Source organism: Gilliamella sp. B2828, from assembly GCF_026537125.1.
Lineage (GTDB): Bacteria > Pseudomonadota > Gammaproteobacteria > Enterobacterales > Orbaceae > Gilliamella.
In genome coordinates this window covers 115343-171657 of record NZ_JAFNMU010000003.1, presented here as the reverse complement: position 1 = coordinate 171657, position 56315 = coordinate 115343, and the positions used below count along the sequence as shown (strand labels likewise).

Sequence of the window (56315 nt, the reverse complement as noted above, 5' to 3'; positions counted from 1 at the left end):
TCGGAAAAAGAAAATCAACATTTGCTACTATACCCAGTTCATCTGCTAAAGCAATTTGCAACCATTGTCCCATACCTTGACTTTGCACCATCACAACATCGGGTGTAAAGATATCTTCTAATGGCTGTCTGCGCATCAATTCACTTAACAGTGTCTTGAGTAAATCAACTTGATTGGAATGGTAAATGGTAAACATGATCACATTAATGTTATATAAATTGACTCAAATTATCGCCGATAGCGACTAATAAATCTAGCACAGTAATTTTAAACAATTAGATTATAAATATCACATAGTATGATAGATTTTTGTCAAAACGTTTTAGCAAGAAAATAAAGAAAGATATTAATAATATATAATGAGTTATATTAATCAAACGTTTGTGTATAACATTTCATTTTATATTAAATTATATAAGGGCTTTAACAAAAATGGCAATATTCTCTTAAGCCTCTTAAGCAAATACACTATGGCTCATGCCAATTTATGCTTTTACTAAGTGTTTAAGCTGGTTATCATAGCTTAACATGATATTTTTGGGTGCCAAATCGCACTAAAAGCTTCAACTCTTCTATTAACATATAGACAAATCAAGACTATTGCCGATTCGTTTTGATTGTATTTAGCGAAATAACGATTATTCAAATAAATATAAATGTATCCTTGAAAAATATTTGCAGAATCTGGCATAGACATTTGCTGTAGTGTATTAGACAGGGGGGGATAAGCGAATAAAAGTTTTAATATAATGGGTCTCTTTTGGATCGTTTATCAATCGCATAATAGCGTAGAATCATCCTGAGGTTTGCGGTATATTTGATATTTAATCAATAAATTTATATGGTTATATATGGGTAGTCATGATTTGTTAAAGAGATAAAAATTGGTAATACAAGTAGCGAATGATAATAAACTGATTTTCAGTGATTGTTATTTTGACTGGGTTAATTTTATTGCTTTAAAAAGTGTAATAAAATAGAAGGTTACATCAATAAGATGTAACCTTCTATTTTATGCTAACACAGTAAAAAGCTAATTATTGCCCTATGCGGCGTGTTAATTCGATAACGCGAATTTTTGCCAAAGCTTTTGATAACTCTGCTGATGCTTGAGCAAATGACATATCATCACTTGGATGATTAATATGTTCTTGCGCTTGTCTTACTGCTTCTTGTGCTCTTGCTTCATCTAAGTCTTCACCGCGGATTGCGGTATCAGCTAAGATTGTCACAATATTCGGTTGAACTTCTAATACGCCACCAGAAAGGTAGATAAACTCTTCTTCACCATTTGCTTTGACAATGCCTACCATACCCGGTTTAATCATGGTAAGTAGGGGAGTGTGACCAGGGTAGATCCCAAGTTCACCTTCTTGACCTGTGACTCTGATTCGCTGAACATCACCTGAAAATAGGTGAGATTCAGCACTAACAACTTCTAATTGATAGGAAGTTAGTGCCATAATACTATCTCCGTTCAATGAATCTCTTATAGAGATTTCGCTTTCTCAATTACTTCGTCGATTGAACCAACCATATAGAATGCTTGTTCCGGAATGTGATCATAATCGCCATTCATAATTCCTTTAAAGGCACTGATGGTATCTTTCAATGGTACATATTTACCTGGTGAGCCTGTAAATACTTCCGCCACGAAAAATGGTTGAGATAAGAAGCGTTGAATTTTACGTGCACGAGCAACGGTTAATTTATCGTCTTCTGATAATTCGTCCATACCAAGAATTGCAATGATATCTTTTAATTCTTGGTAGCGTTGTAAAATTGACTGAACGCCACGAGCACAATCATAGTGTTCTTGACCAACAACTAATGGATCTAACTGACGACTGGTTGAATCTAATGGATCCACCGCAGGGTAGATACCTAATGAGGCAATTTGACGACTCAATACGATCGTTGCATCCAAGTGAGCAAAAGTTGTTGCTGGTGATGGGTCAGTCAGGTCATCGGCTGGCACGTATACCGCTTGAATTGAAGTGATTGAACCTGTTTTAGTTGAAGTAATGCGCTCTTGTAGCAAGCCCATCTCTTCTGCTAATGTTGGTTGGTAACCTACCGCTGAAGGCATACGACCTAATAGCGCAGATACTTCAGTACCAGCTAAGGTATAACGGTAAATATTATCGATGAATAGAAGAACATCTTTCCCTTCATCACGGAATTTCTCAGCCATGGTTAAGCCCGTTAACGCTACACGTAAACGGTTTCCAGGTGGCTCATTCATTTGACCATATACTAACGATACTTTATCAAGTACGTTTGATTCTTTCATTTCGTGATAGAAGTCATTACCTTCACGAGTACGTTCACCTACCCCGGTAAATACTGAGTAGCCTGAATGTTCGATAGCGATGTTACGGATTAATTCCATCATGTTAACAGTTTTACCAACACCTGCACCACCGAACAGACCAACTTTACCACCTTTAGCAAATGGACAAATTAAGTCGATAACTTTGATACCCGTTTCCAGTAATTCAGTCGAGTTAGCTAGTTCTTCATAAGTTGGTGCTGCTCGGTGAATTGCCCAACGCTCTTCTTCACCAATTGGACCTGCTTTATCAACAGGATCACCTAGTACGTTCATTATACGACCAAGTGTTTTAGTACCGACGGGTACTTCGATGCCGTGACCTGTATTTACTACTTTAAGTCCACGTCTTAAACCATCAGATGATCCCATTGCGATACAACAAACAACACCACCACCTAATTGTTGTTGAACTTCCAGAACTAATTTTTCAGCGCCGGTTTCTACTTCTAATGCATCATATACCTTTGGTACTGCATCTTCTGGGAATTCGACATCAACCACCGCACCGATGATCTGGACAATCTTTCCAGTAGCCATTTTTAATCCTCTACGTCTTTTTCTTAACTATAAGCCAATATTTAGCACTAACCTGAAACAGCGGCTGCACCGGATACAATATCAATCAATTCATTTGTGATCGCACCTTGACGTGCTTTATTGTACACAATTTGTAATTCATTAATTAAGTTTGCACCGTTATCTGTTGCTGCTTTCATGGCCACCATTCTTGCCGCTTGTTCACTCGCTAGATTGTCAACCACAGCTTGATAGACTTGTGATTCAATATAACGACGTAAAATCACATCTAATAGTGATTTAGCATCAGGCTCATAAATATAATCCCATGATGAAGCTTTGAGCGCTTTATCTTCTGATTGCGGTAATGGTAATAATTGCTGTATTGTTGGTTTTTGTGACATGGTATTAATAAATTTATTCGTAACAATATATAATTTATCAATTTTGCCATTGTCATATGCCTCAAGCATTGTTTTTACCGGTCCAATTAAATCGGATAAAGTTGGTTCGTCACCCAAATTCGTGACTTGCGTTAAGATGTTTGTTTTTACTGATGAAAAAAATGAAACACCTCGAGAACCAATCAAAGCAACATCAGCTTCAACATTTTTTTCCTGCCATGCTGACATATCAGCAATGACAGTTTTGAAAAGATTGATATTTAAACCACCGCATAAACCACGATCAGTTGAAATGATAAGATAGCCAACTCGCTTTACATCTCTTTCTTCTAAATAAGGATGTTTGGCGCCTATCTGAGCTAACGCTAAATGTCCAATTACTTCTCGAATCATCTCAGCATATGGACGACTTGCGGCCATTCTATCTTGTGTTTTACGCATTTTAGAATTGGCAACCATTTCCATTGCTTTAGTAATCTTTTGCGTACTTTGGATACTGGCAATTTTTGTTCTAATTTCTTTTGCATTAGCCATTTTTTACCTCACCCTTACCAAGTTTGAGTTGATTTAAAGCTTTCAAGTATTGCTTTTAATTTACTTTCAATCTCATCATTGTAATTACCCGTTTCGTCGATTTGTGTGACAAAATCCGCATATTGACTGTGGGCATAAGCAAGCAGTGCTGCTTCAAAAGGTAATACTTTAGCAAGTTCTACATCTTCAAGGTAACCACGCTCAGCAGCGTAAAGTACAATTGATTGCTCTGCAACAGTCATAGGCGAATATTGCTTTTGTTTCAATAGTTCAGTTACTTTTTCACCATGACTTAATTGGTTTCTTGTTGCTTCATCTAAGTCAGAAGCAAACTGTGAGAACGCAGCCAGTTCACGATATTGTGCAAGTGCTGTACGAATACCGCCTGATAATTTTTTCATTATCTTAGTTTGTGCAGCACCACCAACACGAGAAACCGAAATACCTGGGTTAACTGCAGGACGAATACCTGAGTTAAATAGGCTGGTTTCAAGGAATATCTGACCATCTGTAATCGAAATTACGTTAGTTGGTACGAATGCAGAAACGTCACCCGCTTGAGTTTCGATAATTGGTAACGCAGTTAATGAACCGGTTTTACCTTTTACTTCGCCTTTAGTGAACTCTTCAACATAAGCCTCGTTAACACGAGCTGCACGTTCAAGTAAACGTGAATGAAGATAGAACACATCACCAGGATACGCTTCACGTCCAGGTGGGCGACGAAGTAGTAATGAAATTTGACGATAAGCAACGGCTTGTTTAGATAAATCATCATAAACAATTAATGCGTCTTGTCCACGGTCACGGAAGTATTCTCCCATAGCACAACCAGCGTAAGGCGCTAAATATTGTAATGCGGCTGATTCAGACGCTGAAGCGACAACAACGATTGTATTTTTAAGTGCACCATGTTCTTCAAGTTTACGTACTACGTTTGCAATAGTTGACTGTTTTTGACCTATTGCGACATAGATACATTTTACACCTGAATCACGCTGGTTAATAATTGCATCGATTGCTAATGCTGTTTTACCTGTTTGACGGTCACCGATAATAAGTTCACGCTGACCACGACCAATTGGAATCATTGAGTCAACCGCTTTATAACCAGTTTGTAACGCTTGGTCAACAGATTGACGATCGATAACGCCTGGAGCAACAACTTCTACAGGTGAGAAACCGTCATGTTGAATAGAACCTTTTCCATCAATTGGTTCACCAAGTGTATTGATAACACGACCTAATAAGCCATCACCCACTGGTACCTGTAAAATGCGACCAGTACATTGCACTTTCATCCCTTCCGATAAGTCTTCGTATGGTCCCATAACCACCGCACCGACTGAATCTCGTTCTAGGTTTAATGCCATTGCATATCGATTACCAGGTAATGCAATCATTTCGCCTTGCATTACATCGGTTAATCCGTGAATTCGAAGAATACCATCACTAACTGAGATGATCGTTCCTTCATTGTGAGCATCACTCACAATATTGAACTGAGCTATCCGCTCTTTAATTAGTTCACTTATTTCAGTTGAATTTAGCTGCATTATCAGTCCCCTTAAGACTGTAGAGCGTCATTTAAACGATTTAAACGCCCTCTGATACTACTATCAATAACCATATCGCCCGTACGAATAATAAAACCAGAAATGAGCGATTTATCAATATGACATTTTAGTTTTACTTTTCGTGATAAACGTTTTTCGACAGCGATAGAAATTTTATTAAGTTGTTCACTAGTTAATTCACTAGCTGAAATGACATCCACATCTGCTTGAGCTTCTTTATCTAAACAATATTGTTCAAATAAAGTTAACACTTCAGGAAGAAGCGATAATCGTTTGTTTTCAGCCATCACTTTAATAAAATTAGTGCTAAACTCATCCAATACATCTTTACAGATGTTGATGAGTAAATTAGCCACCAAATCAGTTTTCATATCAGATGTTAGAATACTTCTTATTTGTGCATTTTTGCTTACTTGAGAAGTTAATACCAACATTTTATGCCATGATTCGATGCTGTTTTTTTCTACCGCAAAATCAAAAGCGGCTTTAGCATAAGGGCGAGCAATTGTAATTAAGTCAGTCATTGCTCTGTTCTCCTTACAGTTCAGCTACGAGTTTATCAATGATGTCGCTATTTGCGGCTTCATTAACAGAACGTTCAATAATTTTTTCTGCACCGGCAATAGCGAGTGTAGCGACTTGTTGTTTAAGCTCTTCTCTAGCGCGTTTGCGTTCAGCTTCTACTTCGGCAAGTCCTTGAGCAACAATACGTTCTTTCTCGCGAATCGCTTCTTGTTGAGCTTCTTCAAGAATGATAGCTTTACGTTTATTTGCTTGCTCAATAATTGCATTAGCCTCTACCTTAGCCTGTTGCATTATGTCAGATGTATTTGCTTTGGCTAATTCCAAATCTTTTTTTGCTGTTTCTGCTGAAGCAAGACCTTCTGCTATTTCTTTTTGGCGTTTTTCAATCGCATTAATAACAGGTGGCCAAATAAACTTCATGCAGAACCAAACAAACAATACAAATGTAATTGCTTGGCCGAGGAGAGTTGCGTTCATATTCATGAGACGATTCCTCTTAAAAATTTATTAACCGGCAACAGCAAAAATAACATAAAGTGCAATACCCACACAGATCATTGGGATCGCATCAACTAAGCCCATAACGATAAAGAATTGGGTACGTAACATAGGCATTAATTCAGGTTGACGAGCAGCACCTTCAAGGAATTTACCACCTAGTAATCCAATACCAACTGCACCACCAATTGCAGCTAATCCCATCATTATGCCTGCGGCTACAAATAACATACTATCCATTATATACTCCAGTTTATTATCAAAAAAATAGTGAAATTAGTGATCTTCCGTTGCCGATGCCATTGCTAAATAGACGATCGTCAACACCATAAAAATAAAAGCTTGTAACGTAATAATTAAAATATGGAATATGGCCCAAGGTAATGACAGTATCCATTGTGACCACCAAGGTAATAGTGCAGCAATTAAGATAAAAATAAGTTCACCTGCATACATATTACCGAAAAGTCGAAGTCCTAGAGAAACAGGTTTAGCTAATAAGCTAACAAGTTCAAGGATTAAATTGATTGGTGCAAATGCCCAATGATTAAAAGGATGAAGTGTATATTCTTTAATAAATCCAGAAATACCTTTGTATTTAATTGAATAGATTATAATAAGAATAAATACGCCTAATGACATTGACATTGTGATACTAACATCTGCAGAAGGAACGACTCTTAAATGAGAAATACCTAAATATTGCGCTGCGTAAGGTAAAAAATCTACTGGAATGAGATCCATTAAATTCATCAAGAACACCCAAGTAAACACTGTTAGGGCTAACGGTGCAATGAGTTTATTTTGACCAGTGAACATGTCTTTGACAGTGTTATTAACAAATTCGAAGAGTATTTCTACTGCACATTGCAATTTACTCGGTACACCACTGGTCGCTTTTTTAGCTACACAATGGAATATCCATAAAAAGATAATACCTAGTACAATTGAAAAGAACAACGAATCCAGATTAAAGGTCCAAAAACCAGAACCTACTTGCAAGTTCTCAAGATGATGCTTGATATAAGCTTGTGGTGAAGCTGGAGAGGAAACTGACATAAAACCCTCTTACCTTATTTCTAAAATTTAAAAATACTGCCTATATTCTTTTTTGATAAAGGTATAAGCAATCGCTTGTAATAATCCGAAGCTTCTATTTTAAACCTAATTGCCTATAATAAGTCAACCTTTGATTAACAAAATTAAGAATTTAGACACTTTTTACTAAATTTGTGTAAAGAATAGCAACTTCTCGTGTTACTTTATTAGAAATAATCCCCTATTAATTGTCACATTAATGGGGATTAATTAACCTAATTTGATGCTTTAACTGCTTCAGAAATTTGTTCTGCTAGTTTCTGTACTTCCGCAGAATTACTACCTTCTACCATGACGCGAATGAGTGGTTCTGTTCCTGATTTTCGAATCAAAACACGCCCATGAATACCAAGTTGTTTTTCGGCTTGTTTAATGGCTAATTTGACATTAGAATTTGTTAATGGATCGTGTTTGCCAGAAAATCGTACATTAATTAATATTTGTGGCAACATAGTCATACCACTACATAAATCCGCCAATGACATGTCATTACGCACCATAGCAGCTAAAACTTGTAGACCAGCAATGATACCATCACCAGTGGTGGTTTTATCTAACAATAAAACATGACCAGAATTTTCAGCACCTAAACGCCAATTTTTTTCAAGCATTTTTTCAAGTACATAACGGTCACCAACTTTAGCGCGAACAAATTGAATGCCCAAATTTTTAAGCGCGATTTCAAGTCCTATATTACTCATTAATGTGCCAACAACCCCCCCTTTTAGTTGACCTTGTCTTAAGGCTTCACGGGCAATAATGTAAATAATTAAATCACCATCAATTTTATTGCCTTTATGATCGACCATAATAATGCGATCACCATCTCCATCAAGAGCAAAGCCTAAGTCAGCTTTTTCTTCAAGAACACTTTTGGTTAATGCCTTTACATCAGTAGCACCACAGTTTTCATTAATATTGACACCATCGGGTTCACAGCCAATCTTTATCACATTTGCACCAAGTTCACGTAAAACTTTAGGGGCGATATGATAAGTGGCACCGTTAGCACAATCGACGACTATTTTTAATCCAGCTAAACTTAAATCATGATCAAAGGTGCTTTTACAAAATTCGATATAACGGCCTGCTGCATCGGTAATGCGGCTTGCACGTCCGAGTTGTTTGGATTCAACGCAGTCGATCTCTTTTTCAAGTTGAGCTTCAATTTCTGATTCGATTGCATCATCAAGTTTCTTCCCCTCGGTTGAAAAAAATTTAATACCATTATCATAAAAGGGGTTATGCGATGCCGAAATCACTACACCAGCATCAGCTCGAAATGTTCGTGTTAAATAGGCAATAGCTGGGGTTGGCATGGGACCAGTAAATGCAGTAGCAACACCAGCCGAAGCAAATCCTGCTTCAAGAGCTGATTCAAGCATGTAACCTGAAATACGCGTATCTTTACCAATTAATACTTTTTTAACCCCATCTTTGGCAAGTATACGACCTGCAGCCCACCCTAGCTTAAGCGCAAAATCCGGTGTGATGGGGTATTCTCCAACTTTTCCTCGAATCCCATCTGTTCCAAAATATTTTCGATTAGACATTTTATTCCCTCACACTAAATTTTATTTTGGTCTGCTTTTAACTATAAGATTATTATTTATAAATCATTTTAACTAGACGCAGTATGTATGAACTTTTTGTAAAAAAGTTTGAGGTTGACTATACGTTTTAGTATAAAATCATTCCCGATTATCATTAGCAAATTTAAGTAAAACCTGACTTTCTTTAATAAAGCGTTGGGCGTAATTACCAAACCACTCAGTGACGTTATTAAAATTCTCAATAAATTTTTCTTTGTTACGTTGCTCAATTAATTCAACCATTTCTCCGAAACATTGGTAATAATGTTTGATCAACTCAATATTTTCGTCAGATGCCATAATAATATCGGCATAAAGTACTGGATCTTGCGCAAACAATCGACCAACCATCATTAATTCTAGGCGATAAATAGGAGAAGATAGAGCAATCAATTGTTCTAAATCGGCTTGTTCCCGCTGCATATTCACGCCATATGAAAAAGAGGTAAAATGGCGTAAAGCTTGAATAAATGACATGCATTTATCATGCTCTTTAGCATCAATTGCACATAAATTGGCTCCCCAAATACGCATTTGTTCAATTAACCATACATATTTAGCTGGTTCACGCCCTTCACAATAGACAATAATCTGTTTTGCTAAATTCGGCACATCAGGACCAAACATCGGATGCAGCCCAACAACAGGACCGGAATGCTTTTTGAGCATAGCCTCCAGGGGTTTAACTTTTATAGACGTGAAATCGGTTAAAATACAATCCTTAGGCAGTTGCGGTAATTGATCGATGATTTCGCATGTTTTGTTAATTGGTACTGTCACAATCACTGCTGCGGCATCAGCAACCACTTCAGCTGCTTGATGCATGGTTTTAGAACCTAAGGTTTTAACATGGTAACCAGATAAAGTGAATAGACGGGTAAACAATCTACCCATTTGTCCATTACCTCCAACGATAACAATAGAACCTTGACCGGTATAGACCTTTTTAAAACCTTTGTTATTTTCACTGATGTATGATTCACGCATTAAACGGCGTAATATATCTTCAATTAAAGAAGGTGAAACGCCAATATTTTCAGCCTCTTGTCTTCTTTGGGCTAACATTTCTGCTTCACGCTTGGGATCGTAAATCGGAATACCGTGTTTGCTTTTTACATCGCCAACTTTGGCAACTAATGATAATCTTTTATTAATTAGAGATAAAATTGATTGATCGATTTCATCGATTTTATCGCGTAAGGCAAGTAATTCCGTAGACATATTCGGTTATTCCTTTTCTCACAAATGATAACTGTTACTATAATAGCTTAACAGTATAACGTATTTTTGGTAGGATGGGACTATTGCAACCTTAATTCCAATATAATAAATTTATCATGAAAGTTATTTCTTTTAATATTAATAGCCTTCGGGCTCGAATACATCAATTAGCCGCCATTATCGACCAGCATCAACCGGATGTGATAGGTTTGCAAGAAACCAAAGTTCATAATGATCAGTTTCCAGTTGAAGAACTGGAACAGTTTGGTTATTACTTAAACTATCATGGGCAAAAAGGGCATTATGGTGTGGCACTGTTAACTAAGCAAAAGCCCCTTTCGGTTCAATGTGGTTTTTCAACGGATAGCGATGATGCACAATGCCGATTAATTATGGCTCAGTTAGCAACCAGACAAGGTAATTTAACGGTGATTAATGGTTATTTTCCGCAAGGAGAAAGTCTGCATCATGAAATCAAATACCCTGCAAAACGTAAATTTTATCAAGATCTGATTCATCATTTAAAGCAACAGCAATTGAGTGATCAGCTCTGCTTAATTATGGGCGATATGAATATTAGCCCAACCGATTTGGATATCGGCATTTCAGACGATAGCCGTAAACGTTGGTTACGTACTGGTAAATGTTCATTTTTACCTGAAGAGCGGGATTGGATGAACAATTTACTGTCGCTTGGGTTTACAGATACTTATCGTAATGAACATCCAACAAAGCAGGAATATTCCTGGTTTGATTATCGTTCTAAGGGATTTGATACCCATACTGGATTAAGAATTGATTTGATTTTAGCAAGTGAAAAGCTGATGGCATATTGTCAACAAACAGGCATTGATTACAATATTCGCGCCATGGAAAAACCGTCTGATCATGCGCCAATTTGGGCACAATTTGATTTAGCTTAAAATAGGTAACTGTATCATAACAACAGAGGAAGACTATGCAGCACAATAGTTCGATTTTATCGGTTAAAGATCTTAATCAAATGGTGAAAGATCTTCTTTCTGATGCGATTGGTCAAATTTGGCTGATGGGCGAAATTTCTAATTTTTCTCGTCCAGCTTCTGGGCATTGGTATTTCACGTTAAAAGATGATACAGCTCAAGTTCGTTGTGCCATGTTTCGCAATAGCAATTTCCGTGCTGGCTTTACACCACAAAATGGTCAGCAGGTATTGGTTAGAGCTACAGTTACACTCTATGAGGCACGCGGTGAATATCAACTTGTTATTGATAAAATCCAACCCGCTGGCGCAGGATTGTTACAACAAAAGTTTGAACAATTAAAACAAAAATTATTTGAAGAAGGTTTATTTGATTCTATTTATAAACAGTCATTGCCTGAAAATATTCGTACTGTTGGCATTGTTACCTCTTCAACTGGAGCGGCATTACATGATATTTGTCAGATCTTAAAACGTCGTGATCCAAGTTTGCATTTAATTATTTATCCAACGCAAGTACAAGGTACAGAAGCTGCTGCGCAAATCGCTAAAATGATTCAAATTGCCAATGTTCGTCAAGAATGTGATGTGTTAATTGTCGGTCGAGGTGGTGGTTCACTCGAAGATTTATGGTCATTTAATGAAGAAGTGGTCGCAAGAGCAATTTTTGCCAGCCAATTGCCAATTGTCAGTGCCGTTGGACATGAAATTGATTTTACCATTGCCGATTTTGTTGCAGATGTCAGAGCAGCAACTCCCTCAGCTGCAGCTGAATTGGTCAGTCGCGATAATTTGGAGCAAATTAGGCGTATTCAAGTTCAAGAGCAGCATTTATCTATGGCAATGGATTATTATTTAACACGACGCCGTGAAATGCTCAATAAGTGGCGTCACCAATTACATACCCAACATCCACAAGCTAAACTAGCAAAAAAGTTAAATCGATTACTTTCTTACCAGCATGCTTTATATGAAAATATGCAGCAATATTTACTCAAACAGTCAAATTGCCATAATTTTTTAGATAAACAACTATTACGGCTATCACCACAAAATAATATTATCTACTTGAGTCAGCTAATTCGCCAAAAACGTCAGCAAATTGTTAATTTAATTCATCAAAAAATAACTCAGTCACGACATCAATTTATTTTGCAAACTTCACAACTTAATAGTGTCAGTCCACTTGGGACATTAGAAAGAGGATACTCTATAACGACCAATCAACAAAATACCGTTGTGCGTCATGTTGAACAAGTAAACGAAGGTGAGCTTATCACAACCCGATTAGTTAGTGGTCACTTAACTAGTAAAATTGTTGATATACAAAAATAAAGATAATTATTAGTGCAATTTTTAAATGACGATTGATTTAATGGTCATTTATTGAAAATAATAAATACAAATGGAAATGATTATTTTTATTGGTCTCATTTCGAGATATGAATTATATAATAAGTTAAATTAAATTTGAATATTCAAACGTTTGATAGAATTGTACCCCAAGCAGTATTAACTATATAATATTGTTGATATTAACTTTAAAAATATAAAGAGAAAAAACCAATTATGCATCACCCCATAGGAATTGATTTAGGTACTACCAATAGTTTAATTTGTGTCTGGCAAGATGGTAAGCCAATACTTATTCCCAATTCAATAGGAGAAATTATCACTCCATCAGTTGTAAGTATTGATGAAGATGATTCTATTTTAGTTGGGCGTGCAGCTTTATCCCGTTTAACTACTCATCCAAATAGAACGGCAGCAGCATTCAAACGTTTTCTAGGCTCTAATAAAGTATTTGAATTGGATGACAAGAAATTTACACCAACTGAACTTTCTGCCATGGTGCTAAAATCACTTAAAGCCGATGCCGAAGCTTATTTAAACCAAGAAATACACGATGTCGTGATTTCTGTTCCTGCTTATTTTAATGATGAACAACGCAAACAAACACGTTTTGCCGCAGAATTAGCGGGTTTAAATGCAGTACGTTTAATCAATGAGCCAACCGCAGCAGCTATGGCGTATGGGTTACATGAAGAGCAATCAGGTAATACTCTCGTTTTTGACTTAGGTGGTGGTACCTTTGATGTGACTGTACTGGAGTATGCTTTGCCAATTATTGAAGTACATGCATCTGCTGGAGACAACTATTTAGGTGGTGAAGATTTTACTGATGAACTGGTTAAGGCCTGCTTAAATGAGTGGAATCTTAAACAGAAAGATATTCCTGTTGATGACTATGCACGTTTATTGGATTTAGCGGAGCAACTAAAATGTAAATTAAACAGAGATGAATTGCACAAATTAACTTGGTTTTGGCAAGATAAGCAGTGGCAATTTTCCTTAAATGAAAACCGAGCCAAAACGCTATGGTTACCACTTCTTAATCGTTTGCGTGCGCCTATTGAACAAGCTTTAAATGATGCACGTTTAAAGACTAATCAGCTTGAGCATATTGTGTTGGTAGGTGGCTCATCGCAACTCGGTGTAGTGCGTGAATTGGTAACGAAGTTGTTTGGAAAATTACCTTATCGCCATATTAATCCTACCACGATTGTGGCCCAAGGCGCTGCTGTTCAAGCTGCTTGTCGATTACGTAATGCAGATATTGAAGAGGTTATTTTAACGGATGTATGTCCTTATACATTAGGTATTGAAAGTAGTTCAGGTAATGTGGACGGATTATTTGCACCAATTATAGAACGCAATACCATTGTTCCAACCTCGAAAGTAAAAACTTTTTACACGGTGCACCCGCAACAGAAAATTATTGGTATTTCGGTTTATCAAGGCGAAAGCCCACGCGTAGAAAATAATGTATTGATTGATCAGTTTGATGTGTTGGTAACCCCGATGGAGAAAACACAAGGTATTGATGTGCGTTTTAGTTATGATTTGAATGGTTTGTTAGAAGTTGATGTAGTTGAACTTGAAACAGGCATTCAACATGGAAAAGTTATTGATCATAGCCCAATAGGATTAACTGATGAACAAAGACAAGAGAGCCATGAACGGCTAAAATCGCTCAAAGTTCATCCCCGTGATGAGATGCCAAATCGGACTTTATTAGCAAGGTTAGAACGAGCATGGGCGCAATCATTAGGTGATGAAAGAGCATTAATTGGGTCGTATATTGAAGCTTTTATTGAGGTGTTAAATCAGCAAAATTCAGAAGAAATTAGTGAAATGCGCTATGAAATTGAAGTAAATCTAAAAGAGCTCAATCGATAACCACTATAGATTTTTATCAGACGATTTTCCCCTTTTTATACGAACTAAAAAAGGGGATTTTATACCGCTTACTTTTCCTTAATGGTTTTTTTTATTGGTGGTCCAAAGCGATTGGTTTTTTTGAATTCTGGAAACCAACATGGTAATAATAATAGTGGTAGCTTAAGTGTTGTTGTAACAAAATATAAAGGTTGTCCTTTATCAGTATCATTGATACGTCGTTTGATAGCAAAAATAGTATTCATTGCTATCAATGTCAAAATGACACAACTTGTTATATTGTCTAAATCATTTTTACTTAAAAACGTAACCATTTTAATAGATAAGATTAATTGCACGATAAAGCCTATTATATTTGTGCGCCCATTCCAACGCCAAAACTGCCACCATCTATTTGAGGGTAGGGATTGTGAATCAAGCCATTTTTTATTTTCAGTATCTTTTGCCAAAAGTAATGCTGCACAGAGTCGTAAAACTAAATCGTTATCGCTATCATTTTTAAATTCATCTAACAATTTTAGTTCATCATCATCACATACGCCGTATTGATTGGATAAGCGTTTAGCAAGTGATGCGAACTCGTTAAATTGCTTGGTATTGTGATATCTGTTTTTATTAATCGTAAAAGGATATCTCCAATTATCTTTTAAAGAGTTAGCTACCTTTTGTAGATCTTTATTGTTACCAACCAGTTTTTGTAACGTGTGATCTAATTTGGTTTTTTGTTCAGGTTTGTTTAATACAATCAGGTATAGCAATATCAAATAAGCTGGATTTTTTTTAGCTAATTTCTGTGCCCATAATTGTTCTATTTTTTGTTCTATATCATTAAAATCGATATAGTCTGGATCATCAATAAACCATTCTATTGAATCTGGATAATTGTTTAAAATACAATTAACTAGATCACTATCATTATCAATTAGGTTGTAAAGTTCAGATTGATTGTGCCAATTGCCATGTTTAAATATCTCTATTAATGGTTTAAGTTTATCATCCTCCTCCATAGTAAAATGATCATTTTTTTGTCGAATATAAATAGCGACATTTGTCGGATCGTTAACAATAGCATAAACTAATAAACAATGATAAAACCATTGCCAATACGCATTTTTGTTATTCATTCTTGTTGATGCATCTGGCGGTTCGGGTAGCAAATAATATTCCATGAATTCTAAAAATATAGCCCAATCAAACATTTCCATATTTGAATAATGAAAGCTATGATATAAATGTAATTTAGCAATATCGGGGATCGCTTGGAATCTATCTAGCCATAAGCGACCATATAAAACCAGCTCACCATTTTCATTTGGATCGAATTTTTTAGGTAACTGGGCATTTTTATCCTTATCAAATAACCATGCTTTAAATTCTTGTATTGGTGAGAGTTGTTTGAGCCATGTTAGATGTTGTCGTGCCTGTCGTTGTAAATGATGCAGAATAAATTGTTCAAAAGGATCATTGCTTTGATCATCTAAAATTTCTTGTAATAATATTTCGTTACCATGGCGCAACATCACAGCATGCCGATATAATCGATATAATCGACTCGAACCGTCATCGCGTAACAATATCGATAGAATTTGTCGATAACTCCAATTTACGCTTAAACTCCAATTAACAAAATCAACAATTTCTTTTGGGTAACTGTCGATATCATCGAGTCCAGCTAATCGTGCTGTTGTGGCAGTAGTTAATTGCGGAATTGTGTGTAAATAAATTTCTGTTTTATCGGTGGCAGCACAATGACTTTTATTTAATGCCATAATTAATAGAGGGAAGTAATCTTTTTTAAAGTAGACGCACCAACCCGCGATCCAACTTTCTGCTTTTTCTCGATAATGCCCAGAATAATACAAGTCTAACCAGGATTGTAAGGCATTGTGTTTGTCTTCAAGCAAAGTATACTGAATAGCGGCTATATATTTCCAATCGATGATGGTTTGTTCATTTTGATCGTTTCCGGCAATACATTTTAAAGCATAATCCAAAATAAATTGATTTTTCATGTTTGCTTCACTATGCCAAAAAGCAAATTCAAGCATTAAATTTTTATCATCAGGAAGATAAATGACAGTATCTTGGGATAAGAACATATAAACATCGTCGGGTCTACGTTCCCAAAAAAACCATTTGATAGAATAAATATAATCAATAGTAGCATTTTGTAATGCTTTATTGGTTGTTGGTAGACAGGTGTAATCAAATAAATCGCCATGATCGATATGATTTAAGTAACTATCATATAGTTGAGATTCATCAGTAAACTGAGTCATTAATTGCTGACGCCAGCGTAAATTATCGGCTAGAATCTTAACACATGACTCTGAAATATTGGTTGTTTCATAGCTTAACGTTAATAATCGCCACTTGACTGAATCAATAACCGACATTGGGTAATCATAAAATGAAGCAATAAATTTTTGCCATTCATCTCTTTTATAACAACGCAGGGGATCTTCTAATAGAGCTTGGTAAGCTTGGTAAATTTCATTTGCTTGAATTTGTTCTTCTGTTAGTTGTAATAAAGACTCTTGTTCGGATTGTTGGGTTGCTGCATCAATAGCTGTTTCAGGTGAATTTGCATAATTTATTGCTGCTTCATAAGCCTCGCGCAATGCTTTAAATCCATTAGGATCCGTTTCTGGATGATATAATGGCAGCTTTGCACGATACGATTGACGAATAATCGCAGTATCCGTAGTGGGTTTGATGCCTAATATTTGCCAAAAATTTGTATTCATGACCAATCATACTCCCTTAAAGATTCTGGTTTTTCGCGTTCTTTAATATCAATGTACCAAGGTAGACGATTGCAAGGCGAATCTTCGTCGCTAATTAATATTTTCATGGTACGCGTTTGCGATGCTCTGGTTAATTCACAACGTAAAGCTTCAAGATTTTCTTTGTTGTTAAATGATTCCCAAAATTGAAAACCAACGGACCAACCAGCAAAGTAGTTACGCCAGGATTTATAAAAATATTGAGAACGAGCAGCAATTTTTGTAAGAATCCATAGCGCTTCTTCTTCGGTAATATATTTGTTGGTCGTGCCATTTCGTAGTATATATGCCATACGTGCATAATCCCAACTACGAATGCCACCAATACCACATACACAAAAAGTTTGTTCAACAAATTCCAGTAAGACTTTTTGATAATCGTCTTGATTTTGACAGTAATTACGCCAATCGGATTCTGAGGATCGACAGTATATTGAATAATAGTGAGATAATAATGGCGAATGTCCATTATCAACCATATCAAAAACACAATTGAGCAGAGTCTGACGAGATGTGATTCCCCAACTTTCGCTCAAATCTACAAAATTACGTTCGGGAATAAAGTATGCTGAAGTATAACTTGCACCATTATCTTTGTTTAAAGCAACCATTGGCGCGGACAAGCCATATAGCCAATCAATACTATCTTTATTCATGTGTTAATTCCAATAATTCCAAATGTTACATCATATTATTGACATTAGATTGTAACAAAAAAAGTAACTGTGATTAGTAATAAAATAGAACAATTTTTAAATCATTTATGTTCTTATATTTTTAATCGTTTTTATCATAACGTAATACACAAAATTGTTTTGCAAATCATTATCAACAAGGCATAATAACAGCGATTTTAGTATTTGATTATTACAATATGATAAATTGTAAGGAGTAATAATGAAGAGAGCTGCCTTAATTGCTGTGTTAATAACCGGTGCATTAATGTTACAAGGCTGTATTACTGCCGCTGTAATTGGCGCTGGCGCTACAGCTACTGCAAAAGTTGCTGCCGATCCTCGTACTACTGGTACACAAGTTGATGATACCACTTTAAATTCACGTATGGGGATAAAACTTAAAAATAATAGTCCTCAATTTATTGGAGCACGAATCGTTACCAGTACTTATGGCGGTGATATCCTTTTAACGGGTCAAGCTAACAGTGGACAAATCGAAAAGGCGGAAAGCTTGGCTTATGAAGTTGAAGGCGTAAAAAAAGTCTACAATCAAATTCGACTAGGTAAGCCTGTAAGTGCAGGGACAATCACCAATGATGCATGGATAACAACGAAAGTTAAATCTCAGCTAATAATGAATGCTAAAACTAAAGCACGCAATATTAAAGTTGTAACTGAAAATAGCGAAGTATTTTTGATTGGTATTGTGACATCAGAAGATGGTAAAGCTGCTGCACAACTTGCTAGTAAAGTCAATGGTGTTAAAAAAGTGATCACACTTTTTACTTATAGCCAAAATTAATGAGCATTTTTATAAATTAGTAACAATTTTTAGCAAAAAGGGGGAAAAGCTAGTTTTCCCCTCCTTTTTTATACAACAGATTGAATACGTTCAATGAGTTTAGTCATACCTTGTAATCGCGATTGACTTAGCTCATCAGTAATTTTCAACTCGCTTAATAAAGATTGAAAATCAATTTTGGCAATTTTTTCTGCCGTTTTGTGGTTAGCAATAATAATTAGAATGGTCAGTAAACCTTTAACAATACGCCCTTCACTGTCACCTTGAAATATAAAGGTATTATCCTTTTGCTTTTGATAAGTTAGCCAAACTCGATTTTCACAACCATTGACTTGGTTTTCATCAGTTTTTAAATTTTCAGGCATTGTTGGTAATTGTTTCGCTAATACAATTAATTGTCGATATCGGTCTTGCCAATTGTGTTGCTGTAAAAATAATTTGGTTAAGTCTTGCTGTGATAGCATAATATTGACCTATAAATGATTGACTGTTTGTAAAAAAGTTTCAGGTTAACTATACGTTTCAGTATAAAATTAGGCTAAGATTTCAATTGCATTTTGTAATGCTTGGATAAAAGTATCCACATCTTGCTGATTATTATATGGCATTAATGATAGACGAATAACCCCATGACAACCCAATTTCTTCATTAAGGGCTGAGCACATAGCTCGCCAGTACGAATCGCAATGTTCTGCTCGCTCAGTAAAATTGCTACATCATTAGGATGAATATCGTTAATATTAAATGTGATAATTGGGCTGTTTTCAACATTGTAAAATTGTAAATTGGGCAGTTTGCTTAGCTGTGATTTAGCATAATGAGCTAATTGTTCCGTGTAATTTTCTGCTTTTTTAAGATCCCAATGGTTTAACCAATCAAGTGTTGCACTAAAGCCTACAATGCCTGCTATATTGGGTGTGCCTGCTTCAAATTTATAAGGAATCTCTTCTTGTATAAAGTCATCAAATGAGGCATTTTTTAGCATTTTACCTCCGCCATGCCAAACAGACATTTGCTCTAGTAAGGTTTGTTTACCATATAAAACCCCAAGCCCTGTTGGACCATACAATTTATGAGCCGAAAAAGCATAAAAATCAATATTAAGGGTTGTTACATCAATATCATGATGGACAATTCCTTGGGCACCATCTACTACTAAGATAGCATTATGTTGATGAACGATATGGCTAATTGTCGCTAAATTTGGGCAAAATCCAGTGACATTTGACATATGAGTTATTGCTACAATTTTAGTTCTTGATGATATTATAGATGATAATTCATCCACATCGGCGGACCATTCAATGACTTTTGCTCCAGTTTGTTGAGCGACCATTAACCAAGGTATTAAATTACTGTGATGCTCTAATTGACTGACAATAATTTCGTCCTCAGGTTGTAATACACAGCGAGCATAACTTTGGGCAATTAAATTAATTGATTCAGTAGCGCCGCGAGTCCAGATAATTTCAGTATTTTTGTTAGCATGAAGCAAATTAGCAACATTCTGACGTGCTTTATCAATAGCAAGGGTTACTTGCAACGCATCATGATGTAAACTTCGTTTGGCTGTTGCGGTGTTATGTGCATAATAGGTTACGGTGGCATCCACCATTACCTGAGGTTTAAGGGCCGTCGCGGCGGAATCAAGATACACACTATTACCGTTTAGTGCTGGAAAATCAGCCCTAAATTGCTTTGGTGTAAAATGTTTATTGACTAAGTTCGAGTCCAGCAATACCATTCCAGTAACCATTACAGTCTCGTTTATGTTCAATGTGCAGCGGATTAGAGCCATCTTCATTAGCTTTAAATTGTTTTACAATATCAAGTGTTTCGATTCCTAATGGCGATATTCGTACAATATCGACTAATCCTTTCATCTCTTTTAAATTATTACCTAAGTTATAACAATAACCGCTTTGTGTTTGGATGCCGTTTAGTACAAAAACTTTTTGTTGTTCTTGCGAAAATACTTCACGACCAACCGGATAGTTAATGCAGCAAGTTTCACATTTATCTTTTGGTCTATCCTCTGAACGAGCGGTAAAACAACGTGCGGAATAAGCTAAAGGTAAGTAACCATAACTAAAGACTTCCACTTCGAAGTTTTTTTCAATATTTAGACTTTCAAACTGTGTAAGAACATTACTGAGCCAATCGCGTGAAAGTTCAACAGGCATACACCAACGTACCATACCTCGGTTTTGTAATAATTTTAAAGTCAAGGCGTTATAACAGTTGATAGCGGGACCTGCAACGAAAGGTAATTTATTTTCTTGAGCAATATTGATGGCAGCTAAATCATTGGCCTCCACCAAAAAGTCTCCATTATTGACTAGCTGTCGTAAATCATTTAATTCGGAGGGAGCTTCAAGCAAAGCCAATGTTGAAAGTACTACTTGCTTGCCTGATTTGGCGATTTCCTTAGCTAATTCTAGCCAATTGGGGACTTTCATTTCTCGACGTTTGGTACAAACTGTTTCGCCCATATAAATAATATCAGCTTCACTCTCTTTTGCAGCGTGATAAAAGGCTTCGGTTTCAGTTTTAGGCCAATAATAAAGCACTGGTCCTAATGCATATTTCATGGTTTTGCTCACTATAATTTATTTATCTTAAATCTGGTTTCAATTAATAAAATGACATAACGTAAGTTGTTAAGTACATAAAAAATCAAGAACTGATAAGTTTGATAATCAATATTTCTTGATAATTAATAAAGCAGTATACTCACTATGGTGCTATTGCCATTTCCGGTGGTAAGCACCTAATGTAGTTTGGGTTCCTTCAGATACAGAACCTAGTGTATCCATCCAGCTTTTTTCTGCCTGGAATGATTGTGGATTTGCTTTATAGCGATCAATTGCTTGACGCCATACTTTAGTTACTTGTTCAACGTAGGCAGGGCTACGTTGACGACCTTCAATTTTGACTGACGCAATATTGGCTGCAAACAGCTCAGGTAATAGTTCAATTGTGTTTAAACTGGTTGGTTCCTCAATAGGATGATAAAGTTCATCTCCTACAAAATAACGACCTTTACATAAGGTTGGATAACCAGCATTTTCACCTTTTTTATGGCAATCAATTAATACATTATTTAAGCGCGACTCAAGACCCTTTTCGGTTTCTTCCCAGCGAACAAATTTTGCTGGTGAACAAGCACCGACAGTGTTGGGGGATTCGCCTGTAAGATAAGAAGATAAATAACAACGTCCTTCTGCCATAATACATAAACTACCAAAGGCAAATACTTCAAGTGGAACTGGCGAAACTTGTGAAAGTTGCTTTACTTGATGCATAGAAAGTACACGCGGTAACACAATACGATGTACGTGAAAATTGTTATAGTAGAACTTAATTGATTCTTCATTGGTTGATGATGCTTGTACTGAGACATGACGCTCAAGGTTTGGATATTTTTCAGCAGCATAATCTAGCATTGCTAAATCCGCAATAATAAGTGCATCGGCACCAATATTGGCGGCTGTATCAACTGCATATTGCCAACGCTGGAAATTTTCAGGATGCGCAAAGGTGTTAATTGCAATATGGAGTTTTTTACCATGTCTATGCACATAGTCAGAGGCTTCAATTAAGCGCTTCTCATTAAAATTCAAACCAGCAAAATGACGGGCATTAGTATCATCTTTTAAACCAATATAAACCGCATCAGCACCATTATCAATGGCTACTTTAAGTGATGGTAAAGATCCTGCTGGACAAAGAAGTTCCATAATTATTCCTAACTTAAGTTCGCTTTTTTATACGCTAAGTATTATGCAATAATTCTTAATTTATTGCGAATAGAAAGCCAATTATGCGGTGAAAAAAGTTACGATAGAATGATTTAACCATTTTTATTAACTCTAATTAATCTTGGTGAGCTAACTTAATAGTTATCAATAAAGTTCTTACTGATTAGCTAGATATAAATAAAGCAAATTAAGTAACAAGGTGATAGAGGATCAGCGTTACGAGAATAAGGCTATTTTAGCCATCAATCCTAACATAATCTGGCAATGAAGCGGTAAAACCTTTATACTATACTGTAAATTTTAGTATGACTATGTGAGTTTTACTAAAACCATCCGTTCTTTAACATCATCAATTGGAAGAAATTTATGCATCCGATGCTTAATATTGCTATTCGCGCTGCTCGTAAAGCAGGTAATGTGGCCATAAAGGCTTATGAAAACCCTAGTTCAATCGAAATTGATACTAAAGGCGCTAACGATTTTGCTACTAATGCTGATCGCGCTGCTGAAGCTTTGATTATTGAAACAATCAAAAAAGCGTATCCTGATCATACTATAATCGCCGAAGAAAGTGGTTTGGCTAAAGGTAATGATGCTGAAACTCAGTGGATAATTGATCCAATTGATGGTACGACCAATTTTATTAAGAATATTCCGCATTTTGCTGTTTCTATTGCCGCTCGTGTTAAGGGAAAAACCGAAGTTGCTGTGGTTTATAATCCAATGAGTAATGAATTGTTTACTGCTGCGCGTGGTAAAGGTGCTCAGCTTAATGGTTACCGTATTCGTGTCAGTAACGCTAAAGATTTAGATGGTAGTGTGCTAGCAACGGCATTTCCATTCAAGGCTAAACAATATAGCGATAGCTATTTTACGGTTCTACAAAAGTTATTTACTCGATGTGGCGATTTTCGTCGTAGCGGTTCGGCAGCTTTAGATTTGGCTTATGTTGCAACAGGTCGTCTAGACGGCTTTTTTGAAATTGGTTTAAAACCATGGGATATCGCTGGCGGTGAATTGATTTTGCGTGAAGCTGGCGGTGTGATGACCGATTTTGCTGGTGGTAATAATTATATGGTTTCTGGTAATGTTGTCGCTGGAAATCCTAGAATTGTTAAAGATCTATTGGTTTCCACTCAAAACGATTGGCCAGAAAAATTACGTAATTAATTTTTTAGATTAAAATACAGGGTTATCAAGATCCTGTATTTTTCGTATACAGATTTTTAATCTTATCTAACTGATTAAATTAAATTATTATAGTTAGTCTGCTAGTTCAACAATTGAACAATTAACTTCTGATCCTAGGCTATTTAAGCAAGGGTATCCCCATTTATACATTGCTTTTAATATGAGTTTAACCGTTTTACCAAAATAAGTTTATGAATATTCGACTTTCGGTGGAATAACTGAGAATACTTTACAATTAATAAGCCATTTGTTTCAAGATCACCTAGTTGTTGAGTGAGCATTTTAGGTGTGCATATGGGCTTTCTTTACGTAACTGAGAATATCTTAATGTTTTTTCTTCCATTAATTTTAATAAAATTAGATAGTTGTATTCTTATCCAATGATATTTGTTGTTGTCTCAACTGGCAGCAAATAGTAGGTTGATAATCTTCATTAGGATCGGATTTATACGTCATGTTAATGACCCAATAGTTTCTTTTGGGGAAGTATAGATCAAAAAAGTTCATTCTTGCTATAAGAATAATAAACATTAGAATGGTTATTAAATAGGTTATTAATAGAATCGTTACTAAAACATTTTTGATGTTGTTATAGTATTATAATCATTGAGATTATTGCTATCTTGATTGAGTATTAAAAAAGACTTGTTTTATAGGTGGCTATCAGTTATTTGATGTCATTTAATAGGACAGGCTCATTTTAATCAAGATAAGAAATAGTCTTTCTCTATCTGTTAAAACAATAATAGATTTAGTTGGAAAATAGTTTGTTAACATTCAGCCAATACTGAACCCAAACAACATCAACACTTAAGGGATGCATCAAATGAAAACAGTTGAATACAATTTTTTTGTTGAAGATATGAGCTGCGCATCATGTGTTAGCCGTGTAGAAAAAGCATTAAGAAAGATTGATGGTGTGATTGATGTTAGTGTAAACCTTGCAACTGAAAAGGCCACCGTTAAGGCTAATGCTGATGTTAAATTAGAAACTTTAATGGCAGCAGTTGATAAAGCTGGTTACCATGCAGTGAAGATTTCCGAGCCGGAAATTCACGCTAAAGACGTGAGTAAGCAAGCATCAGTTTGGCCGATTATTATTTCGGTTATATTAGCACTTCCTTTTGTTTTGCCGATGTTATTTGAATTATTTGGAATTCATTGGATGATGCCCGCTTGGCTGCAATTAGTGATTGCTTCGATTGTACAATTTGGACTTGGCGCTAAATTTTATCGTAGTGGTTTTAATGCAGCTAAAGCATTGTCTGGGAATATGGATTTACTTGTTGCTATTGGTACCAGCGCTGCTTATGGACTTTCTCTTTATCAGCTTATTATTGGTCATGCCGATCACCTCTATTTTGAGTCATCAGTGGTTATTATTACCTTGATCTTGATTGGTAAATGGTTAGAGTCAAGGGCCAAACATCAAACGACCCAAGCGATTGAGGCACTTTCTGCGCTTCGCCCTGAAGTAGCATTAGTTCGACAAGGAGAGCAAGAGGTGAGTTTGCCAATAAGTCAGGTTAAGGTTAATGATGTGGTGGTTATTAAACCCGGTGAGCGAATACCCGTTGATGGTATTGTTCTTGAAGGCGCATCAAGTTGTGATGAGTCTATGTTGACTGGGGAAAGTTTTCCGGTTACTAAAACACTCAATAGTACCGTAACCGGTGGAACTATAAATGGTGAAGGACTATTAATTGTAAAAACAACCGCTATTCAAGCTGATTCTATGTTGTCTAAGATTATTGCTATGGTTGAGTCAGCCCAAGCGAAAAAAGCACCAATTCAGCGTATTGTGGATCGGATTAGTGCTATTTTTGTACCCGTCATTTTATTGATTGCTTTAATTACATTGCTTGCTTGGGGCTTTATTTCTCATGATTGGCAGCAAGCTTTACTTCATGCGGTTGCCGTGTTAGTGATTGCTTGCCCATGTGCGCTAGGGTTAGCAACGCCAACAGCTATAATGGTTGGTACGGGGGTTGCTGCTCGTCATGGTATTTTGATTAAAGATGCCGAAGCACTTGAGACCTTACACAATATTAATACTGTAGCATTTGATAAAACTGGCACATTAACAATCGGTAAACCAGAGTTAGTTGAACTAGATGTGCTGGGCATGGAAACAGCCGATCAAATTCTTTCTGTTGCAGCATCTATGCAAGCAGGTAGTGAACACCCACTAGCTAAAGCAATATTAGCTAAGGCTAAATCCTACAGTTATGCACAAAATATTACATCAATCGCGGGTTCAGGAGTGATGGCAACGATTGATAGCCATGAATATTATTTAGGCAGTCTGCGTTGGATGAAAACGTTAAATGCCTATTTTGTAGATATGCAGGATAAAGTTAATGAGCTTACGCAAAAAGGTTACACAATCTCATTTTTAGCCAAACAGCAATCAGAAAATAGTATTGTGATATTAGCCATATTCGGTTTTTCTGATGTTATTAAGCCTGAAGCAAAAAGTGCTATTGATGCATTACATCAATTAAAGGTAAATACGGTTATGTTAACCGGTGACAATCAACAAGCTGCTAATTATGTAGGACAGCAATTAAATTTGGATAAAGTTATTGCTGAAGTTTTGCCTCAAGATAAAGCGAACTATATTTATCAATTACAAAAAGATAGCCAAAGTAATAATAAAGTTGCCATGGTTGGTGATGGTATCAATGACGCACCGGCTTTAGCTGCCGCTGATATTGGTATTGCAATGGGGACGGGAACTGATGTCGCAATGCATACGGCCAGTATTACTTTAATGCGTGGCAATCTATTTTTAATTGCCGATGCTATCGATATTTCTCGAAGAACTTATAATAAAATTAAACAAAACCTATTTTGGGCGTTTTTCTACAATTTAATTGGCATACCTCTCGCTGCTTTAGGTTTTTTAAATCCAATGATAGCTGGTGCAGCAATGGCACTGAGCAGTGTGAGTGTGTTGACAAATGCGTTGTTGTTGAAACGATGGAAAGCTCGTTCTGAAACAAAATAATTTGATATTTTGTAAATTGAGGAGACGGATTGTCTCCTTATTGTTTATTTATAAGGTTAAACCCAACTTGTGATCCTTTACCTTGCTCAGTAACAAATACCCCAACTGCGGTAATGAGTTGTTCATTATAATAAATTAAGGGAATACGGGTGCGCATCCACGGTGGAATATGATGCTCTTGCCACAATTTTTTTATCGATCGCGATCCCTGGCGTTGAACAATTTGAAATTGCCCTTGAGCATGAAATCGGACTGATACGGTTTCATCATTTTGTGGTAAACGACAAGTTAAATTGGTTTGGTAATTGGGCTGCAATATACCTAAATTATCCGGCAAAGTTAGCGAAGCGGTTAAATCCCAAGGTAAAATTTGTTGCTCAATATCTTGATACAAAGGCAACAAATAGAGCTGGTTTTGATATCGGCGAATTTGCCAATTATGCAATATGAATTTCGGATTAGCATCTTCTTGTGCCAAAGCCACTGTTTGCCATATCAACGATAACTGTTTTTGGCTTGGCATATTGATTTGTTGAGATCGAAACCACATTCGTAGTATGGCATTACGTTTATAGTCCGAATAGCCATGTAACGGTGTTAAACATAACTGCCCTTTTGATGTTGTAACTTGTTTAAAATCAGCTAACAGTAGTTCGTTAAGTAGCGCTTCTTGTTGTTGGCATAATTTTGCACTGCGAGCAACCATTTGTGAAAAATGAGGCCAACGATGATTAAGTGTTGGTAGAACATTTAAACGTAAAAAGTTGCGATCGTAATGGTCATCTTGATTACTTTCATCTTCTATCCAACTTAATTGGTGTAGATTGGCATACTGTTCAATCTCTTGACGAGATATCGTTAATAATGGTCGAAGATGTTGTCCATTTTCAATCGGCATAGCGGATAAGCCAGTTGGTCCACTTCCACGCTTTAACGCTAAAAAGAAAGTTTCACATTGATCGTCAAGGTGCTGGGCAGTACATAAAAACTCATTATTTTCTAAATGTCGATAAATTGCTTGATAACGGGCTTCTCTGGCTTGTTCTTCAATATTGCCAGCTGTTCTATCAAGTTTTACTTTTTCAATAATCAAAGGGACTTGCCAAACTAGGCATTGTTGTTTGCAATGTTCAGCCCAATTATCGGCATTTTGACTCAAACCATGATGGATATAAATTGCTCTGAGTTGCAAATTTTGTAACTGTCGCTTTAAATTGACTAATGCTTGCATTAATACGGTTGAATCAACTCCACCACTGAAGGCAACAAGTAGCGATTGCCGACCGTTTAGGTGTTGTAAAATAGTTTGTTCAATCACATTGTCGCTCTTTGTTTGATGACCCATCTGCTATCCATTTATACTAAACTTTGTAATGCATTAACCTTGTTTGTATGTAGTTTGATTCTATCCAAACCAGCAGCCAAATCGGCAATTAAATCATCAGGATCTTCAAGACCGATATGTAATCGGATTAACGTACCAGTGAAATCAATGCCGGATATTGGTCGTATTTTTGCTAGATCTTCGGGTTGGTTGGCCAATATTAGTGATTCGAATCCACCCCATGAATATGCCATTGAGAAGTGAGTCATATTATCTAAGAAATCAGATAATTGCACTTCGCTTAAATGATCGTTAAGTACAAATGAAAATAGACCACTAGCGCCACTAAAATCACGTTTAAAAAACTCATGTCCTTTACAACTTTCGAGTGCTGGATGATTAACGGTTGCCACTTTAGGGTGATTAGCTAACCAATTTGCCACTTTTATACTGCTTTCATGATGTTGTTTTAATCTAACGGCTAAAGTTCGCAATCCTCGTGCTGCCATATAAGCGGTATCTGCGTCACACATTTGCCCCATTAAATAAGAACGTTCACGTAATTTATCCCAACAGCGTTGATTGGCAACAGCCGTTCCTAACATGGCATCTGAGTGACCAATTAAATACTTAGTACCGGCTTGAATTGAGATATCAACATCGTGCTCTAATGCTTTAAATAAAACACCTGCTCCCCATGTATTATCCATCATAATCACAATTTCTGGATTCACGCTACGGATTGCTTTAACAATTGCAGGCACATCATGCAGTTCCATGGTAATTGAGCTTGGTGATTCAAGAAATACCACTTTAGTATTCGGTTTTATATATTTAGTAATATATCGACTAATGAGTGGCGGGAAATAATCGGTTTCCACTCCAAAATCTTTAAGTATATGCTCACAAAATTCTTGGGTAGGTTCGTAACTGGCTTCCGATACCAGAATATGATCTCCTGCTTTTACAAAAGCTAAAATGGCATTTGCAATTGCTGCTGCTCCACAAGGATATAGGTAACAGCCTGCTCCTCCCTCTATTTCTACCATGGCATCTTGCAAAGCAAAATGAGTTAAAGTGCCACGACGACCGTAAAATAGAGCCCCTTTAGTCCGATTTTCCATTGCTTCTTTTTTTGCTTTGATTGAATCAAAAACTAGCGATGAAGCTCGCTGAATAACGGAATTGACTGCACCTTGGGTATAGCGTTTTTTTCGACCCGCATGAACTAATTTTGTTTGTAATGACATGATGCATCCTTAGTGATCTGATAAATTTTGATAACAGTTAGCATAGCATGCTGTTAAAATAGTAAAAAATAAATTTTGTTTAAAATGGCTATACAAAATGTTAATTGTCCAACTTGCCCATTTAGACACGGCAGAAGTGAACTATTCGCTATTATCAACACAAATCATTAACGATGCTGAATTATTCAATGGAAGACGAAAAAAACAGTTTTTAGTCTGTCGTTCAATCTTAGCGAGTTTACTTAATCAGTATTGTCAAATTGATATTTTACCAACTATGGTCATAGGTGATAATCACCGACCTTGTTTTTTAAATACTAATCTTCCTGATTTTAATATCAGTCATAGTCAAGATTGGGTAGCTGTTGCAATATCGTTAAATGGTAGCATCGGTCTTGATATTGAAGTCGATCGCCCCCGAAAAAATTATTTGGATGTTGCCAAAAACTTTTTTTCCGATGCGGAGTGTCAATGGATGATGAAGCAAGCGGATACTTTAAAAGCCTTTTGGCAGCTTTGGACATTAAAAGAATCAGCACTTAAATTATATGCTAAAGGCGTTTGGCAAATAAAATCAGTAAAAGTCGATATTGATAAAAAGTTGATTAGTGCACCATTTGGACAGCATTTTTATTATCAATATCAGCAAGTAGCATCGGTTCATCTTGCTGTTAATCATAATAAACCTATTACAGAATTGATACTACAATCTTAATGAATAAATATGCTGTTACATATTTAACCTGTAATAGGATCTGTGGAATGAGTTTATTGTGTACTTATTATAAATAATTTTGATTCGCTTCTAATAAAGATAAAATGATTGTTAATAAGGGGATAGTGAATCCCCCCTTATTTTAGTTAAATAAGGTAAATATCTTGAAGAATTTTTCTGTTTTTATAATCTAATTGATATTCTTTAGTTAACCAATTGTCGATTGTGTTATATCGTTTTTTGATTTCATCAATAGCTGCACTTAAAAACTCTTCTTTCGCTGCAAAAATGGTTTTTTGTTTTTCAAATTCTTTTGGTGATAATTTACTTTTATTTTGACTCAATATGGCTTCGCGATATTCATTTAAATAACGTTCGGTAAGTAAGTAATCTTGCATAACAACATCTTCACTCACACCCAATGCAAATAGGGTTAAGGCGACACCGACACCTGTTCTATCTTTTCCTACAGCGCAGTGTTGTACTAATGGTTTTCCGTTGGCATTGAATAGCAGCGATATTAGCTTTTTATATGCTGGATTATTGAATGGTAATAATTGATAAAGTTGAACCATAAAATCAAACGGTGAGTATTTTTTCATAATGAAAATATCATTACTGGTTAGGCTTGCTGTAATTTCATCATCTAATGGGTTTGCTGGCACATTAATATATTGGCTATTATTCCAAAGATTATCGGGACTACGATTGATTTCATGTTGATCTCGATAATCTAATACATAATGCAAATTAAGCTCATCAGATAAAAAGTTTTTTTCACCCTCATTAATACGTGAAAATTCACCTGAACGATACAACATTCCTGAACGAATCTGACGTCCATTATTGGTTTTAATGCCACCTAAATCACGAAAATTGATTCCATTTTTGATTGGTACAACTGATGTCATTATAGGTCCTTATTTTGGTTAACTTTGCTTGCTATATTAACATGTTTCTGATTAGAATTGATTCATCGTTTTTGCATTAATATTGCTTGAGGAAATTATTATGTCGACGTTATCTATTTTACTTTCGGAAAAACCCGCACCATCAAAGTGGGGTAAAGATGGATTGCTCAGTTTTTCAGAAGATGCTGTGACCATTCATTATCAATTCGAGCATCGATATGATGCCATTCAGCGAGCTGCACGAAAGTTAGATAATCAAGGTATTAAGTCAGTTAAACTTAGTGGTGACAATTGGGATTTAGAGTCATGTTGGCATTTTTGGATGGGTTATCGTAATGCTAAGAATCATAATAAAGTCAGTTGGGCAAAGTTAAATAATAAAGATAAGCAAGAATTAAAAAATCGCTTAGCCATTATTGATTGGTGTCGTGACATTGTTAATCAACAAGCAGAAACATTAAGCCCTTTAGAACTGGCAACACAAAGTGCAAAATTAATTAGTCATTATTCCTCTGATATTACCTATAACATTATTTCAGGTAACGCATTAAAAGAACAAGATTATATGGGAATCTACACGGTTGGCAAAGGTTCTGATAGGCCGGCAGCCTTGCTTGAGCTTGATTATAATCCTACTAAAAATCCAAAAGCGCCTATCGTTGCTTGCTTAGTTGGGAAAGGTATTACTTTTGATTCAGGAGGATATAGCCTAAAACCAAGCAATTTTATGGAATCAATGCGATCGGATATGGGGGGAGCTGCATTGGTAACAGGTGCTCTGACCCTTGCTATTGCTCGAGGAGTTAATCATCGTATCAAACTTTATTTATGCTGTGCAGATAATTTGGTAAGTGGTAATGCTTTCAAATTGGGTGATATTATTCGGTATCGTAATGGTAAAACAGTGGAAGTTGATAATACCGATGCTGAGGGTCGCTTGGTTTTAGCTGACGGATTAATTAGTGCTGATAATGATAACCCAGATTATATCATTGATTGTGCAACCCTTACTGGTGCAGCAAAAATTGCTGTAGGTAATGATTATCAATCATTGCTCTCATTTGATGATAAATTTGCTCATCAGTTATTAGCAAGTAGTCAAGCTGAACATGAGAATTTCTGGCGACTACCATTAGCTGATTTTCATCGCTCTCAATTTCCATCTTCTTTTGCTGATATGGCAAATTCCGGATTACCGAATACCGCTGGCGCAAGTACGGCAGCTGCCTTTTTATCCTATTTTATTAAGAATTATAAACAAAATTGGCTACACATTGATTGTTCAGCAACCTTTCGTAAAAGTGCAACCGCATTATGGGCAACAGGTGCTACAGGTGTTGGTATAAGAACGCTTGCTAATTTATTAAGTAACCTAAAATAAAATATCTGTATTGGCAATAAAAGAAGAAAACCATCTTAAATTATTAAGATGGTTTTTTTAGGAGCGCATCGTTTTAAAAAATTATTCCATCTATTCAATAATGGTTACCTTTTTAATATAGACCGGATCAACTGGCACATTTTGGTGAGGTCCAACACGGTGAGTTGCTACATTCACAATTTTATCAACAGTATCCATCCCTTTAATCACTTTACCAAAAACAGCATAACCGTAATTTTCAGGTGATTGGTAATTGAGAAATTCGTTGTTAACAGTATTAATAAAGAATTGGCTAGTTGCACTATCCACATTACTTGTTCTTGCCATGGCTATCGTACCACGATTGTTTTTCAAACCATTGTTTGCTTCATTTTTTATCGGTGCATTTCCCTCTTTAAATTTCAATTGATCGTCGGCTCCACCACCTTGAATCATAAAGCCAGGCATGACGCGGTGAAAGGTTAAATTTTCATAAAATCCACTCTTAACATAATCAATAAAGTTTTTAGTAGTTATTGGCGCATGTTCGCTATCTAATTCAATTTCAATATCACCCAGACTCGTTTGCAATAACACTTGAGTATCAGCGCCAGCAACACTAGTAAAAAGAGTGAACAACAATGATATAAATAACAATTTGATTTTTTTCATATATTATTTCCTTAATCCGATATAGTTGGCTGATTATACCGAATATTTGATTATTTTAAATAATTATTATGCAACATCAGATGAAATTATGTGTCATAGATCGCAATTTTATTCTTTATTAAGAACACGTTTTTTAAACATTTATTATAAATGAATTTACTGGGTTTCTATTTTGAAGTGGATCCAAATGATAAGTAGATTTTATACTGAAACATTATGTTAACCTCAAACTTTTTTACAAAAAACAAACTTTATGCGCTGTATTTTATGTAATATGTCTTTATTTTTATCTCATCATGGTATTTGCAGCCAATGTGTTAAAAATTTACCTAAATTCAATAAGATTTGTCCCCAATGTTGTTTACCCCATTCGTTATCAACAAATGTATGCTATCGATGTCGAGAGCATAAACCCTATTGGGACGAACTTATTGCTGCTAGTGAATATATTCACCCATTAAAGAATTTAATTCATCACTTAAAATTTTATAAAAAAATTGAATTAAATTTGGCATTAGCCAGATTAATGTTTTTAGCCTGGTATCAACGGCGGGAAATGGAAGGCTTAGCTAAACCAGATTTGGTAACTTGTGTTCCTTTACATCATTTTCGATATTGGTCCCGAGGCTACAATCAAGCTGAATTGTTAGCAAAACCGATTGCTAAATGGTTAAATCGCGATTTTTATCCTCATCTGTTATCAAGAAGGAAAAATGCGACAGATCAAAAGAAGTTATCACTTAAACAACGGATGAGCAATGTTGAAACACTTTTTGTTTGTAACCAAAATGTTGCTAATAAATCGGTAATGCTTATTGATGATATTGTTACTACTGGTAATACTATAAATGTTATTAGTCAACAGTTAAAACAACGCGGGGCTACTCGTGTTGAGATAATTTGTTTATGCCGTACGGTATTGTAAAATCCTAAACAGCCCCTATAATAACCAAGAAAGTTAGTCAACTATTATAAATGATGCTGGGTATTATTTATACCAAATAGTGTTAAAGTGAGGAGTTATGTCTATTATTACTATTTCTGAATCAGCTCAACAGCACTTTAAAAAATTGCTTGCTAATCAACCAGAAGGCACACAAATTAGAGTATTTGTTATGGATCCAGGTACGCCTAGTGCAGAATGTGGCGTTTCATATTGTCCGGCTGATACAGTTGAAGATAATGATATAGAAGAAAAGTATGCCGATTTTTCTGTTTATATCGATGAATTGAGTGCCCCATTTTTGGAAGAAACTGTGATTGATTATGTGACGGATGAATTTGGAGCACAGTTAACTTTAAAAGCACCAAATTCCAAAATGAGAAAAGTTGCGGATGATGCCCCGTTAATTGAACGAGTCAACTATGTGATCCAAGCACAGATTAACCCTCAGTTGGCAAGTCATGGTGGACGTGTAAATCTAGTTGAGTTAACCGACGATAATTATGTCATATTACAATTTGGTGGTGGATGTAATGGTTGCTCAATGGTTGATTATACGTTAAAAGAAGGTATTGAAAAACAATTAATGGTTGAATTTCCTGAACTTGCAGGAGTGAAAGATATTACCGAACATCAAGCGGGCGCACATTCATTTTATTAAAATGCATTGAAAATAATTTTGATTTAGAACTTGCTTATTGCTGGGATTAAGTCATAATCAGGGGCTATGTGTCTGTTCATTTTATGATGGCGTTTTATGAATCAAGTTAGTATTATTTCAGATCTTATTATTTGGATTGAAAAAAATTTGGAACAGCCATTGTCTATTGATAATGTATCGCAAAAGTCTGGTTATTCAAAGTGGCATTTACAACGAATGTTTAAAGAAGTAACGGGTCAAGTTCTTGGTACGTATATTCGCCATCGTCGCTTAACTTATGCGGCGCTCGCTTTGCGTATGACAAGCAAGCCGATTTTAGACATTGCTATGCAATATCGTTTTGATTCGCAACAAACATTTACTCGATCTTTTAAAAAACAGTTTAATGAAACTCCAGCAAGTTATCGTCGAGGTGAATTTTGGGATCCTGTAGGATTAACACCAGCAATTGATCTTAATAAAAATCAGCTTTCACTACCTGATCCCAAATTTGTTGATATGCCGAAACAGACTTTTTGGGGGATTTCATTTAAGAATAATTGTAATTTAGGGCAATTATTAGACGAAGAAAATAGACTTCGGACGCAGTTTTTTCATAATTATTTATCTCGTTGTACAAATAATAATGAAGATTTGCCTGATAAAATTTATGCGTTTAGTCGTATATTAAAAAGTAAAGATAACACCAATGAGCAAGAATTACTTTATACCATTGCGTTAGATCATAATAATAATCTTGAACATATTGAAGAAGTTGTCAGTGAAGGTGGATTATATTTGTGCTTTAAATATATTGGTTCGCCAGATAATTTTAGTGATTTTATCTCTCAAGTACATTTAGCTGCAATGCCAACCCTAAAAGTACGGTTGCGTAGTTCCAGTTGTTTAATCGAAATTCATCATAATCATCAAAATGATACAGTCTGCTCTGTGAAAGATATTAAAACTATGGAGTGTGATTACTGCGTGCCAGTTGTTACAGAAACTGAAGTTAATATCCAACAAAATTTATAACGATACTTTTTACAAGTATCGCTCATTGTTATTAGCCATGTTTTAGTTATCTGAGCTTAATAGAGTGTTTTCTAACCATTTTTTAAACTCAGGTGTTGCCTCTTTAAGACTATTAGAACCTCGAGTTACTGTTGCAATGCCTATTTTTAGTTGATCTTTTAACTGCCGTTGGTTGATAGAACCGTCAAGCAATGAATGTACAATTTTCATTCTGGTTATCAGGGCATCTCGCTCATCGGCTGTCATTAATAATTTTAATATATCAAGTGAATAACCGTCATTAAAAGCTTGGTGTAATAGCTTAACGGTTTGTTGCCATTCGTTATTTTTCATTATAATCACCATTAATATTGTTTATTAAATTCATGCTGAGTTAAAATTTGTGGATTTTTTTTACCTAAGATCATTTGATAGATATAGTCATAAACTAATACATTTTTCACGTAATTACGCGTTTCAGTAAATGGAATGCTATCAATAAAAGCAACAGCATCAAGTTTTCCACCACTCTCTTTTAACCAGCCTTTGACACGATTAGGTCCTGCATTATAAGCTGCTGAAGATAATATCCGGTTATTATCATTTTGTAGATAAACTGAATTTAAATAGTAGCTACCCAATTGTATGTTGATTTTAGGATCGAACAGCTGTGTTGATGAAACATAAGTAATAGAGCCCATTTTTTTAGCCGTTTCTTTTGCGGTGGCTGGCATCAATTGCATTAATCCTCTGGCTCCAGCTGAAGACTGTACTGTAGTATCAAGCGCACTTTCTTGACGAGAGATAGCTAAAGCATAAGAAAATGGGATAGCTTTATCTTTTAAGGCATTATGATATAAGTCACGGTACATGATAGGTAGGCGTTCGGTCCAATTATTCCATAGTTTGCCTGCAATGGTTGCTTGAATACTTAGATCTCCCCAACCTTTATGTAAAGCATATTGAGCTAATTTCGGGTATTCATTATTATCCATTTGACTATTGAGCATATATCGCCATTCTCGGCTTGATTCTGATAACATACCTAAACTACGTAATTCATTAATTCTTTTGATAAAAGGTTTATTATCAAACTTAGATTTTAATGTTGAAATTTCGGTATGGGTAATTTTTTGTGATTGATTATTAAGAGAGTAATATTGATTCAGTGCTTGTGCACTAATCATACCATAAAAGCCACGTTTCGTTGTGAGTGTTTGTAAAATCCCATTCGCTTCTTTTTTTTGATTATTTTTTAATAACACGCGTGCTTTCCAATATTGCCAATCCTCTTTTAATTGATCTTCTGGTGTTAGTTGTGCTAGCCAATAATCAATATCTTTGTAATTATTTTCATCAATAGCTATACGGATACGTTTTTCAACCAACGATGAATCATGACTTTTGGCAATATAATTGTCTCTCCATTTAATTTGTTCATCAGTAGCAGAATCATTAAAATAAACACTAGCTAAACTTTTTTGCAATAAACTTTGTTCGTTTTCATTTAATTTTTGCTGATTAATTAATTGCGGTAATAAAGTCTCAGCTAATTTCATATCGACTTTGGTTAAACGAGAGAATGATGCTAAAATAATTTTTTTAGTAAAAGAGCTTGCTTTAATATTTTTTGAGAAATCTTCCAATTTTCTTGGATTATCAAATAAGTCTAGTAAATGGCTTTTAGTCGTTGTATAACGTTCATCTAATAAGTTTGCAAGATGTCGAGCTAATTTTAAATTATTTGCTTCGACTGCCAATTCAATACGTAATAATATTAAATTATTTGTTCGTTTACCGATTTTAGTCCAGGCATCAAGTAATGGATCACATGCAGAAGAAAGCTCTTTACCTGTAAGCCAAAGTGATTTCACATCATTGAAAATGAATTTATCATCGTTTTTCTTGAGTAAAGCATATTGGTAGAGACAATTAGAAGGTATCGAATTATCTTTAGGAAATGAAATTATAGAATCCCAATCTTGGCGATTGGTTAATTCTCTTAAATAAGATTGTGTTAGAGAGTTTGTTAAAGGAAAATCCTGATATTTTTTGACAAATTCTCTGACCATATTTGGGGGAACAACTTTTATATTTTTTTGAAAAAATTGCACGGCAGCATAAGGATATAATGGATAATTTTTTAGGGTTGCAAGTAATGTTTTTTGTTCTTGAAAATTTAACGATTGATAGGAGTTAATCCATTTTTGATAATTTTCTCGTAACATTTTTTGAGAATTATTTGCGAAAGTGTTACTCGTAAATACTAAACTTATTATCAATAAGTAACGTAATACCAATTTCATCCTTTAGCTCCCATATGAATTTACCCAACTAGATTAGCATATTTCATTGTGTTTCGTCGATGATGAACTGAGAGGAGACAATTCCCACTAAAATGGTCAACTAAATACTTGACTAAAATAAAAGGATATATACAATAAATATTATAACACATAGGGGGATGATTAATGAAATTGACATCAAAAGGAAGATACGCGGTAACTGCAATGTTGGATGTAGCATTACATTCTGGTTCAGGGCCTGTATCACTTGCCGATATTTCAGAACGTCAAGAAATCTCACTTTCTTATCTTGAACAATTATTTGCGCGGTTACGAAAAAATGGCTTAGTAACCAGTGTTAGAGGCCCAGGTGGGGGGTATGTGTTGGGTCGAGCAATGGATCAAATTGCGATTAGCTCAATTGTAAAAGCCGTTGATGAAACGGTACATGCAACCAAGTGTCACGGTCAAGATGGCTGTCAAGGTGGTGTTAGATGCTTAACCCATACACTATGGAATGATTTAAGCGAGCGAATAGAGGACTTCTTAACCAGCATTACACTTAGCGAGTTAGTCAATAATAATGAAGTAAAAGCCGTAGCTAATCGACAAAGCAATATACAGCACATCAGCATTAATTAAAAAATAAAATACAGAATTTGTAATTGGGAGTAATTAATGAAATTACCTATTTATATGGATTATGCAGCTACAACGCCGGTTGATCCTAGAGTTGCTGAAAAAATGATACAATATTTAACACCAAATGGTATTTTTGGTAATCCAGCATCCCGTTCTCATAAATTTGGTTGGCAAGCCGAAGAAGCGGTGGATATTGCTCGAAATCAAATTGCCGATCTTATTGGTGCTGATTCCCGAGAAATTGTGTTCACTTCAGGAGCAACGGAGGCTGATAACTTAGCGATTAAAGGGGCAGCTCATTTCAATAAAGCTAAAGGTAAACATATTATTACTTGTAAAACCGAACACAAAGCGGTACTTGATACCTGTCGTCAACTTGAACGTGAAGGCTATGAAGTAACTTATTTGGCCCCTGAATCTAATGGAATATTGGATTTAGATAAACTAGCAGCTGCAATGCGCAGTGATACAACCGTTGTATCAATTATGCATGTCAATAATGAAACTGGCGTCATCCAAGATATCGAAAAAATTGGTGAAATGTGTCGTGAAAGAGGTATTGTTTTTCACGTTGATGCAACCCAAAGTGTCGGTAAATTGCCAATTGACCTTACAAAATTGAAAGTTGATTTAATGTCATTTTCAGGTCACAAAATTTACGGTCCTAAAGGTATCGGTGGGCTTTATGTAAGGCGTAAACCTAGAGTACGTATTGAAGCACAAATGCATGGTGGTGGTCATGAGAGGGGTATGCGCTCTGGAACTTTACCTGTGCATCAAATTGTTGGTATGGGAGAAGCATATCGTATTGCTAAAGAAGAAATGGCAACTGAAATGCCGCGTTTATTAGCTTTAAAAAATCGCTTGTGGAATGGCTTGAAAGATATAGAAGAAGTTTATCTTAATGGTTCTTTAGAACACAGCGTTGCTAATATTTTAAACGTAAGCTTTGCTTACATTGAGGGTGAATCATTGATGATGGCTTTAAAAGATTTGGCTGTATCATCAGGTTCAGCTTGTACTTCTGCTAGTTTAGAGCCATCTTATGTGTTACGGGCTCTTGGCCTTAATGATGAACTTGCCCATAGTTCGATACGTTTTTCATTTGGTCGATTTAGTACTGAAGAAGAAGTGGATTATGTGATTAAACTAATCAAAGACTCTATTGGTAAATTAAGAGAATTATCTCCGCTTTGGGAAATGTTTAAAGATGGTGTTGATCTAAGTAAAATCAAATGGTCAGCCCATTAAAAAATAGGAGTAAATTATGGCATACAGCGAAAAAGTAGTTGATCATTATGAAAATCCTCGTAATGTTGGTTCTTTTGATCAAAATGATCCCAACGTTGGCAGTGGCATGGTTGGGGCACCTGCATGTGGTGATGTTATGCGCCTACAAATCAAAGTAAACGATGACGGTATCATTGAAGATGCTAAATTTAAAACTTATGGTTGTGGTAGTGCAATTGCATCAAGTTCTTTAGTTACTGAGTGGATTAAAGGTAAATCTTTGGATGAAGCGCAAGCAATTAAGAATACGGATATTGCTAAAGAGCTTGAGTTACCACCCGTTAAAATTCACTGTTCGCTTTTAGCGGAAGATGCAATTAAAGCGGCAATTGATGACTATAAAACTAAAAAAGGTCAAAGTTAATGGCAATTACACTAACAACGAGTGCGGCTAATCGTGTTCAAGCTTTTCTTGCTAATCGAGGAAAAGGAGTTGGACTGCGATTGGGCGTTAAAACATCAGGTTGTTCCGGTATGGCATACGTTTTAGAATTTGCTGATATTATTAACGATGATGATAGTGTATTTGAAGATAAAAATGTTAAAGTCATTGTTGATAAAAAAAGTTTGGTTTATATTGATGGTACTGAATTGGATTTTGTTAAAGAGGGATTAAACGAAGGTTTTAAATTTAATAATCCCAATTCGCAGAACGAGTGTGGCTGCGGCGAAAGCTTTAATGTGTAATTGAGACAATGAATATGGCTAATTATTTCAAGCTATTTGATTTACCCATTCAGCTACCTGTAGATATGTCGTTATTAACTGCGCATTATCAACAATTACAAAAACAATATCATCCCGATAATTTTGCCAATGCTAGCGATAGCGATAAAATAATGATGGTACAAAAATCAGCAATGATTAATGACGGTTATTATGCATTAAAAAATCCGATTAAAGCTGCTGAACATTTCTTGTCTTTACAAGGTTTTGATGTGGTAACAGAGCAAAATATTATCCATGATGCTGATTTTTTAATGGAACAATTTGCTTTGCGTGAAAAATTAGAAGACATAGAAAGTCAGAATGATTTTGTTATATTAGAAGATTTTCATTCGGAAGTCTTTGCTCGTCAACGTGATGTTTATAAAGAATTATTAGAATATGTGAATAAACAAGATTGGGCAGCTGCTCTTAATCAAATCTTTAAAATCCGCTATTTAACTAGATTGATTGAACAAATCGAAAAGTTACAAGAAAAACAATATGCTTTATAATCTTACTTAAGCATAGATCAATTAGAGACAATTCAAATGGTATTATTACAAATTAGTGAACCGGGACAAACTCCTGAACCTCATCAGCGTCGTTTAGCTGTGGGTATTGATTTAGGTACAACCAATTCACTAGTTGCTACTGTGCGTAGCGGACAAGCCGAAGTGCTGCCAGATTTGGATAATGATTTTTTACTACCGTCAGTAGTTCACTACGGTTTAGGTGTTGATGATAATCTTATTATTACCATTGGTAAGTATGCAAAATCTAATGCTGTGAATGATCCTCAAAATACGGTGAGTTCTGTTAAACGGTTAATGGGTAGAAAGTTATCTGATATTGATACTGCTTATTTTCCTTATAGTTTTTCACAAACTGATAATGGTGTTCCGTTATTGAATTTGCCTAATAATCAAGTTAACCCAATACAAGTATCCGCCGAAATTTTGAATGCCTTAGCTCAACGTGCAAAACAGAGTTTAGGAGGCGAGATGGATGGTGTTGTAATTACAGTGCCAGCCTATTTTGATGACGCGCAACGGCAAGCGACTAAAGATGCTGCTAAATTAGCTGGACTGCATGTTTTAAGATTATTGAATGAACCAACCGCTGCTGCTATCGCTTATGGTTTAGATTCTGGCAAAGAAGGCGTTATTGCAGTTTATGATTTAGGTGGTGGTACGTTTGATATTTCTATTTTGCGTCTACATAAAGGTGTGTTTGAGGTTTTAGCAACGGGGGGGGATTCAGCGCTTGGTGGTGATGATTTTGACCGATTGCTTGCTGATTATTTGAAAAATAAATTAGGTTTAGCAAATAATACTGATCCTTATATAAACCAAAAAATTATTGATGAAACAGTTAAAATAAAAATAGAATTAAGTCAGCAAAACTCCGCTTTAGCCAATATAGAAGGTCGAACCTTAACTATAACGCGTAAACAATTTCAAAACTTAATTGAACCTTTAATTAAACGAACTTTAGTGGTTTGTCGTCGTGCATTAAGAGATGCTGAAATCAATATTGATGAAGTGGTTGAAGTTGTCATGGTTGGTGGATCAACTCGCGTCCCTTTAGTCCGACAATTAGTAGGTGATTTTTTTAGAAACGAGCCTTTAACTTCAATTGATCCTGATAAAGTTGTTGCCATTGGTGCGGCAATACAGGCTGATATTCTGATTGGTAATAAGCCCGATTCAGATATGTTATTGCTCGATGTTATTCCTTTGTCTTTAGGAATAGAAACGATGGGGGAATTAGTGGAAAAAATCATCCCACGTAATAGCACAATACCATGTGCCAGAGCTCAAGAATTTACCACATTCAAAGATGGTCAAACAGCCATGATGATTCATGTGTTACAAGGTGAGCGTGAAAGTGTTGCAGATTGCCGATCGTTGGCTCGATTTACGCTAAGAGGTATTCCCCCAATGCCTGCTGGCGGAGCACATATTCGTGTCACTTTCCAAGTGGATGCGGATGGTTTATTAAATGTTACAGCAATGGAAAAATCAACAGGTGTTGAAGCCGCAATTCAAGTTAAGCCCTCTTATGGTCTAACTGATAATGAAATTGCTAATATGATCCAAGATTCAATCAATCATGCGCAGCAAGATAAACAAGTAAGAATACTTGTCGAACAAAAGGTTGAAGCAGCACGAGTACTTGAAAGTTTACAAAGCGCCTTAGATAAAGATGCGGATCTATTAAATGAGCAACAGCTTAATCAGATTTTAATCGCTAAACATCAATTACAAGCAGTAAGTGAATTAGATGATAGTGATGCTATCAAAAAGCATATTAAAATTGTTGATAATGTGACTCAAGAGTTTGCTGCTAAACGTATGAATAGATCAATTCGTCAAGCCTTAACTGGCCATAAAGTTGATGATATTTAACAAACGAGATTATTATGCCCAAAATTACATTTTTACCTAATGCTGATCTTTGTCCTGAAGGCAAAACAGTTGAAGCTGAAGAAGGTGAATCTATTTTAGAAGTTGCACTTCGTAATGATATTGAAATTGAACATGCATGTGAAATGTCTTGTGCTTGTTCAACATGCCATTGTATTGTCCGCAAAGGTTTTGATTCACTCGAAGAAAGTGATGAGCAAGAGGATGACATGCTTGATAAAGCTTGGGGAGTAGAGCCTCATAGTCGATTAAGTTGTCAAGCGCGAGTTGCTGATGAAGATCTTGAAGTTGAAATTCCAAGATACAGTTTAAATCACGCTAAAGAAGATCATTAAAGAGACCGCCATGATGGCGGTTTTATTTACCATAATTTGTTTTAATTGCTGTAAAGCGTTTTTCTTCCTTATTATCATAATTATTGTCACATTTTTATTGATACCTTATTCGCTTTCGAATCTCATAAAATTAAAGATTGATTATCACAAATTCACATTTTAAAACCTAATCGTTTAGAAACTGAAATTTTAATTGGTATGAAAATTTATTCCAATCAAAATATTTTTAAATTTGTTGACAAGTTTCATCAGTAGGGCGTGAAACGTATCTCTATTACTGTTAGTACTGATGGAGTTTACTATATTGAAATAAATGGCGGGAAGGTTGGTCTGTATTTATGAATAATTTATTTTTAAAAATGATGTGTTGTGATTAAATTCATTTTCAAGCGTCAAAAACCTATAATTATACTTGTTATTTAAAAATGTTGTTCGTTAAATAATTATCTGTATGCTTTATTAATTACTCCTTGCATTCGTTTATAATTTACGTATAATTGACGCACTTTGTTTGTTGATTTTCCAACAGCAAATGCGTATAAAAATATAATTAATATGTAATATATTGAATTATATTAACAATACTCCCGATTTGGGGGTTACGAAAAGAACGGATTACACTCTCCTGTCAATCGAAACAGGGTGAGAGGAGTAATCTTTTGTTATAACTTTTAAATAATGGAGCTCTGGTCTCATGTCGAACCAAAGAATCCGTATCCGGTTAAAAGCGTTTGATCATCGTTTGATTGATCAATCAACTGCTGAAATTGTAGAAACTGCGAAGCGCACTGGTGCGCAAGTTCGTGGTCCTATTCCATTACCGACACGCAAAGAGCGTTTCACTGTATTGATTTCTCCGCACGTAAATAAAGATGCGCGTGATCAATATGAGATTCGTACTCATAAACGTCTAGTTGATATTGTTGAGCCAACTGAAAAAACAGTTGATGCTTTAATGCGTCTAGATCTTGCTGCCGGTGTTGATGTGCAGATCAGTTTAGGTTAATCCTAAGCTGAATGATTGAGAGGTCGAAACAATGATTGGTTTAATCGGTCGTAAAGTAGGAATGACACGAATCTTCACTGAAGAAGGTGTTTCTATTCCTGTCACCGTAGTAGAAGTTCAAAGCAACCGCGTTACTCAAGTTAAAACGCTTGAGAATGATGGTTATCAAGCTATTCAGGTTACTACTGGCAGCAAAAAAGCAAGCCGCGTAAATAAACCTGAAGCAGGTCATTTCGCTAAGGCTGGCGTTGAAGCTGGTCGTGGTCTATGGGAGTTCCGTTTTGAAGAAGGCGAATTTACTGTAGGTCAAAATATTAACGTTGATATTTTCACTGACGTTAAAAAAGTTGATGTTACTGGAACATCTAAAGGTAAAGGTTATGCAGGTGTAACTAAACGCTGGAATTTCCGTACTCAAGATGCAACTCATGGTAACTCTTTGGCACACCGTGGTCATGGCTCTATCGGTCAAAACCAAACTCCAGGTAAAGTGTTCAAAGGTCGTAAAATGGCAGGTCACTTAGGTAATGAGCGTGTAACTGTTCAAAACTTAGATATCGTGCGCGTTGATGCAGAACGTAACCTTTTATTAATAAAAGGTGCTGTTCCAGGCGCAATTAATAGTGACGTAATTGTTAAACCGGCAATCAAGGCTTAACGTCGAGGAGATAGAGATGGAATTAGTAGTAAAAGACGCGCAAGCGCTTTCTGTTTCCGAAACTACCTTCGGACGTGAGTTTAATGAAGCGTTAGTTCATCAAGTAGTTGTTGCTTATGCATCTGCTGCTCGTCAAGGCTCACGCGCACAAAAAACTCGTGCAGAAATCGCTGGTTCAGGTAAAAAACCATGGCGTCAAAAAGGCACAGGTCGTGCTCGTTCAGGTTCTATTAAGAGCCCTATTTGGCGTAGCGGTGGTGTGACATTTGCAGCAAAACCACAAGATCATAGCCAAAAAGTTAACCGTAAAATGTATCGTGGTGCATTAAAGAGTATTTTCTCTGAATTAGTGCGTCAAGAACGTTTAGTTGTGGTTGAAACATTCACTGTTGAAGCACCTAAGACTAAATTATTAACTCAGAAATTAAATGATATGAACCTTAATGATGTTCTTATTATTACTTCTGATGTTGATGAAAATCTTTTCTTAGCAGCACGTAACTTACATAAAGTTGATGTGCGTGATGTGGCAGGTATTGATCCAGTTAGTTTGATTGCATTTGACAAAGTGGTTATCACTGTTGATGCTGTTAAACAAGTAGAGGAGATGTTAGCATGATTCGTGAAGAGCGTCTGCTTAAAGTCCTGCGAGCACCACATATTTCTGAAAAAGCATCTATTTCAATGGAAAAAACGAATACATTAGTATTGAAAGTTACTAAAGATGCTACTAAGAGAGAGATTAAAGCCGCAGTTGAACAACTATTTGAAGTTAAAGTAGATGGCGTTAATACACTTGTTGTTAAAGGCAAAGTTAAACGTCGTGGTCAACAAATCGGTCGCCGTAGCGACTGGAAAAAAGCTTACGTTACTTTAGCAGAAGGTCAAAATTTAGACCTTGCTGGCGTCGCTGAGTAATTCGGAGGAGTAAGAACAATGGCAGTTGTTAAGTGTAAACCTACATCTCCGGGTCGTCGCCACGTTGTTAAAGTGGTTAACCCAGAGTTGCATAAAGGTAAGCCTTATGCACCGTTGCTTGATTCAAAAAGCAAAACTGGTGGTCGCAATAATAATGGTCGTATCACTACCCGTCATATCGGCGGTGGTCATAAACAACATTATCGTATTGTTGACTTTAAGCGTAATAAAGATGGTATTCCAGCAGTTGTTGAACGTTTGGAATATGATCCAAATCGCAGTGCAAATATTGCATTGGTTTTATATAAAGACGGTGAACGTCGTTATATTTTAGCGCCTAAAGGCTTAAAAGCAGGTGATCAGATCCAATCTGGTGTTGATGCATCAATTAAAACAGGTAACTGTTTACCGATGCGTAATATTCCAGTCGGTTCTACCGTGCATAATATTGAAATGAAACCAGGTAAAGGCGGACAACTTGCTCGCTCAGCTGGTAGTTATGTTCAAATCGTTGCTCGTGATGGTGCTTATGTAACATTACGTCTACGTTCAGGTGAAATGCGTAAAGTGTTATCTGATTGCCGCGCCACTATTGGTGAAGTGGGTAATTCAGAACATATGCTTCGTGTATTAGGTAAAGCAGGTGCTTCGCGTTGGCGTGGTATTCGTCCTACTGTTCGTGGTACAGCAATGAACCCGGTAGACCATCCACATGGTGGTGGTGAAGGTCGTAACTTTGGTAAACATCCTGTGTCTCCATGGGGTCAAAAAGCCAAAGGATTGAAAACGCGTAGCAACAAACGTACTGATAAGTATATTGTTCGCCGTCGCAATAAGAAATAATTAATATAGAGGATTAGCTATGCCACGTTCTCTCAAGAAGGGTCCTTTTATTGACCTACACTTGCTGAAGAAGGTAGAGAAAGCGGTGGAAAGCGGGGACAAGAAACCAATTCGTACTTGGTCCCGTCGTTCAACGATCTTTCCTAATATGATCGGTTTGACCATCGCTGTCCATAATGGTCGTCAGCACGTTCCTGTTTATGTTTCCGACGAAATGGTTGGTCATAAATTGGGTGAATTCGCGCCGACTCGTACTTATCGCGGCCACGCGGCTGATAAGAAAGCTAAGAAGAAATAAGTAGGAGAAAGAGATGGAAACAATTGCAAAGTATCGCCACGCTCGTTCTTCTGCGCAAAAAGTTCGCTTAGTTGCAGATCTTATTCGCGGTAAGAATGTGTCTCAGGCACTTGATATTTTAACGTACACCAATAAAAAAGCGGCTGTACTGGTTAAAAAAGTATTAGAGTCTGCTATTGCTAATGCAGAGCATAACGATGGTGCTGATATTGATGATCTAAAAGTTGCGAAAATTTTCGTAGATGAAGGCCCAACCATGAAGCGTATTATGCCTCGTGCGAAAGGTCGTGCAGATCGAATTTTGAAGCGTACGAGTCACATCACCGTGATCGTCTCAGATCGCTAGGCTGGAGAATAGCAATGGGTCAAAAAGTAAATCCAAATGGTATCCGACTAGGCATCGTCAAGCCTTGGACATCTACATGGTATTCGGGTACAAAGACATTCGCTGATAATTTAGAAAGTGATTTTAGAGTGCGTGAATTCTTGAACAAAGAATTAGCACAAGCATCAATCTCTAAGATTGTAATCGATCGTTCAGCAGAAACCAACGTTCGCATTACTATTCACACTGCTCGTCCAGGTATTGTGATTGGTAAAAAAGGTGAGGATGTTGAAAAATTACGTAATGCCGTAGCTTCTATTGTCAATAAATATAAAGACAAAAGAGAAAAACGTGATGTTGCAGTACAAATTAATATTGCCGAAGTTCGTAAACCTGAACTTGATGCTAAATTAGTTGCTGACAGCATTACTTCTCAGTTAGAACGCCGTGTTATGTTCCGTCGTGCTATGAAACGTGCGGTTCAAAACGCAATGAAAGCGGGTGCTAAAGGTATCAAAGTTGAAGTAAGTGGTCGTTTAGGCGGCGCTGAAATCGCTCGTAGTGAATGGTATCGTGAAGGTCGTGTTCCTTTACATACATTACGTGCTGACATCGACTATGGTTTGTCTGAAGCATTAACAACCTATGGTATTATTGGTGTTAAAGTGTGGATCTTCAAAGGTGAGATCCTTGGTGGTATGGCTGCCGTTGAACAAGCAGAAAAACAACCTGCTGCTCAACCGAAAAAGCAGCGCAAAGGCCGAAAACAATAAGGAGCGTCGCTGATGTTACAACCAAAGCGTACAAAATTCCGTAAAGTGCACAAGGGCCGCAATCGTGGTCTTGCTGTAAGTACTGACGTTAGTTTCGGTACATTCGGTCTTAAGGCTGTGGGTCGTGGTCGTTTGACTGCGCGCCAGATCGAAGCGGCACGTCGTGCAATGACTCGTGCAGTTAAGCGTCAAGGTAAAATCTGGATTCGAGTTTTCCCTGATAAACCAATTACTGAAAAACCACTTGAAGTGCGTATGGGTAAAGGTAAGGGTAACGTTGAATACTGGGTTGCTCAGATTCAACCAGGTAAAGTCCTTTATGAAATGGACGGAGTACCGGAAGAAGTTGCTCGTGAAGCATTTGCGTTGGCAGCTGCAAAACTGCCAATTAAAACCACCTTTGTGATTAAGACGGTGATGTAAATGAAAGCAAAAGAGCTACGCGAAAAAAGCGTTGAAGAGTTAAATACTGAACTTCTTAATTTATTACGTGAGCAATTTAACTTACGTATGCAATTAGCTGGGGGTCAGTTAACACAAACTCATATGTTAAAACAAGTGCGTCGTAATATTGCACGAGTTAAAACGTTATTAACTGAGAAGGCGGGTGCGTAATATGACTACTGAAGTAAAAATTCGTACTCAGCAAGGTCGTGTTATTAGCGACAAAATGGATAAATCTATTACTGTAGCTATTGAACGTAAAGTGAAGCATCCGTTATATGGTAAGTTCATTAAACGTACGACTAAATTGCATGTACATGATGAAAACAACGAGTGTGGTATTGGTGATACTGTAGAAATTAAAGAGTGTCGTCCATTATCAAAAACCAAATCATGGACTCTTGTTCGAATCGTTGAAAAAGCGGTTAGTTAATCTTTTTGATTAAAAACTGTACATAATATAATAAACGGCTCGACGGCCGTTTATTTTATGCTATCCATTTTATTTGAGTGGTGTTATACTATGCACCCTCACGTAAGTGGGTTTTTGGTTGTCTATTCTTATCCATGGAAGTTGAGGTGGATGAAGGTAGATTAGACAATAATTAATTTATACGGAGCATTAAAATGATCCAAGAACAGACTAGGCTAGATGTTGCCGATAACTCTGGCGCACGTAGTGTAATGTGTATCAAGGTTCTCGGTGGATCGCACCGTCGTTATGCAGCGGTAGGTGATATCATCAAAGTTACTATCAAAGAAGCAATTCCACGTGGTAAAGTTAAGAAAGGTGATGTACTTAAAGCTGTGGTTGTGCGCACTAGAAAAGGTGTTCGTCGTCCTGATGGATCTGTCATTCGTTTCGATCGCAATGCGTGTGTTATTTTAAATAATAACAGTGAGCAACCGATTGGTACGCGTATTTTTGGACCGGTCACTCGTGAACTTCGTTCTGAGAAGTTTATGAAGATCATTTCATTAGCACCAGAAGTACTGTAAGGAGCGGGTAATGGCAGCGAAAATCCGTCGAGAAGATGAAGTTATCGTGTTAACTGGTAAAGATAAAGGTAAACGCGGTAAAGTAAAAAGCGTTTTGTCTACTGGCAAAGTGATTGTTGAAGGTATTAATTTGGTGAAAAAACACCAAAAACCTGTACCTGCACTAAATCAAGAAGGTGGAATTGTTGAAAAAGAAGCAGCTATTAATGTTTCTAATGTAGCAATTTTTAACCCAGCTACAGGCAAAGCAGATCGCGTAGGCTTTCGTATTGAAGACGGTAAAAAAGTCCGTTTTTATAAGTCTACTAATGAATTAATTAAATAAGTAATTTGGAGTGTACGATGGCGAAACTGCATGATTACTACAAAGCACAGGTAGTAAATAAACTGCAAGAACAGTTTGGCTACAAATCTGTCATGCAAGTCCCTCGGATCGAAAAGATCACCTTGAATATGGGTGTGGGTGAAGCAATTACTGATAAAAAATTATTAGATAATGCGGTTGCAGACTTAGCTGCAATCAGTGGTCAAAAACCACTAGTCACTAAAGCACGCAAATCAGTTGCTGGTTTTAAAATCCGTCAAGGGTATCCTATTGGTTGTAAAGTCACTTTACGTGGCGAACGCATGTGGGAATTTTTTGAACGTCTAGTTTATATTGCTCTTCCTCGTACTCGAGATTTTCGTGGTTTAAGCGCAAAATCTTTCGATGGTCGTGGTAACTATAGCATGGGTGTTCGTGAACAAATCGTTTTCCCTGAAATCGATTATGATAAAGTTGATCGTGTTCGTGGTTTAGATATTACTATCACAACTTCTGCACAATCAGATGAAGAAGGCCGAGCTTTATTATCTGCCTTTAACTTCCCATTTCGTAAGTAAGGTAGGGCATAATGGCTAAACAATCAATGATTGAACGCGACAAGAAACGCGTAAAGCTAGCAGAAAAATATTTTGCAAAGCGTCAAGAATTAAAAGCGATTATCTCTGATCTTAATGCATCAGATGAAGATCGTTGGAATGCAGTGCTTAAATTGCAAACGCTTCCTCGTGATTCTAGTCCATCACGTCAACGTCGTCGTTGTCGTCAAACTGGTCGTCCTCATGGCGTCCTTCGTAAGTTTGGTTTAAGCCGTATTAAGGTTCGTGAATCAGCCATGCGTGGTGAGATTCCTGGTCTTAAAAAGGCAAGTTGGTAATCAGGGGAGTGTTATAGATGAGCATGCAAGATCCTATAGCAGATATGTTGACCCGTATTCGTAACGGTCAAGCTGCGAATAAAGTTGCAGTCACCATGCCTTCCTCTAAGCTAAAAGTGGCAATTGCCAATGTGCTAAAAGAAGAAGGTTATATCGGGGACTTTAAAATTGTTGGTGACACTAAGCCAGAATTGGAAATTACTTTAAAATATTTCCAAGGTAAAGCTGTTGTAGAAAGTATTAAACGTGTTAGCCGTCCAGGTTTACGTATTTATAAACGTAAAGATGAATTGCCAAAAGTTATGGCAGGACTAGGTATTGCAGTCGTTTCTACTTCTAAAGGTGTTATGACTGATCGTGCAGCACGCCAAGCAGGTCTTGGTGGTGAAATTATCTGCTACGTAGCGTAAGGGAGAAAAAAATGTCTCGTGTTGCAAAAGCACCTGTCGTTGTTCCTGCTGGCGTAGAGGTAAAACTCAATGGTCAGGTAATTACGATTAAAGGTAAAAATGGCGAGTTATCTCGCACAATTAATAAAGCTGTTGTAATTAATCAAGAAGAAGATCAAATTAAATTTGGTCCTCGCGATGGCTTTGCAGATGCTTGGGCTCAAGCAGGTACTGCACGTGCATTGGTTAATGCAATGGTTATTGGTGTTACTGAAGGTTTTACTAAAAAACTTCAGTTAGTTGGTGTCGGCTATCGTGCACAAGTTAAAGGTAATGCAATTGGTTTATCTCTTGGATATTCTCATCCAATTGAACATCAATTACCAGATGGTGTAAAAGCTGAATGTCCATCACAAACTGAAATCGTACTAACAAGTGCTGATAAACAGTTAATTGGACAAGTTGCAGCAGATATCCGTGCTTATCGTCGTCCTGAACCTTATAAAGGTAAAGGTGTTCGTTACGCAGATGAAGTTGTGCGTACTAAAGAAGCTAAGAAAAAGTAAGGTAACACTATGGATAAGAAATCAGCTCGTATCCGTCGTGCAACTAAAGCGCGTCGCAAGATGCATGAACTACTTGCAACTCGCTTGGTGGTTCACCGCACTCCGCGTCATATTTATGCGCAGATTATCGCACCAAACGGATCAGAAGTACTGGCAGCCGCTTCTACATTAGAAAAAGCTATCAGTGAAAGTTTAAAATACACTGGAAACAAAGATGCAGCAGCAGCAGTTGGTAAAGCAATCGCAGAGCGCGCATTAGCGAAAGATATCAAAGAAGTTTCATTTGATCGTTCAGGTTTCCAATATCATGGTCGAGTTCAGGCGCTAGCAGATGCTGCTCGCGAAGCTGGCCTACAGTTCTAAGGTAGGAGTTAAAGATGTCAAACATCGAAAAACAAGCTGGTGAACTGCAGGAAAAATTAATCGCAGTTAACCGAGTTTCTAAAACCGTAAAAGGTGGTCGTATTTTTAGTTTTTCTGCACTAACAGTAGTTGGTGACGGTAATGGCCGCGTAGGTTTTGGATATGGTAAAGCACGTGAAGTGCCAGCAGCAATCCAAAAAGCAATGGAAAAAGCACGTCGTAATATGATTAATATTGCGTTAAATAACGATACTTTACAGCATCCAGTTAAAGGTGCTCACACAGGTTCTCGTGTTTATATGCAACCTGCATCAGAAGGTACTGGTATCATCGCCGGTGGTGCAATGCGTGCTGTTTTAGAAGTTGCAGGAGTTCGTAACGTTCTAGCTAAAGCATATGGTTCTACAAACCCAATTAACGTGGTTCGTGCAACAATTGATGGCTTAGAAAATATGAAATCACCAGAAATGGTTGCTGCTAAACGTGGTAAAACCGTCGAAGAAATTTTGGGGTAATTAGCCATGGCAAAAACAATTAAAATTACACAAACTCGTAGTTCTATTGGTCGTCTACCGAAGCATAAAGCAACGTTAGTTGGTCTAGGATTACGTCGTATTGGTCATACTGTTGAACGCGAGGATACTCCTGCGATTCGCGGTATGGTAAACCAAGTTTATTACATGGTTAAAGTTGAGGAGTAATAGTAATGCGTTTAAATACTTTATCTCCTGCTGAAGGTTCAAAGCATGCACCTAAACGTGTAGGTCGAGGCATTGGTTCTGGATTAGGTAAAACTGGTACTCGTGGTGTTAAAGGTCAAAAATCTCGTTCAGGTGGTGGCGTACGTCGCGGCTTCGAAGGTGGTCAAATGCCTTTATATCGTCGTTTACCAAAATTTGGTTTTACCTCACGTAAAGCTCAAGTTACAGCTCAAGTTCGTCTTTCAGATTTAATGAAAGTTGAAGGTGATATTGTTGACCTAAATAGCTTAAAAGTTGCTAATGTGATTAATTCACAAATCGAGTATGCGAAAATTATGTTATCTGGTGAAGTAACTAAACCTGTAACTGTTCGCGGTATTCGAGTGACTAAGGGTGCTAAAGCTGCAATTGAAGCTGCTGGCGGAAAAATTGAGGAATAATTAGAAAGATGGCAAAGCAACCAGGATTAGATTTTCAAAGTACACGAGGCGGTAGCGGTGAGCTTAAAAGACGTTTATTATTTGTGTTTTTAGCGCTTATTGTTTTCCGTCTTGGTTCTTACGTTCCGGTTCCTGGTATTGATACTAAAGCGTTATCGGACTTACTAGAACAAGCATCATCTAATGGTATTGTTGGTATGTTCAATATGTTCTCTGGTGGTGCTTTAAGCCGTGCTTCAATTTTTGCTTTAGGGATAATGCCTTATATTTCTGCATCCATTATTGTGCAATTATTAACGGCCATTAGCCCTAAACTCGCAGAATTGAAGAAAGAAGGTGAATCAGGACGTAAGAAAATCAGTCAGTACACCCGTTACGGCACATTGGCTTTAGCGATGGTACAAGCAGTTGGTATTGCGACTGGTTTACCAAATATTCCTGGTTATGGTCAAGTTGTGATTGATCCAGGATTTTCTTTCTATTTTATTGCATCGGTTAGCTTAGTTACTGGCACTATGTTTCTTATGTGGTTGGGTGAACAGATCACGGAACGCGGTGTAGGTAATGGTATCTCAATCATTATCTTTGCTGGTATCGTTGCAGGTCTTCCTCATGCAATATATGAAACAATTGAACAAGCTCGTTCTGGTTCATTGCATCCGATTTTATTATTAGTCGTCGCAGCATTAGTGGTTGGAGTGACTTATTTTGTTGTATTTGTTGAACGTGGTCAACGTCGTATAGTTGTCAACTATGCACAGCGTCAACAAGGTCGTAGAGTTTATGCAGCACAAAGTACACATTTACCATTAAAAATAAATATGGCAGGCGTTATTCCTGCAATATTTGCTTCAACAATTGTTATGTTACCATCAATGATGGCTTCTTGGTTTCAAGGAGATGGTGAAGGATGGAGATATATTATTGTTCTTATAGGTCAATATTTTTCTCATGATCAACCATTATATATAATCTTTTTTGCAGCAGCGATTATCTTCTTTTGTTTCTTTTATACGGCGTTGGTTTTCAACCCAAGAGAGACGGCAGATCAGCTAAAAAAATCTGGTGCATTTATTCCAGGTATCCGTCCAGGTGAACAAACATCTAAATATATCGACAAAGTAATGACTCGTTTAACGCTGGTTGGCGCAATCTACATTACTTTTGTATGTTTGGTACCAATGTTTATGACAAGTGCAATGAAAGTTCCGGTTCAATTCGGTGGAACTTCATTATTAATTGTGGTTGTTGTAATCATGGATTTTATGGCACAAGTACAGACTTTAATGATGCCAAATCGTTATGAGTCAGTGTTAAAGAAAGCGAACCTTAAAGGCTACGGCCGATAAGTTAGCCAGAAGTTACGGAGAAAAACATGAAAGTTCGTGCTTCAGTCAAGAAATTATGCAGAAATTGTAAAATCATTAAACGTAATGGCATTGTTCGTGTCATTTGCGTTGAAGGTAAACATAAACAACGTCAAGGCTAATTATTTAGTTGCGAAGTTGTAACTTTTGCATATTTTACTTGCCAAAGTATAGTAAAGCTGGCTAGAATAGCCAGCCTAAATTTATTTGTAAAATCGCTGTTTGAGTATCCTGAAAACGGGCTTTTCAGTATAGTGATTTTACTAAACATTAACAATAAAGGAGTGCATAGTGGCCCGTATAGCAGGCATTAACATTCCTGATCAACAACATGCTGTAATTGCTTTACAAGCAATTTATGGTATCGGAAGTACCCGCGCTAAGACAATTTGTGCTGAAGCTGGTATTCCAGAACATGTTAAGATCAGAGAACTATCTGAAGATCAGATTGAAACGTTACGTGAACAAGTCGCTAAATTCACAGTTGAAGGTGATTTGCGTCGTGAAGTAACTATGAGTATCAAGCGTTTATTAGACCTTGGTTGTTATCGTGGCATGCGTCACCGTCGTGGACTTCCGGTTCGTGGTCAACGCACTAAGACTAACGCTCGTACCCGTAAGGGACCGCGTAAGCCAATCAAGAAATAATTGAGGTATAATTAAATGGCAAAGACACCTGTTCGTACACGTAAACGTGTTAAAAAGCAAGTTTCTGATGGTATAGCTCATATTCATGCATCATTTAACAATACAATCGTAACTATTACCGATCGTCAAGGTAATGCGTTGGGTTGGGCAACCGCTGGTGGTTCTGGTTTCCGTGGCTCTCGTAAGTCAACACCTTTTGCAGCTCAAGTAGCCGCGGAGCGTTGTGCTGAAGCCGTCAAAGATTACGGAATTAAGAATCTGGAAGTTATGGTAAAAGGACCTGGTCCTGGTCGTGAGTCAACAATTCGTGCATTAAATGCAGCGGGTTATCGCATCACTAATATTACTGATGTTACTCCGATTCCTCATAACGGTTGTCGTCCACCAAAGAAACGTCGTGTTTAATTTTATTAAACATTGAATGTTTAGGATTATTGGAGAAATAAAATGGCAAGATATTTGGGACCAAAGCTCAAATTAAGTCGTCGTGAAGGTACAGATTTATTCCTTAAGTCTGGCGTCCGAGCGATTGATAGTAAATGTAAATTAGAACAAGCTCCTGGACAACATGGTGCGCGTAAACCGCGTTTATCAGATTATGGTGTTCAGTTACGTGAGAAACAAAAAGTTAGACGTATTTATGGAATCTTAGAACGTCAATTCCGTAATTATTACAAAAATGCTGCGCGTATTAAAGGCAATACCGGGGAAAACCTACTTGGTCTTTTAGAGCGTCGTTTAGATAACGTTGTTTATCGTATGGGATTTGGTGCAACTCGCGCTGAAGCTCGTCAATTAGTTAGTCATAAAGCTGTTCTTGTTAATGGTCAGGTAGTGAACATTGCTTCTTATCAGGTTTCACCTGAAGATGTCATTAGTGTTCGCGAAAAATCAAAAAAACAAGCACGTATTAAAGCCGCTTTAGAGTTAGCTGAACAACGTGAAAAACCAACATGGTTAGAAGTTGATGCTAGCAAAATGGAAGGTGTATTTAAACGCTTACCAGAACGTTCAGATTTATCTGCTGACATCAACGAACATTTGATCGTCGAACTTTACTCTAAGTAAAGTTTAGCACTTAAGAGAGGACATAATGCAGGGTTCTGTAACAGAGTTTTTAAAACCTCACCTAGT

At 36.6% G+C, this 56315-nt stretch carries 68 protein-coding genes (2 of these 68 running past the window's edge); 45 read left to right on the top strand and 23 right to left on the bottom strand.

Going from position 1 to position 56315, the window contains the following annotated elements:
* The 11 genes from recC to tyrA all read right to left on the bottom strand — a co-directional run.
* Window positions 1–196: the beginning of an exodeoxyribonuclease V subunit gamma gene (gene recC, locus J3U19_RS04325; protein ID WP_267340221.1), read on the bottom strand. Its footprint begins 3005 nt before the window's first position; the window shows 196 of its 3201 coding nt (coding positions 1–196); it begins with the start codon at window positions 194–196; its stop codon lies off the left edge, out of view.
* Window positions 197–1037: 841 nt separating this feature from the next.
* Window positions 1038–1463: a F0F1 ATP synthase subunit epsilon gene (locus tag J3U19_RS04320; protein WP_267340223.1), complete on the bottom strand. Its 426-nt coding sequence runs from the start codon at window positions 1461–1463 to the stop codon at window positions 1038–1040.
* 26 nt (window positions 1464–1489) lie between these two features.
* A complete protein-coding gene (gene atpD, locus J3U19_RS04315; protein WP_267340224.1) occupies window positions 1490–2872 on the bottom strand; it encodes a F0F1 ATP synthase subunit beta in 1383 nt (460 codons plus the stop codon).
* Between the two features lie 47 nt (window positions 2873–2919).
* Window positions 2920–3789 (bottom strand): F0F1 ATP synthase subunit gamma, encoded by an 870-nt coding sequence (gene atpG, locus J3U19_RS04310; RefSeq protein ID WP_267340225.1) that lies wholly within the window; start codon window positions 3787–3789, stop codon window positions 2920–2922.
* A gap of 14 nt (window positions 3790–3803) precedes the next feature.
* The gene (gene atpA, locus J3U19_RS04305; protein ID WP_416380240.1) at window positions 3804–5345 is read right to left on the bottom strand and encodes a F0F1 ATP synthase subunit alpha; all 1542 of its coding nucleotides are present in this window, start codon (window positions 5343–5345) and stop codon (window positions 3804–3806) included.
* A gap of 11 nt (window positions 5346–5356) precedes the next feature.
* Complete coding sequence (atpH, locus tag J3U19_RS04300) at window positions 5357–5890, bottom strand: F0F1 ATP synthase subunit delta (RefSeq protein ID WP_267340226.1); 534 nt, start codon at window positions 5888–5890, stop codon at window positions 5357–5359.
* Between the two features lie 13 nt (window positions 5891–5903).
* Window positions 5904–6374: a F0F1 ATP synthase subunit B gene (gene atpF / locus J3U19_RS04295; RefSeq protein ID WP_267340228.1), complete on the bottom strand. Its 471-nt coding sequence runs from the start codon at window positions 6372–6374 to the stop codon at window positions 5904–5906.
* 24 nt (window positions 6375–6398) lie between these two features.
* Window positions 6399–6629: a F0F1 ATP synthase subunit C gene (gene atpE, locus J3U19_RS04290; protein ID WP_034901511.1), complete on the bottom strand. Its 231-nt coding sequence runs from the start codon at window positions 6627–6629 to the stop codon at window positions 6399–6401.
* A gap of 36 nt (window positions 6630–6665) precedes the next feature.
* Window positions 6666–7448, bottom strand: coding sequence for a F0F1 ATP synthase subunit A (gene atpB / locus J3U19_RS04285; protein WP_267340230.1), 783 nt, complete (start codon window positions 7446–7448; stop codon window positions 6666–6668).
* Between the two features lie 254 nt (window positions 7449–7702).
* On the bottom strand, window positions 7703–9040 hold the full coding sequence (glmM, locus tag J3U19_RS04280) for a phosphoglucosamine mutase (protein ID WP_267340231.1): 1338 nt from the start codon (window positions 9038–9040) through the stop codon (window positions 7703–7705).
* Between the two features lie 138 nt (window positions 9041–9178).
* Complete coding sequence (gene tyrA / locus J3U19_RS04275; protein ID WP_267345508.1) at window positions 9179–10300, bottom strand: bifunctional chorismate mutase/prephenate dehydrogenase; 1122 nt, start codon at window positions 10298–10300, stop codon at window positions 9179–9181.
* A gap of 116 nt (window positions 10301–10416) precedes the next feature.
* On the opposite strand from tyrA, the gene xthA reads away from it, so the two are divergent.
* The 3 genes from xthA to J3U19_RS04260 all read left to right on the top strand — a co-directional run bounded on the left by xthA (window position 10417) and on the right by J3U19_RS04260 (window position 14501).
* Entirely contained in the window at window positions 10417–11223 is an 807-nt protein-coding gene (gene xthA, locus J3U19_RS04270; protein ID WP_267340234.1) for an exodeoxyribonuclease III, read from the top strand.
* Window positions 11224–11258: 35 nt separating this feature from the next.
* Window positions 11259–12596 (top strand): exodeoxyribonuclease VII large subunit, encoded by a 1338-nt coding sequence (xseA, locus tag J3U19_RS04265; protein ID WP_267345506.1) that lies wholly within the window; start codon window positions 11259–11261, stop codon window positions 12594–12596.
* Between the two features lie 234 nt (window positions 12597–12830).
* Window positions 12831–14501 carry a molecular chaperone HscC gene (locus J3U19_RS04260; RefSeq protein WP_274460534.1) on the top strand — a complete coding sequence of 557 codons (1671 nt, stop codon included), beginning with the start codon at window positions 12831–12833 and terminating at the stop codon, window positions 14499–14501.
* Between the two features lie 68 nt (window positions 14502–14569).
* Here the strand turns inward: J3U19_RS04260 and J3U19_RS04255 are convergent, their stop codons facing one another.
* The gene (locus J3U19_RS04255; protein ID WP_267345505.1) at window positions 14570–17248 is read right to left on the bottom strand and encodes a J domain-containing protein; all 2679 of its coding nucleotides are present in this window, start codon (window positions 17246–17248) and stop codon (window positions 14570–14572) included.
* Complete coding sequence (locus J3U19_RS04250) at window positions 17245–17943, bottom strand: DUF1266 domain-containing protein (protein ID WP_267340237.1); 699 nt, start codon at window positions 17941–17943, stop codon at window positions 17245–17247. Before J3U19_RS04250 ends, J3U19_RS04255 begins: the two co-directional genes overlap by 4 nt.
* Window positions 17944–18184: 241 nt before the next feature.
* Between J3U19_RS04250 and dolP the strand changes: the two genes are divergently transcribed.
* On the top strand, window positions 18185–18766 hold the full coding sequence (gene dolP / locus J3U19_RS04245; protein WP_267340239.1) for a division/outer membrane stress-associated lipid-binding lipoprotein: 582 nt from the start codon (window positions 18185–18187) through the stop codon (window positions 18764–18766).
* A 68-nt stretch (window positions 18767–18834) separates the two neighbouring features.
* On the opposite strand, the gene csdE is transcribed toward dolP, so the two are convergent.
* The 4 genes from csdE to ubiU form a co-directional block, all read right to left on the bottom strand.
* A complete protein-coding gene (gene csdE / locus J3U19_RS04240; RefSeq protein ID WP_267345503.1) occupies window positions 18835–19230 on the bottom strand; it encodes a cysteine desulfurase sulfur acceptor subunit CsdE in 396 nt (131 codons plus the stop codon).
* A gap of 69 nt (window positions 19231–19299) precedes the next feature.
* Window positions 19300–20523, bottom strand: coding sequence for a cysteine desulfurase CsdA (gene csdA, locus J3U19_RS04235; RefSeq protein ID WP_267345501.1), 1224 nt, complete (start codon window positions 20521–20523; stop codon window positions 19300–19302).
* Window positions 20480–21358, bottom strand: a complete 879-nt coding sequence (locus J3U19_RS04230; protein WP_267340244.1) for a U32 family peptidase — start codon at window positions 21356–21358, stop codon at window positions 20480–20482. Before J3U19_RS04230 ends, csdA begins: the two co-directional genes overlap by 44 nt.
* 153 nt (window positions 21359–21511) lie before the next feature.
* The gene (ubiU, locus tag J3U19_RS04225) at window positions 21512–22507 is read right to left on the bottom strand and encodes a ubiquinone anaerobic biosynthesis protein UbiU (RefSeq protein ID WP_267340245.1); all 996 of its coding nucleotides are present in this window, start codon (window positions 22505–22507) and stop codon (window positions 21512–21514) included.
* 387 nt (window positions 22508–22894) lie between these two features.
* Between ubiU and suhB the strand changes: the two genes are divergently transcribed.
* Complete coding sequence (suhB, locus tag J3U19_RS04220) at window positions 22895–23698, top strand: inositol-1-monophosphatase (RefSeq protein ID WP_267340246.1); 804 nt, start codon at window positions 22895–22897, stop codon at window positions 23696–23698.
* An 847-nt stretch (window positions 23699–24545) separates the two neighbouring features.
* Complete coding sequence (locus J3U19_RS04215) at window positions 24546–26729, top strand: heavy metal translocating P-type ATPase (RefSeq protein WP_267345499.1); 2184 nt, start codon at window positions 24546–24548, stop codon at window positions 26727–26729.
* A 37-nt stretch (window positions 26730–26766) separates the two neighbouring features.
* Here the strand turns inward: J3U19_RS04215 and tilS are convergent, their stop codons facing one another.
* Both tilS and metC read right to left on the bottom strand, forming a co-directional pair.
* On the bottom strand, window positions 26767–28074 hold the full coding sequence (tilS, locus tag J3U19_RS04210; RefSeq protein ID WP_267345497.1) for a tRNA lysidine(34) synthetase TilS: 1308 nt from the start codon (window positions 28072–28074) through the stop codon (window positions 26767–26769).
* 11 nt (window positions 28075–28085) lie between these two features.
* Window positions 28086–29303 (bottom strand): cystathionine beta-lyase, encoded by a 1218-nt coding sequence (gene metC, locus J3U19_RS04205; RefSeq protein WP_267345495.1) that lies wholly within the window; start codon window positions 29301–29303, stop codon window positions 28086–28088.
* Between the two features lie 97 nt (window positions 29304–29400).
* On the opposite strand from metC, the gene J3U19_RS04200 reads away from it, so the two are divergent.
* The gene (locus J3U19_RS04200) at window positions 29401–30018 is read left to right on the top strand and encodes a 4'-phosphopantetheinyl transferase family protein (protein WP_267340253.1); all 618 of its coding nucleotides are present in this window, start codon (window positions 29401–29403) and stop codon (window positions 30016–30018) included.
* Between the two features lie 146 nt (window positions 30019–30164).
* On the opposite strand, the gene J3U19_RS04195 is transcribed toward J3U19_RS04200, so the two are convergent.
* Window positions 30165–30929 (bottom strand): tyrosine-protein phosphatase, encoded by a 765-nt coding sequence (locus tag J3U19_RS04195; RefSeq protein ID WP_267345494.1) that lies wholly within the window; start codon window positions 30927–30929, stop codon window positions 30165–30167.
* A 100-nt stretch (window positions 30930–31029) separates the two neighbouring features.
* On the opposite strand from J3U19_RS04195, the gene pepB reads away from it, so the two are divergent.
* Window positions 31030–32310, top strand: coding sequence for an aminopeptidase PepB (gene pepB, locus J3U19_RS04190; protein ID WP_267340255.1), 1281 nt, complete (start codon window positions 31030–31032; stop codon window positions 32308–32310).
* A 90-nt stretch (window positions 32311–32400) separates the two neighbouring features.
* On the opposite strand, the gene J3U19_RS04185 is transcribed toward pepB, so the two are convergent.
* Window positions 32401–32961: a peptidylprolyl isomerase gene (locus J3U19_RS04185; protein ID WP_267340257.1), complete on the bottom strand. Its 561-nt coding sequence runs from the start codon at window positions 32959–32961 to the stop codon at window positions 32401–32403.
* A gap of 253 nt (window positions 32962–33214) precedes the next feature.
* Between J3U19_RS04185 and J3U19_RS04180 the strand changes: the two genes are divergently transcribed.
* From J3U19_RS04180 to robA, 3 genes are all read left to right on the top strand, one after another.
* Entirely contained in the window at window positions 33215–33886 is a 672-nt protein-coding gene (locus J3U19_RS04180; RefSeq protein WP_267345493.1) for a phosphoribosyltransferase family protein, read from the top strand.
* Window positions 33887–33983: 97 nt separating this feature from the next.
* Window positions 33984–34565, top strand: coding sequence for a Fe-S biogenesis protein NfuA (gene nfuA, locus J3U19_RS04175; RefSeq protein WP_267340260.1), 582 nt, complete (start codon window positions 33984–33986; stop codon window positions 34563–34565).
* A 96-nt stretch (window positions 34566–34661) separates the two neighbouring features.
* Entirely contained in the window at window positions 34662–35579 is a 918-nt protein-coding gene (robA, locus tag J3U19_RS04170; RefSeq protein ID WP_267340261.1) for an MDR efflux pump AcrAB transcriptional activator RobA, read from the top strand.
* A gap of 42 nt (window positions 35580–35621) precedes the next feature.
* Here the strand turns inward: robA and trpR are convergent, their stop codons facing one another.
* Window positions 35622–35912 (bottom strand): trp operon repressor, encoded by a 291-nt coding sequence (gene trpR / locus J3U19_RS04165; RefSeq protein WP_267340262.1) that lies wholly within the window; start codon window positions 35910–35912, stop codon window positions 35622–35624.
* Window positions 35913–35923: 11 nt separating this feature from the next.
* Complete coding sequence (gene sltY / locus J3U19_RS04160; RefSeq protein ID WP_267345491.1) at window positions 35924–37864, bottom strand: murein transglycosylase; 1941 nt, start codon at window positions 37862–37864, stop codon at window positions 35924–35926.
* Between the two features lie 165 nt (window positions 37865–38029).
* On the opposite strand from sltY, the gene iscR reads away from it, so the two are divergent.
* From iscR to J3U19_RS03990, 34 genes are all read left to right on the top strand, one after another.
* On the top strand, window positions 38030–38485 hold the full coding sequence (gene iscR / locus J3U19_RS04155) for a Fe-S cluster assembly transcriptional regulator IscR (RefSeq protein ID WP_267340266.1): 456 nt from the start codon (window positions 38030–38032) through the stop codon (window positions 38483–38485).
* Window positions 38486–38521: 36 nt separating this feature from the next.
* The gene (locus J3U19_RS04150; protein ID WP_267340267.1) at window positions 38522–39736 is read left to right on the top strand and encodes an IscS subfamily cysteine desulfurase; all 1215 of its coding nucleotides are present in this window, start codon (window positions 38522–38524) and stop codon (window positions 39734–39736) included.
* Window positions 39737–39752: 16 nt separating this feature from the next.
* Entirely contained in the window at window positions 39753–40139 is a 387-nt protein-coding gene (gene iscU / locus J3U19_RS04145; RefSeq protein WP_025314376.1) for a Fe-S cluster assembly scaffold IscU, read from the top strand.
* Window positions 40139–40462: an iron-sulfur cluster assembly protein IscA gene (gene iscA, locus J3U19_RS04140; RefSeq protein WP_267340268.1), complete on the top strand. Its 324-nt coding sequence runs from the start codon at window positions 40139–40141 to the stop codon at window positions 40460–40462. Before iscU ends, iscA begins: the two co-directional genes overlap by 1 nt.
* Before the next feature lie 14 nt (window positions 40463–40476).
* Window positions 40477–40995, top strand: coding sequence for a Fe-S protein assembly co-chaperone HscB (hscB, locus tag J3U19_RS04135; protein ID WP_267345490.1), 519 nt, complete (start codon window positions 40477–40479; stop codon window positions 40993–40995).
* A gap of 36 nt (window positions 40996–41031) precedes the next feature.
* Window positions 41032–42891, top strand: coding sequence for a Fe-S protein assembly chaperone HscA (gene hscA / locus J3U19_RS04130; protein ID WP_267345489.1), 1860 nt, complete (start codon window positions 41032–41034; stop codon window positions 42889–42891).
* A gap of 14 nt (window positions 42892–42905) precedes the next feature.
* Window positions 42906–43244, top strand: coding sequence for an ISC system 2Fe-2S type ferredoxin (gene fdx / locus J3U19_RS04125; protein ID WP_034884110.1), 339 nt, complete (start codon window positions 42906–42908; stop codon window positions 43242–43244).
* Window positions 43245–43938: 694 nt separating this feature from the next.
* Complete coding sequence (rpsJ, locus tag J3U19_RS04120) at window positions 43939–44250, top strand: 30S ribosomal protein S10 (RefSeq protein ID WP_006120582.1); 312 nt, start codon at window positions 43939–43941, stop codon at window positions 44248–44250.
* Between the two features lie 31 nt (window positions 44251–44281).
* Window positions 44282–44908 carry a 50S ribosomal protein L3 gene (rplC, locus tag J3U19_RS04115; RefSeq protein WP_267340271.1) on the top strand — a complete coding sequence of 209 codons (627 nt, stop codon included), beginning with the start codon at window positions 44282–44284 and terminating at the stop codon, window positions 44906–44908.
* A gap of 16 nt (window positions 44909–44924) precedes the next feature.
* Complete coding sequence (rplD, locus tag J3U19_RS04110) at window positions 44925–45527, top strand: 50S ribosomal protein L4 (RefSeq protein ID WP_025314384.1); 603 nt, start codon at window positions 44925–44927, stop codon at window positions 45525–45527.
* A complete protein-coding gene (rplW, locus tag J3U19_RS04105; RefSeq protein WP_267340272.1) occupies window positions 45524–45826 on the top strand; it encodes a 50S ribosomal protein L23 in 303 nt (100 codons plus the stop codon). Before rplD ends, rplW begins: the two co-directional genes overlap by 4 nt.
* A gap of 18 nt (window positions 45827–45844) precedes the next feature.
* Window positions 45845–46669: a 50S ribosomal protein L2 gene (gene rplB, locus J3U19_RS04100; RefSeq protein WP_160401459.1), complete on the top strand. Its 825-nt coding sequence runs from the start codon at window positions 45845–45847 to the stop codon at window positions 46667–46669.
* 19 nt (window positions 46670–46688) lie between these two features.
* Window positions 46689–46967, top strand: coding sequence for a 30S ribosomal protein S19 (gene rpsS / locus J3U19_RS04095; RefSeq protein ID WP_024496505.1), 279 nt, complete (start codon window positions 46689–46691; stop codon window positions 46965–46967).
* A gap of 13 nt (window positions 46968–46980) precedes the next feature.
* The gene (gene rplV, locus J3U19_RS04090) at window positions 46981–47313 is read left to right on the top strand and encodes a 50S ribosomal protein L22 (RefSeq protein ID WP_025314387.1); all 333 of its coding nucleotides are present in this window, start codon (window positions 46981–46983) and stop codon (window positions 47311–47313) included.
* Window positions 47314–47327: 14 nt separating this feature from the next.
* A complete protein-coding gene (rpsC, locus tag J3U19_RS04085; RefSeq protein WP_025314388.1) occupies window positions 47328–48065 on the top strand; it encodes a 30S ribosomal protein S3 in 738 nt (245 codons plus the stop codon).
* Window positions 48066–48077: 12 nt separating this feature from the next.
* Window positions 48078–48488, top strand: coding sequence for a 50S ribosomal protein L16 (rplP, locus tag J3U19_RS04080; protein WP_025314389.1), 411 nt, complete (start codon window positions 48078–48080; stop codon window positions 48486–48488).
* Entirely contained in the window at window positions 48489–48680 is a 192-nt protein-coding gene (gene rpmC / locus J3U19_RS04075; RefSeq protein ID WP_034902373.1) for a 50S ribosomal protein L29, read from the top strand. It abuts the gene before it with no gap.
* 1 nt (window position 48681) lies between these two features.
* Entirely contained in the window at window positions 48682–48942 is a 261-nt protein-coding gene (gene rpsQ / locus J3U19_RS04070) for a 30S ribosomal protein S17 (protein WP_025314391.1), read from the top strand.
* Window positions 48943–49136: 194 nt separating this feature from the next.
* Window positions 49137–49508, top strand: a complete 372-nt coding sequence (rplN, locus tag J3U19_RS04065; protein ID WP_025314392.1) for a 50S ribosomal protein L14 — start codon at window positions 49137–49139, stop codon at window positions 49506–49508.
* Between the two features lie 10 nt (window positions 49509–49518).
* Complete coding sequence (gene rplX / locus J3U19_RS04060; protein WP_267340275.1) at window positions 49519–49833, top strand: 50S ribosomal protein L24; 315 nt, start codon at window positions 49519–49521, stop codon at window positions 49831–49833.
* Window positions 49834–49850: 17 nt separating this feature from the next.
* On the top strand, window positions 49851–50390 hold the full coding sequence (gene rplE, locus J3U19_RS04055) for a 50S ribosomal protein L5 (protein WP_065558584.1): 540 nt from the start codon (window positions 49851–49853) through the stop codon (window positions 50388–50390).
* Window positions 50391–50401: 11 nt separating this feature from the next.
* Complete coding sequence (gene rpsN / locus J3U19_RS04050) at window positions 50402–50707, top strand: 30S ribosomal protein S14 (RefSeq protein WP_025314395.1); 306 nt, start codon at window positions 50402–50404, stop codon at window positions 50705–50707.
* Between the two features lie 17 nt (window positions 50708–50724).
* Complete coding sequence (gene rpsH / locus J3U19_RS04045) at window positions 50725–51117, top strand: 30S ribosomal protein S8 (protein ID WP_039129274.1); 393 nt, start codon at window positions 50725–50727, stop codon at window positions 51115–51117.
* A gap of 11 nt (window positions 51118–51128) precedes the next feature.
* Window positions 51129–51662, top strand: coding sequence for a 50S ribosomal protein L6 (gene rplF, locus J3U19_RS04040; protein WP_267340278.1), 534 nt, complete (start codon window positions 51129–51131; stop codon window positions 51660–51662).
* A 9-nt stretch (window positions 51663–51671) separates the two neighbouring features.
* The gene (gene rplR, locus J3U19_RS04035; RefSeq protein WP_025314398.1) at window positions 51672–52025 is read left to right on the top strand and encodes a 50S ribosomal protein L18; all 354 of its coding nucleotides are present in this window, start codon (window positions 51672–51674) and stop codon (window positions 52023–52025) included.
* Between the two features lie 14 nt (window positions 52026–52039).
* Window positions 52040–52540, top strand: a complete 501-nt coding sequence (rpsE, locus tag J3U19_RS04030; protein ID WP_065569211.1) for a 30S ribosomal protein S5 — start codon at window positions 52040–52042, stop codon at window positions 52538–52540.
* Between the two features lie 6 nt (window positions 52541–52546).
* The gene (gene rpmD / locus J3U19_RS04025; protein ID WP_025314400.1) at window positions 52547–52726 is read left to right on the top strand and encodes a 50S ribosomal protein L30; all 180 of its coding nucleotides are present in this window, start codon (window positions 52547–52549) and stop codon (window positions 52724–52726) included.
* A 5-nt stretch (window positions 52727–52731) separates the two neighbouring features.
* On the top strand, window positions 52732–53166 hold the full coding sequence (rplO, locus tag J3U19_RS04020; RefSeq protein ID WP_025314401.1) for a 50S ribosomal protein L15: 435 nt from the start codon (window positions 52732–52734) through the stop codon (window positions 53164–53166).
* An 8-nt stretch (window positions 53167–53174) separates the two neighbouring features.
* Window positions 53175–54515 (top strand): preprotein translocase subunit SecY, encoded by a 1341-nt coding sequence (gene secY / locus J3U19_RS04015; protein WP_267340279.1) that lies wholly within the window; start codon window positions 53175–53177, stop codon window positions 54513–54515.
* Window positions 54516–54541: 26 nt separating this feature from the next.
* The gene (gene rpmJ / locus J3U19_RS04010; protein ID WP_025314403.1) at window positions 54542–54655 is read left to right on the top strand and encodes a 50S ribosomal protein L36; all 114 of its coding nucleotides are present in this window, start codon (window positions 54542–54544) and stop codon (window positions 54653–54655) included.
* Between the two features lie 169 nt (window positions 54656–54824).
* Window positions 54825–55181, top strand: coding sequence for a 30S ribosomal protein S13 (rpsM, locus tag J3U19_RS04005; protein ID WP_267340280.1), 357 nt, complete (start codon window positions 54825–54827; stop codon window positions 55179–55181).
* Window positions 55182–55196: 15 nt separating this feature from the next.
* A complete protein-coding gene (rpsK, locus tag J3U19_RS04000; protein WP_025314405.1) occupies window positions 55197–55586 on the top strand; it encodes a 30S ribosomal protein S11 in 390 nt (129 codons plus the stop codon).
* Window positions 55587–55628: 42 nt separating this feature from the next.
* Window positions 55629–56249, top strand: coding sequence for a 30S ribosomal protein S4 (gene rpsD, locus J3U19_RS03995; RefSeq protein WP_267340281.1), 621 nt, complete (start codon window positions 55629–55631; stop codon window positions 56247–56249).
* A 25-nt stretch (window positions 56250–56274) separates the two neighbouring features.
* Window positions 56275–56315: the 5' end (the start) of a DNA-directed RNA polymerase subunit alpha gene (locus tag J3U19_RS03990; RefSeq protein WP_065738256.1), read on the top strand. It continues 949 nt past the right edge of the window; 41 of the gene's 990 nt are visible here — the first part of the coding sequence; the start codon lies at window positions 56275–56277; its stop codon lies off the right edge, out of view.

Bases quoted from the DNA above. Each gene is read 5' to 3' on its own strand.
- secY (WP_267340279.1), top strand. From the start codon at position 53,175: ATGGCAAAGCAACCAGGATTAGATTTTCAAAGTACACGAGGCGGTAGC.
- J3U19_RS04320 (WP_267340223.1), bottom strand. From the start codon at position 1,463: ATGGCACTAACTTCCTATCAATTAGAAGTTGTTAGTGCTGAATCTCAC.
- rpsS (WP_024496505.1), top strand. From the start codon at position 46,689: ATGCCACGTTCTCTCAAGAAGGGTCCTTTTATTGACCTACACTTGCTG.
- J3U19_RS04230 (WP_267340244.1), bottom strand. From the start codon at position 21,358: ATGAAATATGCATTAGGACCAGTGCTTTATTATTGGCCTAAAACTGAA.
- rpsQ (WP_025314391.1), top strand. From the start codon at position 48,682: ATGACTACTGAAGTAAAAATTCGTACTCAGCAAGGTCGTGTTATTAGC.
- csdA (WP_267345501.1), bottom strand. From the start codon at position 20,523: ATGGTTACTGGAATGGTATTGCTGGACTCGAACTTAGTCAATAAACAT.
- csdE (WP_267345503.1), bottom strand. From the start codon at position 19,230: ATGCTATCACAGCAAGACTTAACCAAATTATTTTTACAGCAACACAAT.
- xseA (WP_267345506.1), top strand. From the start codon at position 11,259: ATGCAGCACAATAGTTCGATTTTATCGGTTAAAGATCTTAATCAAATG.
- rplX (WP_267340275.1), top strand. From the start codon at position 49,519: ATGGCAGCGAAAATCCGTCGAGAAGATGAAGTTATCGTGTTAACTGGT.
- rplB (WP_160401459.1), top strand. From the start codon at position 45,845: ATGGCAGTTGTTAAGTGTAAACCTACATCTCCGGGTCGTCGCCACGTT.
- hscA (WP_267345489.1), top strand. From the start codon at position 41,032: ATGGTATTATTACAAATTAGTGAACCGGGACAAACTCCTGAACCTCAT.
- J3U19_RS04150 (WP_267340267.1), top strand. From the start codon at position 38,522: ATGAAATTACCTATTTATATGGATTATGCAGCTACAACGCCGGTTGAT.
- rpsN (WP_025314395.1), top strand. From the start codon at position 50,402: ATGGCTAAACAATCAATGATTGAACGCGACAAGAAACGCGTAAAGCTA.
- J3U19_RS04180 (WP_267345493.1), top strand. From the start codon at position 33,215: ATGCGCTGTATTTTATGTAATATGTCTTTATTTTTATCTCATCATGGT.
- rplF (WP_267340278.1), top strand. From the start codon at position 51,129: ATGTCTCGTGTTGCAAAAGCACCTGTCGTTGTTCCTGCTGGCGTAGAG.
- dolP (WP_267340239.1), top strand. From the start codon at position 18,185: ATGAAGAGAGCTGCCTTAATTGCTGTGTTAATAACCGGTGCATTAATG.
- glmM (WP_267340231.1), bottom strand. From the start codon at position 9,040: ATGTCTAATCGAAAATATTTTGGAACAGATGGGATTCGAGGAAAAGTT.
- rpsE (WP_065569211.1), top strand. From the start codon at position 52,040: ATGTCAAACATCGAAAAACAAGCTGGTGAACTGCAGGAAAAATTAATC.
- atpD (WP_267340224.1), bottom strand. From the start codon at position 2,872: ATGGCTACTGGAAAGATTGTCCAGATCATCGGTGCGGTGGTTGATGTC.
- metC (WP_267345495.1), bottom strand. From the start codon at position 29,303: ATGTCATTACAAACAAAATTAGTTCATGCGGGTCGAAAAAAACGCTAT.
- hscB (WP_267345490.1), top strand. From the start codon at position 40,477: ATGGCTAATTATTTCAAGCTATTTGATTTACCCATTCAGCTACCTGTA.
- J3U19_RS04200 (WP_267340253.1), top strand. From the start codon at position 29,401: ATGTTAATTGTCCAACTTGCCCATTTAGACACGGCAGAAGTGAACTAT.
- rplV (WP_025314387.1), top strand. From the start codon at position 46,981: ATGGAAACAATTGCAAAGTATCGCCACGCTCGTTCTTCTGCGCAAAAA.
- rplO (WP_025314401.1), top strand. From the start codon at position 52,732: ATGCGTTTAAATACTTTATCTCCTGCTGAAGGTTCAAAGCATGCACCT.
- J3U19_RS04250 (WP_267340237.1), bottom strand. From the start codon at position 17,943: ATGAATAAAGATAGTATTGATTGGCTATATGGCTTGTCCGCGCCAATG.
- rpsC (WP_025314388.1), top strand. From the start codon at position 47,328: ATGGGTCAAAAAGTAAATCCAAATGGTATCCGACTAGGCATCGTCAAG.
- rplD (WP_025314384.1), top strand. From the start codon at position 44,925: ATGGAATTAGTAGTAAAAGACGCGCAAGCGCTTTCTGTTTCCGAAACT.
- rpmC (WP_034902373.1), top strand. From the start codon at position 48,489: ATGAAAGCAAAAGAGCTACGCGAAAAAAGCGTTGAAGAGTTAAATACT.
- rplP (WP_025314389.1), top strand. From the start codon at position 48,078: ATGTTACAACCAAAGCGTACAAAATTCCGTAAAGTGCACAAGGGCCGC.
- xthA (WP_267340234.1), top strand. From the start codon at position 10,417: ATGAAAGTTATTTCTTTTAATATTAATAGCCTTCGGGCTCGAATACAT.
- J3U19_RS04255 (WP_267345505.1), bottom strand. From the start codon at position 17,248: ATGAATACAAATTTTTGGCAAATATTAGGCATCAAACCCACTACGGAT.
- robA (WP_267340261.1), top strand. From the start codon at position 34,662: ATGAATCAAGTTAGTATTATTTCAGATCTTATTATTTGGATTGAAAAA.
- atpB (WP_267340230.1), bottom strand. From the start codon at position 7,448: ATGTCAGTTTCCTCTCCAGCTTCACCACAAGCTTATATCAAGCATCAT.
- J3U19_RS04185 (WP_267340257.1), bottom strand. From the start codon at position 32,961: ATGAAAAAAATCAAATTGTTATTTATATCATTGTTGTTCACTCTTTTT.
- iscU (WP_025314376.1), top strand. From the start codon at position 39,753: ATGGCATACAGCGAAAAAGTAGTTGATCATTATGAAAATCCTCGTAAT.
- rpsH (WP_039129274.1), top strand. From the start codon at position 50,725: ATGAGCATGCAAGATCCTATAGCAGATATGTTGACCCGTATTCGTAAC.
- rplE (WP_065558584.1), top strand. From the start codon at position 49,851: ATGGCGAAACTGCATGATTACTACAAAGCACAGGTAGTAAATAAACTG.
- rpmJ (WP_025314403.1), top strand. From the start codon at position 54,542: ATGAAAGTTCGTGCTTCAGTCAAGAAATTATGCAGAAATTGTAAAATC.
- atpE (WP_034901511.1), bottom strand. From the start codon at position 6,629: ATGGATAGTATGTTATTTGTAGCCGCAGGCATAATGATGGGATTAGCT.
- rplR (WP_025314398.1), top strand. From the start codon at position 51,672: ATGGATAAGAAATCAGCTCGTATCCGTCGTGCAACTAAAGCGCGTCGC.
- J3U19_RS04260 (WP_274460534.1), top strand. From the start codon at position 12,831: ATGCATCACCCCATAGGAATTGATTTAGGTACTACCAATAGTTTAATT.
- atpA (WP_416380240.1), bottom strand. From the start codon at position 5,345: ATGCAGCTAAATTCAACTGAAATAAGTGAACTAATTAAAGAGCGGATA.
- J3U19_RS04195 (WP_267345494.1), bottom strand. From the start codon at position 30,929: ATGACATCAGTTGTACCAATCAAAAATGGAATCAATTTTCGTGATTTA.
- pepB (WP_267340255.1), top strand. From the start codon at position 31,030: ATGTCGACGTTATCTATTTTACTTTCGGAAAAACCCGCACCATCAAAG.
- rpsK (WP_025314405.1), top strand. From the start codon at position 55,197: ATGGCAAAGACACCTGTTCGTACACGTAAACGTGTTAAAAAGCAAGTT.
- rplW (WP_267340272.1), top strand. From the start codon at position 45,524: ATGATTCGTGAAGAGCGTCTGCTTAAAGTCCTGCGAGCACCACATATT.
- fdx (WP_034884110.1), top strand. From the start codon at position 42,906: ATGCCCAAAATTACATTTTTACCTAATGCTGATCTTTGTCCTGAAGGC.
- trpR (WP_267340262.1), bottom strand. From the start codon at position 35,912: ATGAAAAATAACGAATGGCAACAAACCGTTAAGCTATTACACCAAGCT.
- rpsJ (WP_006120582.1), top strand. From the start codon at position 43,939: ATGTCGAACCAAAGAATCCGTATCCGGTTAAAAGCGTTTGATCATCGT.
- atpH (WP_267340226.1), bottom strand. From the start codon at position 5,890: ATGACTGACTTAATTACAATTGCTCGCCCTTATGCTAAAGCCGCTTTT.
- rplC (WP_267340271.1), top strand. From the start codon at position 44,282: ATGATTGGTTTAATCGGTCGTAAAGTAGGAATGACACGAATCTTCACT.
- atpF (WP_267340228.1), bottom strand. From the start codon at position 6,374: ATGAATATGAACGCAACTCTCCTCGGCCAAGCAATTACATTTGTATTG.
- rplN (WP_025314392.1), top strand. From the start codon at position 49,137: ATGATCCAAGAACAGACTAGGCTAGATGTTGCCGATAACTCTGGCGCA.
- suhB (WP_267340246.1), top strand. From the start codon at position 22,895: ATGCATCCGATGCTTAATATTGCTATTCGCGCTGCTCGTAAAGCAGGT.
- atpG (WP_267340225.1), bottom strand. From the start codon at position 3,789: ATGGCTAATGCAAAAGAAATTAGAACAAAAATTGCCAGTATCCAAAGT.
- iscA (WP_267340268.1), top strand. From the start codon at position 40,139: ATGGCAATTACACTAACAACGAGTGCGGCTAATCGTGTTCAAGCTTTT.
- iscR (WP_267340266.1), top strand. From the start codon at position 38,030: ATGAAATTGACATCAAAAGGAAGATACGCGGTAACTGCAATGTTGGAT.
- rpsD (WP_267340281.1), top strand. From the start codon at position 55,629: ATGGCAAGATATTTGGGACCAAAGCTCAAATTAAGTCGTCGTGAAGGT.
- sltY (WP_267345491.1), bottom strand. From the start codon at position 37,864: ATGAAATTGGTATTACGTTACTTATTGATAATAAGTTTAGTATTTACG.
- tyrA (WP_267345508.1), bottom strand. From the start codon at position 10,300: ATGTCTACGGAATTACTTGCCTTACGCGATAAAATCGATGAAATCGAT.
- rpmD (WP_025314400.1), top strand. From the start codon at position 52,547: ATGGCAAAAACAATTAAAATTACACAAACTCGTAGTTCTATTGGTCGT.
- J3U19_RS04215 (WP_267345499.1), top strand. From the start codon at position 24,546: ATGAAAACAGTTGAATACAATTTTTTTGTTGAAGATATGAGCTGCGCA.
- tilS (WP_267345497.1), bottom strand. From the start codon at position 28,074: ATGGGTCATCAAACAAAGAGCGACAATGTGATTGAACAAACTATTTTA.
- ubiU (WP_267340245.1), bottom strand. From the start codon at position 22,507: ATGGAACTTCTTTGTCCAGCAGGATCTTTACCATCACTTAAAGTAGCC.
- nfuA (WP_267340260.1), top strand. From the start codon at position 33,984: ATGTCTATTATTACTATTTCTGAATCAGCTCAACAGCACTTTAAAAAA.